Raw genomic sequence first — 45,836 nt, 5'->3', positions numbered from 1 at the left:
AAAGCTCGGGTATATTGCCCTCCCCGGGCATTTTCCAGATCACATCGGCCAGCAGCCAGCAGCATCACTGGCCCGTGCCGAACAAACGGTACGCGACTAGCCCGAGCAGGGCTGTTCCGAGCGAGCAGACGGTATCCTCGCCGAGTCGCTCCCGAACGCTGTCGTGCTTGTCACGACTGTTTGGAGACGTAGATGGTAATTTCGTGGGAAAAGAACCGCCAGCGGTCAGCCAGACGAGAGGCCGCCGCCGGGGAACTCCTGAAACACGGCCTCGAAGTCGTCGATCTCTGCGGCCGTGGAATCGGCTGTCTCGCGGAGTTCTTCGAGTCGCTCGCTGACAGTCCGGTACTCGTCGCTGGCTTCCAGTTGCGCGGTGTTCTTCTGCGTTTCAAGCGTCGCCTTCTTCGAGGCCACGGCGAAGTACTCCTGCACCTGATCGTCGTACGTGGTCCGGACGAGCATCTCCGAGACGGTGTCGAGGAGGTCCTCGCGGCTGACCGGCTTAGTCAGGTACTCGTCGAAGGGCATCTCGACGATGTCGAAGTCCGGGTCGACGGCCGTTACCATCACTACCGCCGGGTCGACACCCCGTTCTGCGATGGTATCGAGGACTTCGTCACCGCTCATATCGGGCATCTGCCGGTCCAGAAAGACGACGTCGACGGACGCGTCGACTAACTGGAGCGCTTCCGTACCGCTGTGTGCGGTCCGAACGTCGTGTGCGGTCAGCAGCCACGTCGAATACAGATCCGCGATATCTTGTTCATCGTCGACGACGAGAACCGTTGCCTCCTCCGTCTCAACACGCTTTTGCACTTGTTGTCCCTCCTGTCGACTCACGTACTGCTCTCACGGTGACTTTCCCGAACAGCAAGATAAAGGTACCCAGCATATTATCGATTCTGAGAACACTGCAGTTGGTCTGTTGACTTTTTCATGGAGGCGTGCTGTCACAGGGCAGTGACTCATGCCAGAGATGTTAACATAGCGGCGACCGTACCCTGTGTGTATGGTGACCGTCTCCGGACCGTGGACGAGCGGGGAGATGGAACAGTTTCTCAGCGCCGAAACGGTTCCACTCCGTCTCGGGTGCCGAACTCCAGCAGACAGGCCCTGGATGCTCTCGCTCTGGTACCGATTCGTTGACGGTGTCTTCGAGTGTGCGACCGGGGCAGACGCAGCGGTTGTCGACTACCTCGACTATGACGACGACGTGTCATTCGAAGTCTCGACGAACGAGCCGCCGTACCGCGGCGTCAGAGGTAATGGTACAGCGACGATGACAACAGACGAGGACAAGACGGTGCTCACCGACCTGCTGCACCGCTATCTCGGCGGGACCGACTCACCACTGGCCGAACGACTGCTCGCACCCGACCGCCGCGAGATCCAGATCACGATCACGCCCGACCGTCTCCACACCTGGGACTATAGCAACCGGATGTAACTGCCTGAACCAATGGGACACACAGACTCAGCCATGGAAACTGACCCGACAGACATCAAATCAATCGCGATAAGCGCCACCGACCTCGTCGCAGCTATTGAAGCGACTGCAGACGAATCAGAGACCGTGTTGCGCGTCACACCACCGTTCAGCGGCCGGATGCGGGCGCGTCTCCACGTCGTTCAGGCCGACGACGACGATGACACGGTTCACATCGAGCCCGACTCACTGCTGACTACGGATGCACCGTCGTATCCGACGCCCGATGACACCGCCGACGAACTCCGGGCCGCGGACGATGAGACGTACTCGGTGGAGCGCCATCGGACCTACCACGAGCAGCGACTCGCCGAGTGGCGGGAGTCGCTTCCGGACCACGTCGTCGATAGCACGACACTAAGCGACACAGCGCACGACGTAACTGTGTCACTACTCGGACCGTAATCGGTCGTACACGTCCACCGGAGGCGTCACCGGGACTGGGAGTGTTACAGTAGGTTATACCACAGTTACACCGCCGATAAAACGTCTAAGCGTCTTTCAGCCGGTAATAAAATGAACGGCTAGGGGCCGCTGTGCGTGAAACGAAGCGAAACGGGCGGAAACCTCTAGAGGTTATAAGCTATCTCCAGTAGAAGCCGTGGGTAGGTCCCCCATATGTCAAGTTCGTCCGCATACGAATTACTCGCCCAGTTTGATGAGTCCGTCCCGGAGTTCGACGAGTCGCTCGTCTCCGCCGTTCGAGGTATCGCGTTCTGGACGGCGATTGCACTCCCGTTTTTATATCTCCCGCTACTGATTACCGGCCTGAACTCCGGGGCGACGCGGATCGCGTTCGTCGCGCTCGTCGTCTTCAACGCCGTGGCGCTGCGTATCGGCCACGCACACGGAGGAGACGACTGACACGGAACCCTTCGGTGCCGGTCACCACCGTGGATATTGCGGCCCTCCACTCCGCATTGCCGCTGTGACCATACTTTCATCCACCTAGTAGTCGTTCGTATGCATATGTCACGGACAGCAGTTATCGCAGGTGTCGGTCCGGGCCTCGGGGAGTCACTGGCCAAAACGTTCGTCGATGAAGGCTGTCAGGTCGGCCTGTTCGCCCGGTCGGCGTCGTATCTGGAGTCACTGTCGGCAGACCTCGGTGACAACGCGCTCGCAGTACAGACTGATATTACCATCCCGGACCAGGTCGCAGCAGGCTTCGAGCAGGTCCGGGACGAGTTCGGCCCCGTCGACGTGCTCGTGAACCACGCCAGCGGCGGGGCGTGGAAGGGAACGCAGGAGATTTCACACGACGAGTTCCAGCGCGCGCTCGCCGTCGGTCCGGCGGGCGGGCTGGCCTGTTCCCAGGAGGCCGTCGACGACATGCTGACGGGTGACGGAGGGACGATAATCTTCACCGGTGCGACATCCGCCGTCCGGGGCCGCGACGGCGCAGTTGGGTTCAGCGCCGCCAAGTTCGCCGTCCGCGGGCTGGCCGAATCGATGGCCCGAGAACTCGGGCCCGAAGGCATCCACGTCGCCCACGTCGTCATCGATGGCCAGATTCTCCCGACGAACGCCGCCGACGCAGCTGACCGCGACACTCAGTCGTATCTTGACCCGGACGAAATCGCACAGTCGTACTGGCACCTCGTCGAACAGGACCGCTCGGCGTGGACGCTGGAACTCGACCTCCGCCCCCACGTCGAGGCGTTCTGAGCGTCTCACCTCCGTTCCGGCTATTCTTCGAGGAGGTCGACCCACTCTCTGAGCGGCCCCCGAATACCGTCGACTGAGATCGTCACGTCGCCGTCGAACCGCCACGTCGCTTGCGGGGAGTCCGAACCGAACCGCATCGGAATAGAGACCGAAATATCGTCGGCCGTGACGTGGAGCGCCTCGTCGCGGTCGACCGTCTCGTCGAGCAACCGTTCAACGGCCAGGCGGAGCTGTTCCGGGTCCGGGTCTGGAAGGTCTGTGGATTGACTCATACCTGTGGCTTGGAACCGAGGCTACCTCCGTGTTGCGTCGAACCGGTCGGTTTGCCCCTGCTATTTACGGGTGTGTGGGCCTCAGACGGTTTCGATGGAGCTGGAAACGCCGTACGCCCTCGGGGGGACCTACTACGTCGAGACGGTATCCGTCGGAAAACGGACGGACGACGAGACGGTGCGCGATTGCGTGGTCTGTGGCGGCCACGTCTACGCCGACGACTGGCACCTCGTCGTCGGAGTTCTGGATACGGCCGGCGGACGACAGCGCCACCACCACTGTAGCGACGACTGCCTGACCGAGTGGCTCAAGCTCGTGGCGGGTGCCTGAGCAGCGGTGAGTCCGCGGAGTCTTGACGGTGGAACCCGTCGGGAAGATATGGACGAGCGTACGGGCGTATTCAGGGTCTACCGCGTCGTCGAAGCGGTCCCGCACATCAATCTATTCGACACCGACGCGACGCGGCTCTACACCGTGTACCAGTCCGGCTACGGCGAACGCCAACCGGCAGTCGACGGCCTCCGAACGGGAGCCCTCGTCGAGGCGACGCTCGGCGGTGATCCCGACGATTCGGACGAGGCCTGGTCGCTACTTTCCTTCGAGCGGCTCGACCGCGTCGCGATGGACTTTGCTGTGGATGCTGAAGTCCCAGAAGTGGCGGCCGACCTCTGGGAACCGGGGCTCGAACGCCCGGCAAGCGCCGTGCTCGAAGAGGACGGCGAGCCGGTCGCGGAGTGTTTCGTGCAGCCGCGCGCGCCGCTGCCCGGCGGCACGTTCGTCCCGAGCGTGCTCACCGGCCTCGTGCCGATGGAATCACTGCTGACCGAACTCCCCGGTATCGGCGAACCGCCGACAGACGCTATCTTCATCGACCCCGACCCGCCCGACGCCGACTCGTACGCCCGCCCCTACGGCGTCGCCGTGTTGTTCACCGCCGCCGCTGACGACCTACTCGCTGAGTTCCGGGACCGATATAATCTCTCTGCCGACGCCGACAACAGGCCCGAGTACGACCCGTACGGGCTGTGAGGGGTCGGGAGTGCGGTCCACCGGAAGCCACTACATCGTGATGACGAGCGGTACTGGAACGAAACAGAGCATGCCCAGAACGAACGTGACCAGGCCGATAGCCCAGCGGCCCGGCCCCAACGGCGTCTCGTCCAGCGGCGTCGCCGACCCGAGCCGACCGAACACCAGCGCCAGGAGCCCCCAGAACGCCCACAGTCCGGCTGCGCGACCCCCCTCAAAGGCGACGAGGTAGCCCGCGAGCCCGAACAGGGCGACGGGGACGGCTAGCTGGACCAGCGACAGTCGGTCGCCGAACAGCGCCCGGGCGACGTGCGCGCCGTCGAGTTGGCCGACAGGCAGGAGGTTCAGGAAGGTCACGAACGCCCCCACCCAGCCGCCGATGACGACCGGGTTCGGGAGGAGTTGCGGGTTCGCGTACTCCAGTTGTTCACCCATCACCGCCGCGATGCCCTGCAACAGCAGCGGGTAGCCGAGTTCGATGTTCGTGACGATCCCACGGGTTACCTCCACCGGCGGGAGCGTCACGCCGATGGCGGTCACGACGACAGTCGCGGCGAGGCCCGCCAGCGGACCGGCGACGCCGATGTCGAACAGCGCCTTCCGGTCGGGGATGTGGTCGTTCATGCTGATGACCGCGCCCAGCGTCCCGAGCACGTTCGGAAACGGCAGGAAGTACGGCAGGCTCGCCTCAACCTCGTGGTAGCGGCTCATGACGTAGTGGCCGAACTCGTGAATCGCAAGGATTCCCAGTGCAGCGGCGGCGAAGGGCCACGCCTCGAGCATGGCTGTCGGGTCGTCGAGAACAGACAGCCCGTACCAGCGGGTCCCGGCGTACAGTGTCGACAACAACGTCAGGACGGCGAGTCCGACGTTCAGCCACGGGACGCCGTCGACGCCGAGGGACCGCTCCCGCGCGATCAGGACCCACTCGCCCATCTCCCGCTTGAGCGCGACGCGATACCCGCGCTGACGGAACGCCGGCGCGATGCGGTGAATGACCTGTTCGGACTCGGTCATTGGCTCGCCGTAATACCGGACGCCGTCGTCGGCGGTCCTATCGACCTCGTAGACGTAGAACGTGTCTGCGAGCGCTTCCGGGTCCGGTAACTCCGGCGGCGAGGACTGGGTCGCCATTACCTACGTTTAGGGTTCGACCCGTTTGAACCTGTTTGCCGCGGCACTAGAAGAGGGGCACACCGCCCATAGAGGACTCGGAGGGCGTTAGTCCGCGACGGCCTCGTCCGACCCGGTCGCAGCGTTGGGGTCCTGAATCCAGAGGTCGCAGAAAAGGTCGTCCTGCTGGAGGCGGACCTGGCCGCGGTGGGCGAGAAAGAGGAGCCCGAGGAACGTCTCGACGCGGGTCCCGCCGGCGGTGTCGACCTCGCGGTACAGCACCTCCTCGCGGCCCTGGTCGTACTGCTCGCGGACGGCGTCGTGGACATCGGCGATGATGTCGTCGATGTTCTCGGCGTGAGCCGTCCCGGTCACATCCGCCGCTGACGGCTCCTCGTCCAGTCGCATGTCGTCGGCCCCGCGGTAATCCAGTTCCTGCGTCCCGCGGTCGTACCCGCTCGGGGAGTCGCTGGTGTCGTATTCCCGGGACTCCTTCCACCACGACTCCCGCTCGGCGTCCCGGAGGTCCCGAACGAGTTCGTCGAGCGTCTGTGGCATCCCACGGGCACGCCGGCGTTCGAGCCGGCGGTCCATCTCCGATTCCAGCGCGGCGAAGGGATCCGGGTCCTCGATGGGTGCGTCCTCGTGCATCGCCTGCTCCCACGGCTCGACGGGGTCCTCCTCGTCGTCGCCCTCGCCCAGCATCGCGTCGCTTTTCATCCGGATCAGAACGCTCGCGTAGAACAGCGCCCGGCCCGACGTGCGCAAGTCCGCGTCGTCGATGCGCTGGAGGAACTTGTCGGTGACCCTCACCACGTCGATGTCCCAGGGGTCGATTTCGCCGTCGTCGGCAAGCTGGACCAGAACCTCGACCGGTTCGACGTCCTCGTCGTCGCTGTCGTCGTCCGAGTCGCTTTCGGGGCCGTCCTGCTCGGGAGAGGGATCATCTGAATCGGGGGATTCGCCCAGCAGCGCCGCCGCATCGCCCGACTCACCGGGCGGGTCGCGGTCCTCGTGGCCGGTAATGTTGAGTGGAATGTCATCCGCTTGACTTTCAACCCCTTCATCAGTCATCAGCCGGCACCTCCTCGTCACCGTCACCCTCACCGCTGAGATCAATCCCAGTAACCGCACTCACGTTGTCGCCCTGCATCATCACGCCGATGGCGCGCTCGGACCGCTCCAGCATGGCCGAGCGGTGCGAGACGACGACGAACTGGGCGTCGCCGGCGAGTTCGTCGACTAGTTCGCCGACGAGGTCGGCGTTGGCCGCGTCGAGGAAGGCGTCCACTTCGTCCAGCGCGTAGAACGGCGCGGGGTTGTGTCGCTGGATGGCAAAAATAAAGGCCAGCGCCGTCAGCGACTTCTCGCCGCCCGACATCGCGTTCAGCCGCTGGATCGGCTTGTCGCCGGGCTGGGCCTTCATCGTCAGCCCGCCCTCGAAGGGGTCGTCCTCGTCTTCGAGGTGAAGGTGGCCGGTACCGTTCGAGAGCCGCTCGAAGATGTTCTGGAACTGGTCGTTGATCTCCGTGAACGACTCCATGAACGTCTCCTTCTTGCGGGCCTCATAGGTATCGATGCGGTCGCGGATGCCGTCGGCCTCTTCGACCAGCGTCGCCTTTTTGTCTTCGAGTTCCTGCAGGTCGTCGTTGACGCGGTCGTACTCCTCGATGGCGCGCATGTTGACCGGTTCCAGTTTCTCCATCTCCGTCTCCAGCCGGTCGATCTCCCGCTCGACCGTGTCGTGGTCGGGCACGTCCTCGGGGTCGTAGTCGCCGACCTGCGCTTCGAGTTCATCGATTTCCCACTCCAGACGCTCCTGAGTTTCCTGCTCAGATTCGAGGTTGCGCTCGATTTCGGAGACCGCGGCCTGTTGCTCGTCGCGGGCTTCCTTGGCTTCCTGCAGGTCGGCTTTCAGGTCTTCGCGCTCGGACTTGAGTTCGGCCAGTTCCTCTTCGAGGTCGGCGACGGCCTGCTCTTTCTCGGCTTTCAGCTCCTGTTTCTCGGTGACTTTCGCTTCGAGGTCGTCGATACGCTCCTCGTGTTCGGCCTTGCGGTTCTGGGCCGCCTCGATGTCGTCGTGGAGGTCCTCGATGGCGTCCTCGGCGTACTGCTTTTCGAGTTCGTACTCGTTGAGTTCGGCGTCGAGTTCGCCCTGGCGGTCTTCGAGCCCGTCGATGTCGTCCTTGATGGACTCGCGCTGGTCCGTCAGGTCCGGCAGTTCCGAGTCCTCAACCTCGGCTTCTAGCTCGTCGATATCGCGCTGGAGCGCGTCGATCTCCTCGGTCTTTTCCTCGATGTCGGCCTCCAGTTCGTCCATCTGGTCGGCCACGTCTTCGCGTTCCGCGGCGATGTCTTCGAGGTCGGCTTCCAGCTGATCGATGCGGTCACGGGTGTCTTCCAGTTTGCTCTGCTTGCGTTCGATGCTCGTCTCGATGTCGCGGAGCTGCTCGGTCGCGTCGGACTCGCGGTCGCGGGCGTCGTCGAGGCGCTCCTCCACGTCCCGGAGGTCCTCACGCACGTCCGCACGCTCGTCTTCGAGTTCGTTGATGCGCGTGGCGACACGTTCGAGCTTGCCCGCGCCGCCCGAAAAGGAGTAGCGTGTGCCCGAGGAGGAGCCGCCGGTCATCGCCCCGGACTTCTCGACGAGGTCGCCGTCGAGCGTGACCATCCGGTAGTCGCCCATCAGGTCGCGAGCGGTGTCCATGCTGTCGACGACGACGGTGTCACCGAGCACGTACGAGAAGATGCCCGCGTACTCGCGGTCGAAGTCGACGAGGTTGTACGCGAAGTCGATGACGCCGTCAGCGCTGGGCAGCGATCCCAGCGAGCGGTTCTGCATCTGTGTGATCGGGAGGAACGTCGCCCGGCCGGCGCTGCGTGATTTGAGGTACTCGATACAGCGCTGACCAACGCTGTCGTCGTCGACGACGACGTGTGCGAGCCGCCCGCCAGCCGCCGTCTCACAGGCCGTGGCGTACTCGGGGTCAACGCCACCCAGTTGGCCGACGGTACCGTGAACGCCGTCCTGACCGGCGTTGAGAATCGCTGTCACGGCACGCCCGTACGAGGAGTCCCCGTCCTCGCCGGCTTTCGCCTCTAGCTGGGCGTACTCCTGCTGTTTCGCGCTGATTTCGTCTTCGAGTTCGTCCAGGTCCGACTGGAGTTCCCGCTTCTCGGCCCGGAGGTCGTCGACGACCTCGCCGATGGTGGCCTTGTTCTGCTTTGCTTTCTCCAGTTCCGTCTCTAAGTCCTCGATATCGGCTTCGAGGTCGGGAATCTCGGCTTCAGCCTCCTCGATAGCCTCGCGCTTCTCGTCCTCGGCGTTCGAGCGCCGTCGGGCCTCGTCGAGCAGGCGGTCCTGCTCGCGCTGGAGGTCGTTCTTCTCGCTTTTGAGCGTCTCCAGCCGCGAGCGCTTCGCCTCCAGTTCGTCCTTGACCTCCTGAAACTCCTCGCCGACCTCGTCGATGCGCTGCTGGACCTCCGCGAGTTCGGACTCCTTCTCGGCGATGTCGGCTTTGACGTTGGATTTGGCGACCTTCGTCTCGCGGATGTCGCTTTCGAGGTCGTCGATGGTCTCCTGCTTGCGGTCGATCTGGACGAACGCCTGCCGGCGCTCGTTCTCGGCGGCCTCGACGGTCTCCTCGGCGGACTCGACCTTGTCCTCCAGTCTGGAGATGTCGCCTTTGATCTCCTCGATCTCGCGCTTGATGGCGAGCTGTTCGTCCTCGCCCTTGCGCTCGATCTCCTGATTGAGTTCGTGGAGCTCGTCTTCCAGCCGGATGACCGCGCCCTGGCGCTCGTCGAGTTCAGTCTGCAGTTCTTGGAGTTCCGCTTCCAGCTCGTCGATAGTTTCCTCGACGGCCGCCAGTTCCTCGCGTTTGTCTTCGAGTTCGGCGGCTTTGCGATAGCCTTCGTACTCCTCTTTCTCGTCACGGAGGTCCTGGTATTTGAGCGCCGTCTCGCGCTCGTCTTCGAGCTGGTCGAGGCGGTCCTGTTTCTCTTCGATGCGGAGCTCGGCCTCGTCGATGCGCTCTTGCACGACCTCTAGCTCGTCGAAGGCGTCGGCCTTCTTCGCGTCGAACTGGGCGACGCCGGCGATCTCGTCGATGATCTCCCGACGGGAGCCGGCGGTCATATTGATGATCTCGGTCACGTCGCCCTGCATGACGACGTTATAGCCTTCGGGAGTGACGCCGGCCTGGGCGAGGAGGTCCTGAATGTCCGAGAGGTTGACCGAACGGCCGTTGATGTAGTAGTACGAGTAGTAGTTGTCTTCGGTCTCCTTGACCCGGCGCTTGATGGCGATCTCGTCCACGTCGCCCACGTCCTCGGTGCCGGCGGCGTTGACGACCTGTGAACGTGACAGCGTCCGGTCGTCGTTTGCCAGAATCACCTCGACACTGGCCTGCCGTTCGCCGTCGTACTCGGCGTCTTCGTCGGCGTGGCCGGGGTTGTAGATGAGGTCAGTGAGTTTCTCGGCGCGGATACCCGAGGTGCGAGCGAGTCCGAGCGCGAACAAAATTGCGTCGATGATGTTGGACTTGCCCGAGCCGTTCGGGCCGCTAATAGTAGTGAAATCTTCGTAGAACGGGATTCGGGTCTTGCGTCCGAAGCTCTTGAAATTGTCGAGGACGAGCTCTTTGATATGCATGCGGTGGTGTGGCCGACAGCCCTACGCGACGATGATGTCGGACTCCGAGTCCTCCTCGGTCTCCGACGCGGCCTCGGCTTCCTCCCTGTTATCAACCTCGTCGGTATCCTCGGTGTTAGGTGTGTCGGCCTCCGTCGGGGTGGCGGCCGATTCCTCCGAGTCGGACTCGTCAGCGCTGAATCCGTTGTCTTCGTCGACGCTGGCTTCGAGTTCCCGGATGCGGACCTTGCATTCGACGAGTTCGTCGGTCAGTCCTTCGACCGACGCTTCCAGTTCTCTGACGCGCGTTTCGAGTTCCTCGACTCGGTTGCCGCACATATCCGTAACCCAGCCATTGTGGACACTTATACCTACGTCAGACATTGGCAGTCCGAGTGATACGTCCGCTCCGAAGGGCCGAGTCCGTCCCGACACTGTACAGGGTCGTTAGCCTTTAGCCACGCGCCACCGAATCCCGGACAATGACTGCGCAAGCGTCCGAAGCCCGCGAACTCGCGGCCGTCATCGGGCTGGAGGTCCACGTCCAGCTCGAGACGGAGACGAAGATCTTCTGTGGCTGTTCGACCGATGTGGCCGATTCCGAACCCAACACCCACACCTGCCCGGTGTGTCTGGGACTTCCCGGCGCGCTCCCGGTCGTCAACGAGGGGGCGGTCGAGGCCGCCGTGAAGGTCGGCAAGGCCATCGACGCCGATATTCCGGAGGAACCACCTTCCACCGGAAGAACTACTACTACCCCGACCTCCCAAAGAACTTCCAGATCACGCAGTATGACTCGCCCATCTGCCAGGACGGGGAGCTGGAATTCTCCGTCGAGAGCGAGCGCCGCAGCGTCGACATCCGCCGGGCACACCTCGAAGAGGACCCCGGGTCAATCAAGCACGTCCGCGAGGGCTCGGGTCCGCTTGAGTCCCGGACCTGTTCCATCGAGCGCGCGGACTACACGCTCATCGACTACAACCGCGCCGGGACGCCGCTGATGGAGATCGTCACGGAGCCGGACTTCCGCGCGCCGGGCGAAGTCCGGTCGTTCCTCGAAAAGCTGGAGGAGGTACTGGAGTATCTGGGCGTGTTCGACGCGACGCGGGACGGCAGCCTCCGCATCGACGCGAACCTCTCCATGGTCGACGCCAGCGAGGTGGACGACGACGGTGACATCGACGAATCCGTCCTCGAAGACGCCAACCGCACCGAGGTCAAGAACATCTCCAGTCACAAGGGCGCGGAACAGGCGCTCTCCTTCGAGGCTTCCCGCCAGCGGAAGCTCATCCAGTCGGGCCGCGCCGTCGAGCAGGAGACCCGCCACTTCAACGAGACCCACGGCAACACGGTGTCGATGCGCTCCAAAGAAGAGGAGAAAGACTACCGCTACTTCCGGGAGGCCGACCTGCCGCCGCTTCGCGTGAGCCACTGGAAGGACGAGGTCCCGATTCCGGAACTCCCCGACGCCCGCCGCGAGCGGTTCGTCGCGGAGTACGGCCTCAGCGAGGAAGCCGCCTCGAAGCTCACGAGCACGAAGCAGGTGGCGGACTTCTTCGAGGACGTGGCCGAGCGCTTCGACGCCGACCTCGCTGCGACCTGGGTCGCCGACAATCTACTCGGCGAACTGAACTACCGCGACATGGCCATCACCGATATCGACGACCGCTTCGACGAAGTGACCCGGCTCGTCGAACTCGTCGCCGAGGACGATATCACGGCGAAAAACGCGCACGAGACCGTGCTCCGGGAGATGCTCGACACGGGTGACGGCCCCGACGCTGTCGTCGACCGCGAAGGGCTTGGCAAGACCTCCGGCGACGAGGTCCAGCAGGCTGTCGTGGAAGCCATCGACGAAAACCCCGACGCCGTCGAGGACTACCACAGCGGCGAGGACGGCGCAATCAACTTCCTCGTCGGGCAGGTCATGCAAAAGACCGGCGGGAGCGCCGACCCCGGCGACGTGAACGGGCTGCTTCGCGAGGAGTTGGAGAGCTAAGACAGCGTCCTACGCGGCCTGCGCGGCACAGTGGTGAGTTGTCACAGTCACCGCTGTGGCCAGTCGGCTGGCAGTTCATCAGCGTGGTTCTCGAGCAGGTCGAGCATCGGTTCGATTTCGTCGAATCGCTGGCCCCGAGATACTTCATCGGCCGCTCGGTCCCAGTCGATGTATGCCAGACTGGCCAGCCGCGGCAGGTCGTCGTGGCGGAGTTCGGTTTCAGTACTTCTGGCCCCGGCACTTCTGGGCAGAAAGTCGACAATCGGCCGTGGACTACTCTGTTTTACCATAAACAGAATCATTCGTCGACGGCGGGTAAACAACGCCTCGAACACCCGGTCCATCCCTGGGTCCCATATCACATCCGGGATAGAGGTTTCCATCCTGTAACAAGAGACATACTATTGATGATAAATGTCACGATACCGCCGTTTCCTTGCCGAATCGATCCTGAATCGTACAGGTGGATTTGATTTGAGAGGCCGGCCCGATAGCCGCTACGCTGAGCTGCGTGCTACGATTCGCTCGACGCGTTCGACTCGACGCTCTCGCGCCGCTCGCCCGGGATGATCGCGGGGTCCTTCCACAGCAGCGTGACGAATATCGCAGCGGCGAGGGCTTCGAGGGTCTTGATAGCTGATTCGGTCGGTTCAGTGTTGAAATGGTCTAGTATCAGCAACGCGGTACTCCCGCCGTGGTGTCCGCCGCCACCGGACGACGGTGCAGAGAACCCCTCGACGAGGAAGGCACCGTGTCCAGTAGCGTGCCAGAACACCCAGCCGGCGATGGACGCGATCATGAGGAGCGTCCCGGCGATGTAGGCGTTCCGCAGGCCGATGACGCCCCGGGTGATGAGATACGGGCCGGCGAACAACACCGCGGCGAAGGCCACAAACAAGAAGGGCCGAGGGTCCGGCGGGAGGCCTCGTCCGAAGAGTCCCTCGATCGCCTGCGCGTAGATGATGCTTCGCGGGAGTCCCCACCAGAGGTGAAACGTCGCCGTCGCGAAGACGAGTGCGGCGGCGGTTCCGCGGAGGAGTTTGGTCGTCCGGCGATCCATACCGGCAGTCGGGGTGGCAGTGGCAAGAGTGCATCGAAGTGATAAGTGCCGCCGGTCACGGCGGCAGTGCGGGACCGCTACCGAGTGGTAAGAGGCTACCTCCGCGCGAGCGCGAGCGGCCCCGCAAGCGCCCGCACACCCGCGCTGTCGCCTGATTTTCCCGAAAGCCTTTAGAACAACTGACTCCGTAGCGACGAGTAATGACAGAGACAGGTGGTGTCCCATGCGGCTGATTATCACCGAGAAAGACAACGCCGCCCGCCGCATCGCGGAGATCCTCTCCGAGGGGAGCGCATCCGCGAGCAGGCAAAACGGCGTCAACGTCTATCGGTGGGGGAACACCCGCGTCGTCGGCCTCTCCGGGCACGTCGTCGGCGTCGACTTCCCCGAGGAGTACAACGACTGGCGCGACGTGGAGCCGGTCGAACTCATCGACGCTGACGTGACGAAGGAGCCGACCCAGGAGAACATCGTCACGACGCTGAAGCAACTGGCCCGGGAGGCCGACGAGGCCACCATCGCGACTGACTACGACCGCGAAGGGGAACTCATCGGCAAGGAGGCCTACGAACTCATCCGCGAGGAGACCGACGCGCCCGTCGACCGCGTCCGTTTCTCCTCGATCACCGAGCGGGAGGTCCGGGACGCCTTCGCCAACCCCGACAACATCGACTTCGACCTGGCGGCCGCGGGCGAGGCCCGCCAGATTATCGACCTCGTGTGGGGCGCGGCGCTGACGCGGTTCCTCTCGCTGTCGGCCCGACAACTGGGCGACGACTTCATTTCCGTTGGTCGGGTCCAGTCGCCGACGCTGAAGCTCATCGTCGACCGCGAGCGCGAGATCCAGGCCTTCGACCCCGAGGACTACTGGGAGATCTTCGCCGACCTCCAGAAGAACGGCTCGGGCTTCGAGGCCCAGTACTTCTACGACGACGACGGGAAGGAGGCCGAGCGGGTCTGGGTCGAGGACGACGCCGACGACGCCTACGCCGACCTGACGGGCGTCAACGCGGCGACGGTCACGAGCGTCCGCCGCCGAACCCGCACCGACAGCCCGCCGACGCCGTTCAACACCACCGCCTTCATCTCCGCCGCCAGTTCGCTGGGCTACTCCGCCCAGCAGGCGATGTCTATCGCCGAGGAACTGTACACCACCGGCTACATCACCTACCCGCGAACGGACAACACGGTCTACCCGGACGACCTCGAAGAGGACGCCCTGCTCGATGAGTTCGTCGGAGCCGGACACTTCGGCGAGGACGCCGAGAAGCTGCTGGAGCAAGACGACATCACCGCGACCGAGGGCGACGAGGAGACCACCGACCACCCGCCCATTCACCCGACGGGAGAGATTCCGCCGAAGGTCGACCTCTCGGACGACGAGTGGGAGATCTACGAACTGGTCGTCCGGCGCTTCTTCGCGACGGTCGCCGAGGCCGCGACGTGGGAGCACCTCCGCGTCGTCGCCGACGCCGGCGGCCGCTCGCTGAAGGCCAACGGCAAGCGCCTGGTCGAACCGGGCTACCACGAGGTGTACCCCTACTCCAGCGCCAGCGAGAACCACGTCCCCGACGTGGAGGAGGGCGAGGAACTGGCCATCTCCGAGGTCCGGATGGAGGCCAAGCAGACCCAGCCGCCGCGCCGCTACGGCCAGTCACGGCTCATCCAGACCATGGAGGACAAGGGGTTGGGGACGAAGTCGACCCGTCACAATTCAATCGAGAAGCTGTACGACCGCGGCTACATCGAGGGCGATCCGCCCCGGCCGACGACGCTGGCGATGGCCGTCGTCGAGGCCGCCGAGGAGTTCGCCGACCACGTCGTCAGCGACGAGATGACCGCCCAGTTAGAGGCGGACATGACCGCCATCGCCAACGGCGAGGCGACGCTCGACGACGTGGCCGACGAGTCCCGCGAGATGCTCAAACGGGTGTTCGATGAACTGCGTGATTCCCGCGAGGAGATCGGCGAGCACCTCCAGGAGTCGCTGAAGGCCGACAAGACGCTCGGTCCCTGTCCGAAGTGCGGCGAGGACATGCTCGTCCGGCGCTCGCGTCAGGGGTCGTACTTCGTCGGCTGTGACGGCTTCCCCGAGTGTCGCAACACGCTCCCGCTGCCGTCGACGGGCGAGCCGCAGGTGCTCGAAGAGCACTGCGAGGAACACGACATGTACCACGTCAAGATGCTCGCCGGCCGGGACACGTTCGTCCACGGCTGTCCCCGCTGTGAGGCCGAGAAGGCCGACGAGAGCGAGGACGAGGTCATCGGGCCGTGTCCCGAGTGTGGCGTTGCTCCGGCGGAGCAACGAGGCGACGGCGGCGAAGCCGCCGAAGCGGAGGGTGGCGAACTCGCCATCAAACACCTCCGTTCGGGCTCCCGGCTCGTCGGCTGTACGCGCTACCCCGACTGTGACTACTCGCTGCCGCTGCCCCGCAACGGCGATATCTCGGTGACGGAGGCCTACTGCGAGGAGCACGACCTGCCGGAGCTGGTCATCGACGCCGACAGTGACGACCCCTGGGAGCTTGGCTGTCCCATCTGCAACTACGAGGAGTACCAGGCCCGCACCGCTGTCGAGGACCTCGAAGACCTGAGCGGCATCGGCTCGGCGACCGCGGAGAAGCTCGGCGACGCCGGTGTCGATTCGCTGGCGGCGCTCCGGGAGGCCGACCCCGACATCGTCGCTACCGAGGTGCAGGGCGTCAGCGCCACGCAGGTCCGGGAGTGGCAGGACGAACTGGAAGCCTGAGATTTGAAGTCGCCGGTTTTCCGGTCAGTCGGCGACGAACGTCACGCCGTCACAGACCGGACACTCGACGGCGTCCGCGTTGTCGGCTGTGACTGTGTCGACGGTACCGTAGGCGACCGCGTGTGTGACCGGCTCGGGAATCTGGCGCTCACAGAGCGGGCATTCGACGACGCCGGCCCGGAGTCGGTCCCGGTCGATGCTGTGGCCAGTGGTCACAGCTGGAGGTGAGACGTGGAACTCGGGCCGTCGTCGTCATCGATACCGCCCTCGTGGGCGAACGTGTAGTCGTCGTCCGTGAGGAACACGTCGCCGTGAGTCTCCGAGACCTCGACGCCGGGGAGCGTCGTCCCCGCGGCGTCGCCGTTGTCACAGCCGCCGTCGCAGGCATCGAACAGTGAGCCGTGTCGGGGGCAGATGAGCTGGTCGTCCCGCATCGGAACGCCTCGCCCGGTGTCGAACCGCTGTGCCTCGTGCGTACATCGGTTTACCCACGCCTCGACGCCGTCCTCGCAGGGGACGAGAACGACCTCCTCCAGGTCGCCGTATGGGTCTTCGGCGGTGAACAGCCACGACCCGTCCTCGTGGACCGTCTCGACTGTCGTAAGTCGCTGCACGGCTGGCGTGTTTGGCTGCCGCCGGTATCAGCGTTACCGTAGTACGGCGGGAACTGTGCGCATCATTCTCCGGTCTCCGCGGCGATGAGGCGCACCAGTGCAGTAACGAACACCTCGAACAGTCGCCAGACCAAGACGCAACTGATGACGAGCACAGCAAGGACGATGGCGACGAGCCAGAGAAGGAGGCCGAACTGCAACTCGGTGAGCAGCCCCGTCGACAGGCCGACGACGAACCCGCCGACGAAGAGACCGCCAGCGCCCTGGAGACAGCGGCGTTGCCAGCGGTCGAACGCCAGCGCGTCGTCGGCTCCCAGCAGCGATGGCAAGGCGATGCCGAGTCCGGCACCGCCCAGCGCAAGAATAAAGAAAACGCTACCGAACAGATACGAGAGCCCGCGGACGAAGCCCGCACTGGACGACGACGCTGTCGGCATCGTCGAGAAGGAGTACAGCACTCCCACCGTGACGACGACCCCCGTAAACACGAGGACGGCCCGGATGGTAGCGACGACGTACCGGTGCCTGTCCGCTGTCATTGTCTGACGATTGTAACATAGCCATCATAAATCTTCGGAGATATACGTATAGCGCCGACGCCACTCGGTCGCTATCTGTCTGTCCGGGCGGGCTGTCAGTGTGACCCACTGTGGTCGGTGTATCCGAAGCGGTTATACGGCCACGCGCAAGTCTGGCAGGTATGAGCGACTGGGCGGACTGGGACCACATCGTGAAGATAGACCCCGACAAGACGCTAGTCGACGGAGAGACGTTCGAAGACGTCGCGGCGACGGGGACCGACGCCATCGAAGTCGGCGGGACCACCGGAATGACAGAAGAGAAGATGAAGCGGGTCGTCGACGCCTGCGGGAAACACGACATTCCCGTGTATATCGAGCCGTCCAACCCTGCATCGGTCGTCCACAGCGACCGCCACGACGGCTATCTCATCCCGGTCGTGATGAACGCCGGCGACGTGGCATGGATCACCGGCGCGCACAAGGAGTGGATACGCATGGACGACGATATCGACTGGTCGCGGACCTTCACCGAGGCCTACATCGTGATGAATCCGGAAGCGTCGGTGGCGTCCTACACGCAGGCCAACTGCGACCTCGACGCGGACGACGTGGCCGCCTACGCCGAAGCCGCCGAACACCTCCTCGGGCAGGAAATCGTCTACGTCGAGTACTCGGGGATGCTCGGCGACACCGACATCGTCGCCGCCGCCGCGGACATCCTCGACGACGCCACGCTGTTCTACGGCGGTGGCATCCACGACTACGAATCCGCCCGCACGATGGCACAGCACGCCGACACCATCGTTGTCGGCGACCTCGTCCACGACGAAGGTGTCGACGCGGTGCGAGAGACGGTGAAAGGCGCGAAAGACGCGACGGCGACGGTCCGGTAGCTAGAACGCCAGCCGTTCGAGCAGTCGGCCGACGACGCCGTCGGGGTGACGTTTCGTGTCCACTTCAATCGACGCGTGGTCGCTGTCCTGAATTGCTGACTGCGTAGACCCGTCGTCGTTTGACGTACGAGCCGCGAGCCCACCGTTGTTCGCGTGTATCAGGAGCGTTCTGTCGCTGTCAGCCGCGTCTATCGCCGCTGAAAACTCCTGTCGGTCGACGAAGGTCCGCTCCGTCGGCACGTCACAGAGGTCCAGCAGATCGTCGTGGTACGCTTCGAGTTGCTGGCGTTCCTCCGTGGACTGGCGCTCGTCGAGCGGGTAGAGGAACTGGAGGTCGGCTCCGGTCTCCGTCGCGACGGCGTTGCCGACGCGGACTTTCAGCGGGTCGTACGGGCCGCGGGTGGTGACAAGCGTGATCGTCTCCAGCGCGTCAAGCGGCTGTGCGTCGACGGCGATAGTGTCACAGTCGGCCTGTTTCCGGATGCGGTCGATACTGTCACCCAGTAGCGAGTCTTCGAACGACGCACCGCGTTCCACCAGCAGCACATCGACGCCACGCTCGTCGACGGCGTTGGCGACGGCCCGCTCGGGATGGTGGCTCACGAGTTCGCCGTATTCGACAGGAACATCGAACTCAGCCGCCAGCGTGTCGGTCCGGCACTCGAACTCGAGGTCGTCGTGAGACTGGACGCCGGAGGCGTAATCGAGGGGCTGCTGGTCGGGTACTTCGTCGAACTGGACGATAGAGAGACTGCTACCGTTGGGTGTGAGCGCGGCCCCGACTTCCAGCAGTGTCGCTTCGCTCCGTCGCGAGGACCCTTCGGGAAGCGCGACGAGCACGGCAGTCTCCGCCGTCTCGTCGAGTGTCTCTTCGGTCCGGTCGAGCGCGCGGTCGCCGATGCTCCGGCGGACGGACTCCTTGATCGCGCCCTCTCTGGTGACCCGCGGCCGGACGTAGCCCAGATACCAGACGACGCTGCCGACGACGATACCGACGGCCCCGACGATCGCGATGAGGCCCATCTGCGTCAGCAGGGCGAAGCCGGTTATGGTGCCGAATATCGGCGTCCACGGGTACAGCGGCACCTCGAAGGAAGGGTCGTAGTCGGGGGCGTCGCTCTCGCGGAAGCCGATGAGCGCGACGTTAATGAGCGCGAACACGAGAATCTTGAACGCGCTCGCGAGCTTCGCGATTTCCAGAATCGGAACGAAGAGGATGAGCAGCAACATTACGCCGCCAGTCAGCGTAATCGCGGTCACCGGCGTCCCGAACCGGTCGCTGACCGTGCTGAACAGGTCGGGTGCGAGGCCGTCACGGCTCATGGCGAACGGGTACCGCGACGAGGAGAGGATGCCGGCGTTGGCCGTGCTGACCAGCGCCAGAATCGCCGCGAGAACGACGGCCGCGACGCCAGCAGTTCCCAGCGTCGCCTCGGCCGCGTCCGCGATGGGCGTCGTGCTTCCGGCGAGTTGGTCGAGCGGGATGACGCCGACGACGACGGCGACGACGAGGACGTACAGCAGTGTGGTGAAGCCAAGCGAGCCGAGCATCCCGAGCGGGATGACGCGGTCCGGGTCTTCGACTTCTTCGGCGACAGAGGCTATCTTCGTCACGCCCGCGAAAGAGACGAACACGAGGCCGGTCGCGGCGAAGATGCCGCTCGCGCCGTACTCCCACATCCCGCCGTAACTCGCGGTGTTGACCGCCGGACCGCCGCCGGCGACGAACCAGCCGATCGCCACGAGCATCACCGCGACGATGCCGATCTGGAGTCGCCCGGTCTGTTCCGCGCCGAGGATGTTGACGAGGACGAGAACGACGGCGAGCGTGATTGCAACCGGACGGATCGGCAGGTCGAACAGAAGGACGAGGTACGGCACGCCGCCGACGAGCGCGAGCGCGCCCTTGAACGAGAGTGAGAACCACGTTCCGAGTCCCGAAACTGTGCCCAGCAGCGGCCCCATCGACCGCTCGATATAGACGTACGTGCCGCCGGCCTCCGGCATGGCTGTCGCCATCTCGGCCTTGCTGAGTGCGGCAGGAAGGACAAGTACGCCCGCGAGAAGGTAGGCAGCGATGATGCCGGCCCCGGCGTCTTTCACCGCCAGCGCCGGCAGGATGAAGATGCCACTGCCGACCATCGCGCCGATGGATATCGCTACCACTGACAGCAGTCCGAGGTCGCGTTCCAGATCCTTGGCCATGGTTACGCGGTTTCCGGCGTCCGGAGCGATGTTTCGACGGAGCGTTCCAGTTCCGTCGCCAGAACGCGTGAGCCACAGATCACCGTCGAGCCAGCCGACTCGAACGCCGGCCGGTTCTGTGGGTCGTTGAGCACGACGACCACGGTTTCGACATCGAACTGTGTCCGAAGCAGTTGTGTCACGAGGAACGACCCGTGGTCCGTCTGCATCGATACCAGAGCGACATCGGTCGTTTGGGCCCCGGCGTCCTGAAGAACAGTACGCTCCCGCCCGTCACCGACTACCACGCGGGTGTCGTCGGGCGTTTGCCCGGCAACGCCGTCGTGGTCGGTGACGAGACAGGCATCGATGCCTCGGTCTAACGCCGTTACTACCTCAGACCCGACGTGACGGTCGCTGATGACCAGCACCGACGGGGGGTCGATGTCGTCGTCCACTCGTTCGCGGAGTCCGGTAAGAGATACCATGAGTTCTTAGGGGCCGGAGTTACCCGACCGGTATCCACCCATTGGTTCCGGAAGCCGATAAATATCTAGGAGATGATTCCGATTCCGGACTATTATAGATATATAATCACCTTTCGGAAGATTATACTATTTAGACTCACCCTCGGTATCGTCGTGACCGAACTGGTGGAACGGCCGGGTGTACTCGTTCCGAATAAGGTCCTCGTCGACGACCTCCAGTCCGATATCGTTGAGGTCCCTGCCGATTCGGCTCAGGTCGTTCCCGTCGGTTCCGACCACCTCGACGTGGACGTTGTCGGCCCCGGTCATGACCTCCCGGATGGCAACGACGCCGGACACGTCGAGCGCCCGCTGTGCGACCTCCTCGCGCTCGTGGATCGGTGCCGTACAGACGATAAGCGTATGGAGCTGGTACCCCGCGGCCTCGTAATCGACATCGACATCGTAGCCGGCGATAACGCCGGCCTCTTCGAGCTTTGTGATGCGATTCCGAACAGTTCGTGCGGAGACGTCAAGCGATTCAGCGATCTCACTCGCCGACGTGTGTCTCGCATCCTGCTGGAGCGCGTAGATGATGTTCCGGTCCAGATCGTCGATAGGGTACTCCGCGTCGGCCATGTCGATTGTTTCGGCGGCTACCAGTACAAAGGTTCAGGATATTGTCCCGACGCCTTGGTATCGCCCGACTGTCCTCGACACTCCGCTGTGGTTCGCCAGCAACACAGGGACTCGCTATGTGGATTCGAGGCACAGACGCCGCTGTGTCTCAGGGAAGCACCGACTGTTCGGTGAGTGTCACGGATACTGACGGGTGGTACGCGACCCAGTCCGCATCCTCGTCCGTGCGGTAGGAGAGGGGGACTTCGTCAAAGTAGCCCTGCAACGTGTACGTGCCGGCAGTTGAAACCCGCCGCCCGATGAGTTCGTACTGCCGCTCGATGGATTCACCAGCCTCCAGCGTTCCGGTGAGTGGGGCGTTGTCTTTGTTCGCTCCGTTTGGCCGTATCTCGACGGTATCTACCTCCGCATACTCGTCAGTCAGTAGTAAGATGTCGAGTGACCCCGAATCGCCTGCTGAAACCAGTCCTAACACCCCGAGTGGCCAGACGCCGGTGTTCTTGATGCTGAGGTCCTGTGTCCCAGTGTTTCGGAGGGTTATGTCCAGCCGACCGGGGCTTTCGATCTCGATATCCCGGTCAACGACTGTCACGTCGAGTGCGAGCGGGTGCGAATCATCTTCGGTTTCAACGCTGGAGATAGTGTACTCGGTATCGCCGAGACAGCCGGCGAGACCGGACAGCGCTGCCGTCGATACAGCCAGATACTGGCGGCGGTTCATGCGTCCACCGCCTCGGCGTGATCGGAGCCGTCAGTCAGTGTCATGAAGATGTCTTCGACTGTCGCGTCAGACGAAAGGTCACAGGTGTCCCGGAGCGCCGGCAGGGCCCCTTCGACAATGAGGTCCCCTTCATAGAGGATCCCGACACGGTCACAGACCAGATCGACCTGCCCGAGGACGTGACTGGAGAAGAACACCGTCGCACCGCGTTCGGACTCGGCTTCGACAACATCTCGCACCAGCGCGACGCCGTGGGGGTCGAGCCCGGTGAACGGTTCGTCGAGAACCAGGAGGTCCGGCTCCCCGACGAGACTCATCGCGAGTGCCAACCGCTGTTCCATCCCCTGTGAGAACTCGCCAGCGGGTCTTTCGATAGCGTCGGCCAGTCCAACGCGCTCGAGCAGTGCTCGCGGGTCGTCGTCCGTACGCTTCGTATCGATCACCAGTTCGAGGTGCCGCCGCGCAGACAGCGACGCATACGTCTCGAAGCGGTCGGGACAGATACCGACACGCTGGTGGCAGGCGACGACATCGTTCCACGGGTCGTGGCCGAGAACGCGGGCCGTTCCCGACGTTGGTTTGATGTAGTCCATCAGTAGATTGATCGTGGTCGACTTGCCGGCACCGTTCGGGCCGAGGAAGCCGTACACCTCGCCCTGTGCAACGGTCATGTTCAGCGCATCGAGCGCAACAGTCTCGCCGTACTGCTTCGAAAGCCCGTCGGTCTCGATTGCCGGCGGTGTCATGCGAGGTCACCTCGCTTGAACCGATAGCCGGCCAGTGCCAGCGGGACGACACCCCAGAAAAGCAGTACGACGAGGGCGAGCGATTCGTGAAGGTAGACCGGAACTGGCTGTCCACTAAAGGCTGCATCAACGACGTACTCGTTGGTTGAGATACCGGGATACAGCACGTCGATGACTGACGTGTACTGGCCACCGGAGTTCGCCAGTCCGAGTATCCAGTTCGTTACAGTTCGGTACGCTCGACCTGGCGAAAGCCGAAGTATAGCGAACAACAGACCGTCAGCCGGCGGTTCGAGCGGATTGACTGCGTTGCCGGTCACAGCCAGGTAGAGACGGACACCAACGATTTTCCACCCCAGTGTCAGCAGCAGAAAGAAACCGCCGAAGAGTACGCTGGTGACACGGACTGTGCTGGTCGTGGCTGCCGATGCCGCTGTTGCGACTGACACGAGCACAACGATGTACAGCACTGTCACCAGAAACACGCCGATGAAACGTAACGGGGAGAACAGCCCGAACTTGACACCGCCAATCACGCCGAGAATAACTGTTGCGAGGGTAAACGGGAGCACAGCCCCGACGCTCCGACCGAAGACCTTGCCGATGAGAATATCAGTTCGCGTGAGGGGCAGTCCAAGCAGGAATTTCAAACTGCCCGACGTGCGCTCCTGAATAATCGACCGATACGTGAGTAACAGGACACCCAGCGGGAGGAGAAACGACCCGGCCACCTGAACGAAGCCAACCGTGACGTTCGGGCCAAGCACGTCCCAACTCTGGTAGGTGGGACCATACCCCCAGACGACGAGCAGGGGCGCAAGTATCCAGGTTCCTTTCGATTTGAGTAACGCGACTGCCTCTTTCCGTGCGACGGGAAACCATCGGGGGAGGGCCATGTTGGCGGGTTTGAAAGTGTATCATATAAAACACACTGTCAACGGCTACTCTGTTTACACGGCACCGAGCTATCGCTTCGGCCGGACCTGATCATCAATGGCGTCTTGTCCCGAGACCAACCGCGTCCGAGAGGGACCTGCGCCCTCGCCTCGAAAGACTGTTCTTAAGTTAGGCCCACAAGAACCAACGTCCATGGAAAACCGAACCTACACGGCGGACGCAACGCCGGGTGACACGGTCACCGTCGCCGGCTGGGTCCACGAGATCCGAGACCTCGGTGGTATTGCCTTCCTTATCCTTCGAGACACCACCGGAAAGATACAGGTCAAATTCGAGAAAGACGAGATGGACGACGACCTCGTGGAGACGGGGCTGAACGTCCAGCGCGAGTCGGTCATCTCGGTCACCGGCGACGTCGAGGAGGAGCCGCGCGCACCGACCGGCGTCGAAGTCACGCCAGAGTCGGTCGACGTCATCTCCGAGGCCGACCCCGAACTGCCGCTCGACCCCTCGGGCAAGGTCGACGCCGAACTCCCGACCCGCCTTGACAACCGCACGCTCGACCTCCGCAAGGACGAAGTGAAGGCCATCTTCGAGATCCGCGCGGAAGTCCTCCGCTCGGTCCGCGAGGCGTTCCGCGAACTCAACTGCACGGAGATCAACACGCCGAAGATCGTCGCTACGGGGACCGAGGGCGGCACCGAGCTGTTCCCGATCACCTACTTCGGGCAGGAAGCGTTCATGAACCAGAGCCCGCAGCTGTTCAAGCAGCTGATGGTCGGCTCCGGCCTCGAACGCGTCTTCGAGATCGGCCCGATCTTCCGTGCCGAGGAGCACAACACGCCGCGACACCTCAACGAGGCGACCTCCATCGACTTCGAGTCAGCGTTCTACGACCACACCGAAGCGATGGACGCCTGCGAGCACGTCGTCCAGTCTGCCTACGAGGGCGTCGCCGAGAACTGTCAGGACGAGCTGGAAGCGCTCGGCCTCGAAGATGAGTTCGCGGCCCCCGAGGGCGACTTCCCGCGACTCACCTACGAGGACGCCCTGGACCGCATCAACGCCACCGGCGAACTCGACGAGCCGCTGGTGTGGGGCGACGACCTCTCGACGGAGGCCGAGCACGTCCTCGGGCAGGAAGTCGGCGAGCACTACTTCATCACCGACTGGCCCAGCGAGATCAAGCCGTTCTACATCAAGGACCACGACGACGACGAGGAGGTCTCGACGGGCTTCGACATGATGCACCCGTCGATGGAACTGGTTTCGGGCGGCCAGCGTGAGCACCGCTTTGACCACCTCGTCGAAGGGTTCGAACAGCAAGGGCTGGACCCGGAAGCCTTCGAGTACTACACCAAGATGTTCAAGTACGGCATGCCGCCACACGCCGGCTGGGGCCTCGGCGGCGAGCGCCTCATCATGACGATGCTCGGGCTGGAGAACATCCGGGAAGCGGTACTGTTCCCGCGAGACCGACAGCGTCTGTCGCCGTAGGCGACGACGCGACTGTTGAGCGGGAGCTTGTGAGGCGAGCGGAGCAAGTCTCACAGTGTTCCCGCGAGATCGCCAGCGTCTGTCTCCCTGAGACAGACAGCGACTCCCTCCGTAGGCGAGGGCCTGAAGGGAGTGAAGGGTCTCGAATCGCCGTAACGACACGCGAGCGCGCGTTTTACACCACTTTCATCCAACAACTGCTACAGTGGAGAGCTGTGGATCTACGCACCATTCCGGGCCGACACAAGAAAGAGAACGTATTGTTTCTCCCGCTATGCGTTCGCCGCCGCCTGTTTCAGAATCTGTGGCGCAACCACAACTTCGAGCGCGGCGATCCCGAGTGCGACATACCGTATCGTCCCTTCCAAGAAGAGGAACGCGACAGCCGCGACGACCGTGGCGCTGACCAGTGGGATACCATAGCGAACGACCGGGTTTTCGAAAGGGGAGGGCATACAGACTAGTCAATTGAATGCTGTCTCATATTCGTTTCTGACTTCGGTGGATTGTGAGCGACTCAGGTGCCGGCGAGTGTAACTACGACAGCCACTGGTTGCCGATTGGGTGGCGCTACGAGGGGACCGAGTGAGCACGGTTGGGAAGAACAGCGGCCGGGAGATGTATAGAACAGGCAAAATAAAGAGGAGCGTTCGCGACGCGTATCTCAGTCGTCAGCAGGAGCCGCGCCGCCGGAGCCGATGCTCGCCCCGGACCCCGAGACGGTGCCTTCGTTAGCGGCGACCCAGCGCAGGAGCAGGAACGCGAAGACGTACTTCGCGAGGATGTCCAGCCCGGAGTAGCCCCACGAGGTGACGCCGACGCTCAGGAGGGCTACACCTTCGGAGCCCAGCGCCCACAGAATCGGATACCCGAGCCACAGCACGACGGTCAAGAGCTTGAGCGTCCCGAATATCTCGCTCGTCCCGGCGGCCTCCGCATCGGCCGGCCACTGGACGAGCAGGACGTACAGCACCGCGACGAAGAACGCGCAGCTGATGCCGTAGAACACCCAGCGCAACAGGTGCGAGGAGGTGATCAGCGCGGCGGCGAGGCCGGTCACGCACATGCCGATGTCCATCGTAATTGCGGTGAACAGCGACGCGATATCGGTGTCGGCCAACAGGCCCAGCGCCAGGAGAATCATCGGCGTCGAGAGCGTCCACGTCAGGTAGCGGCCCCACGGTGACAGGACTTCCTGCCCGGCGAGAGCGTGGCCCGGCGGCATCTGCAGGAAGCCGACTGTCAGGCCCGAGGCCAAACCGGCGTAACTGGAGATCGAGACCAGCGGAACCAGCATCGTCGCAACCCAGATGAGTTTGGCGCGAGGCGACTCGATATCTCGACCCATCGCGACGAACAGGAGGATGACCACGCCCGCCAGCGCGATGTTCACCCAGAGCGATGAGTTCAGGAGGAAATTCGACTGTATCTCCTGGAGCACATCTGACTGTGTCGCCTGGAGTACTGTCGTTGCAGTGGTACTGGCAGCTGTCATACATTCAATATACGAAAGGACCACTTAAGACCGTATGGCCAAACGGTATCGGTATTCGGTTTATATTCAGACTTCGGAAAGGAACGCTCACTCCGTGAGAATGATATGAAAAACGGCCAACAGCTAACCGCTCCGGGGAATCATCACTCAGGAAACAATTCTTTTTCGCGTTCGATGGCTTCGATGCGCGCAATTTCGGCGTCGGTCAGTTCCAGGTCGGCAGCGGCGAGGTTGGCTTCGAGATGGGGTCGGGAGGACGCCTTCGGGATTGTGACGACGTTCTCGTAGCTGGTCACCCAGGCGATGCTGACGGCGGCCGGCGACGTGTCGTGCTGGTCCGCGATGTCGACGACAGTCGGCTCCTCGAACACGCGACCGCCCGCCAGCGGTGCGTACGCGACCAGCGGGTAGCCGTGTTTCTGGGCGTCAGCGAGCAGTGGTTCGCGCCAGAATAGCGGATGGAACTCGACTTGGTGTGCAGCAATTCCATCGAGGTGCTCGCGCGCGACAGTCAACTGGTCCGGCTCGAAGTTCGAGAGCCCGACGTGCTCGGTCAGTCCCGCCTCGCGCACGGACTCGACAGCGGGCAGCGTCGTTTCTGGGTCGTAGTCGCCACGCGGGCGGTGGACGTACAGGAGGTCGACGGTGTCGAGACCGAGTCGGTCGAGGCTGGCTTCCGTGCTCGGACGGACAGCGGTCGGCTCAAGGGCGTCGATCCAGAGTTTCGTCGCGACAGTCAGGTCAGCCCGATCGGTGTCGGCGGTGGCGATGCCTGCACCCACAGTACTCTCGTTATCGTAGATCTGAGCGGTGTCGAGGTGGCGGTAGCCACAGTCGATGGCTGTCCGAACGACAGCCTCGTCCTCGATACCCATCGTGCCGAGTCCGACTGGCGGGAGGTCCATGCTCCGGCGTTCGGACCCCCGTTAAAAAGGAGTAGCGGCTCCGACGGGCCACAGCCCCCCAGATGCGGCCCGCCGGTCGGTTAGAAGTCGGTCCGCTGCGTGACAGCTTCCGCGTGGTTAGCCCACTTTTCTACGGTCGGGGACCCCCAGTACTTCACTGCGCCGCTTCGCTCGTCGTAGTCGATGAGCCCGATCCGATGGAGGACTGGCAGGTGCTCCTCTTCGAGCTGCGTTCGGATCGTCGAGGGTGACGTATCTGTTGCGTCGACCGTGCTCGTCTCCCCATGCTCCGATATTGCCGAGGCTAGCGCCGTGACGTCAGCGGCCGTCTGGTCACCGCTCGCGAAGTAGTGACAGACGGCACGGCGTCGCCAATCAGCCAAAACCTCGAACACGTCGTCTACATCCGCCGTAGACAGCGTTCTGTCCGACGGCGTCATCCCACACCACTGGTCACTCTGAGACCCTCCATTCCTTTGGTTACTCATTTACGCGCATTAAATTAATGGCCCCCAATATTATTAACTCTGTACCTAGACGGCTAGGTACCCGTCGAACACGCTGGCTGTAATTGCCAACAGCGTCACCGGCGCGTATCACTGCATATCGAACACAGCGTCGATGAGATTCCGCTGCGCTCGCCGGAGATGCTGATGGAGCGTCGGTGATGCGATACTGAGCCTCTCTGCCAGTTGCTCGGCGTTCGTATCTCGGGGCCAGGCGTAGTAGCCCGTCAGGAAGGCCGTGCGGAGGACTTCCTTCTGGCGGTCAGTCAGGTGGTTGCGTGGGTCCGTTTCGGTGTCAAGTATGTCGTCTGTCCGGTCGCACTCCTGCTTTGCCGTCAGCGTGCTGTCAGGCACCCGGTCGGAGACTGCGTCCCGTATCGCCCGGGAGTCGGCATCCGGCGGGGCCTCGACAGTAATAGAGAGCGCCCCGTCGTCGGCAACCACAGTCCGGCAGCGGGCACCGACATCGAGAAGCAGCGATTGGACGGTTTCTGTAACCTGCAACTCGATAATGCCGCTTGAATCGTCTGCACGGACGACCCGCGAACCGAGAATCTCCGTCTGAGAACAGAGATGCGCAGAGACTGCATCGGGCGGCCCTTCGTCGACGGAGACATAGAGGAGATGCGTCGGCTCGGTATCGACAGATTCGACGACCTCGATTCGGCATCCGTACGCATTCGCTGCCGAGACAAGGGGTATGTCGGAACATTCCGATTCGAATGTCAGTTCGAGCGTGGTATCGTCAGACAGGAGTTGCCTGTTCTGGACCGCGGCGAGCGTGTACCCGACCATCTTGCCGAGGACAGCGAAACTGTCAGCTATTCGGCCGCCGAACGCCGCTGGCTGGTCGGCGTACACGCAGAGAACGCCGTGGACGGTGTTTCCCTGAACCAGTGGAATCGCTGCGGCGGACTTGAACCCCTGCTCGCGAGCAGCGGCCCCACACTGCTTGAATTCGGACGGGTCGCCGCAGTCCTGTATCGTCTGGACCGCACCTGTCACGAGGGCTGTTTCACACAGCACTTGGTCGTTCCCGTCACTAACGATGAGGTCGTCGAGAACGTCACTATTGTCGCCGGCTACCGTTTTCGGCACGAGTCTATCGTCTGCGCCGGCTCGCTCACCGATCCACGCTAGCTCACAGAGGTCCGATTCGACAATGCGCTCACACACTGTCTCTGCAGTCTCGTGGCGAGTCGCGGCACCACCCAAAGCGTGAATGAGGTCCTGTATGAGCATGTTGACCCCGTTGAGTGTCGCCAGTTCGTCGCGCTGTCGTTCGATCGCATCCTGACGTTTCCGCTCTTCGGTGATGTCCTGATGGATCCCGACGGCCCTGATCGCCTCGCCGTCGTCGTTCCACTCGAACACCTTCCCGATGTCCCGGATCCATCGCCAGTCCCCGTCTTTTGTCCGCATCCGGAACTCGCTCTGATACAGATCGGTCTCCCCGGACTTCAGTTCCGCGAGCGCCTGTTCCACTCGGTTGAGGTCGTCTGGATGGACGAGGTCGGCCCACGTCTCGTAGTGTGGCTCCAGTTCGTTCGTGGTGTAGCCGAGCATCCCGGTCCAGCGCTCGTCGAAGGTGACATCGTTGGTTTTGGGGTTCCAGTCCCAGACGCCGAGTTCCGCGCCTTCGAGCGCGAGATTCAATCGCTCAGTCATCTCCTGATACTCCCGCTCGCGGTTACAGCGCTCCGTGATGTCCCGAGCGACGCCGATCAACCCGCTGTAGTTGCCGGCTTCGTCGTGAATCAGCGTATAGTTGATCGACACCTCCCGTTCGGTACCGTCTTTCCGATAGAACGTCAGATCGGCAGTCGTGCTCTCCTTCTCAGGCGTTTCGAGCAGCGTTTCCACAGTCGCCTGCCCCTTCGACAGTTCACCGGGGGCCAGCACTGTCGAGGCGTGTTCGCCACACAGTTCGTCCGGCTCGTACCCGAGGTTCGCCGCGAACGACTCGTTACAGAAGTCGATGACACCCCGTTCGTCGAGCGTGTAGAGGCCGTCCTGTGCCTGCTCGACGAGGAGATCCAGCAGCGCCGTGCGGGCATCACGCCGGGCGGTTTCGGTGATGTCTCGCAGTAGGACGAGCGTGAGTCCCCCTGCGGCGTCCGGTAGCTCGTGCCCGTGTCGAAGGAGGTACTGGTCGCGGTCGCTACCCGGAACCCGGACCGCAACCGGTTCAGTCGGGGCGTCCCGGAGTCGCTGTAGCTGTCGACGGCCGCCGGGCGTGTCGGGGAGTGCCGTCCGCATGGCGTCGTAAAAGCCCTCGACCCGGCGGGTATCGTCGAGGCGGTCAACGAACGTCGACACCGAGTCGCTCGACCAGTGTACCGTTCCGTCATCCGCCAGTAGGACAGCGATTTCGTTCGCTTCAGCGCGCGATTCGATTCCGGACAGCGCATCTCGGAGCGCGGACTCGGTCCGATCGGCCGACGCCGACACGACGCTGACAATCTTCTCCGCCAGAAACGTCGGCTGTCCGTCCCCCTGTTTCCTGACGACCGTCTCTGCATCGTCGAAGACAGTCGCAGCGCTGTCCGGGGCAGTGGCGTCGGTGTAGAGGACGACCGGGTAGCGGTCGTTCGACACCAGTGGGGCCGGGATATCGCCCAGTCCAGTCGGGTCGAGGACGAGACAGGAGACCGCTGTCGACGCGGCAGCTTCCAACGCGGCATCCGTCGTTGCCACGCTCGTCACCGTCATCTCGGCGCTGTGATCCGCCAGAACCTCGTGTATCTGCTCTCGTGCCGTCGCGTCGGAGTCGAGATACACGACTTCGATGTCTCGACTGGCAGCGCCGGTCTGTCTCGCTCCCGCAAACGCGACATCGTCGAGGCCATTCCCAATCATCGCCCTGGTATGCTGTTCAACCACTTTACTGAGGCATAATAACTGTTCGGCGGCCACAGCGGCTCCAGACAACGATCCGACACGTTCGCCGACACAGTGGCTACCCCATCGGGGATAACACACGGTTCCTGTCGTAGCCCATCGGACAGAGAACGCTCGGACCGATGACGCACCGTATTTAGCCACCACGTCCCCGTTAGCTGTCACTCGGGTAACGGGGCCGGTGACGCTTCGGCGTCAGTCGAGCACGAACAGCCGCTCCCGGAGGGTCTCGGCGACGTCAGTGAGATGAGCCTGTCCGAACGCCGCGACCAGCAACGCCCCGAGCGAATTGAACATCGTGTCCCGGACCGTGTCATCGAGGCCGTGTTGCGCCAGCGGCATCGTGACACCCGTTTCGGTGGCGACGATGTCGAGCGCGAACTCGAACAGTTCCCAGATCACGCCGAAGGACAGCACGACGACGAAGATGTACACGAAGAAGACGCGCTTGGGGATGTGAATCGAATCGTTGTGGAGGTCGATGGTCCGGGCCGTCGTGTACCCGAACGCGGCGATGAGCGAGGCTGACATCGCGTGGGTGAGGTGGTCCCACCAGCCGATCTGTCCGTAGAGCCCGGCCGACCCGAGGGTGTGCAGGAACACCGCGGTCGTGATCCAGAGGGCGAGCCACGGGTCCAGGGCCAGATTGTAGTTTCGCCGCATCACTGCGGGGAGAAACGTGACGAGCAGGCCGATACCGCCGTTCGTGATCGGCTTCGGTTGGCCGGCGACGATGCCGTAGCCGACCAGCCCGAGCAAGACGAGTTGCATCGCGCGGGTGATCCGCCGCTGGTTCCGCATCGACGGTCGGGGCAGCCTCATCGCCGCACCATCCGTCGGAGACCACGCCAGAGGCGGCGGTCCCGCCGTCTGAAGTAGCCATCGAACAACACACCCGCGGCGAGTCCGGCGAGGGTGACGTACAGCCACTCGGTCATCAGCGCCTCGTTGGTCGTGAGATACGACGTCCCGAGAAACCGGTCGGCGTTCCACCGGAACACCGTCCAGGCCGCCACGGCGGCGAGTGTCGTCAAGACGACGAGACAGACGGCGAACCAGTGTGTGACTTCCAGCTCGGTGAACATATGCAGTTCCACGATGACGAGTAGCGACAGCGCTGCCAGCGAGAGATACGTGGCAAAGGTTCCGACCGTCCCCCCGACGAGGCCGCGGACCAGGATCGGCAGGCAGGCGAGAAAGAGCAGTTCCCAGGGCAGCATGACGCGCCACTCGCGGAACGCCACCGGCGGCACGAGGACGACGAAGCCGACGACACCGACGAGCAGTATCCACTGGTAGTCGATGTCGAGGACGCTTTCGACGAACACAGCCGTGAGAATCGCGACGAGCACCCACGCGATGATCGCGTTGGTTCGCCCGTCACGAAAGAGCTTCTCGAACGTGTCATCGAGGTCGATAGCCCCGAGACTGCTGTCGGGACGGCCGGCACCATCGCTCATTGCAGTGGACTGGGGTACGACGGAGAATAAACCCAGCGACGTGTTTATACCGGCTACGGCCCCTTGTACAGGTATATGATGCTGCCGACGCACGCGATAGCGGGGCTCGCAATCGCGACACCGCTGCTCGTCCTTGCGCCAGACCACGCCGCAGTAGCGCTCGCTGGCGGCCTCGTCGGTGGCGTTTTGCCCGACCTCGACCTGTACTCGGGCCATCGGCGTACGCTGCATTACCCAAGCGGGTACACGCTCGCGGCGCTCCCGACCGCCGGGTTCGCCGCTATCCTCCAGACACCGCTGCTCGTCGCGCTCACGTTCGTACTGCTGGGCGCTGCCCTCCACTGCCGGATGGACCGGTACGGCGGCGGCCTTGAACTCCGCCCGTGGGAAGGCACGTCCGAACGCGCCGTGTACGACCACGTCCGCGGGCAATGGCGGTCGCCCAAGCGATGGATACAGTACGACGGTGCACCGTCGGATGTGGGGCTGATGGTACTCGTGGGTTCGCCGCTGTTCGTCGTTCTAGACGGGCCGTTCCGGTGGGTCGTCGCCGCGGCCCTCGTCACCGGTGCGACGTACAGCCTCCTCCGGCGTCGACTGGCAACCCTGGCCCCGGTCGTGTTCGGCAACGTTCCCGAGTCGATCTCGGCCCACGTCCCGGACCGTTACCGGCAGTAGCGCTCGGCTACTGACCCGTTTCCGATATTTCTGTGACGCCGCCGTTATTTCCGCGCCGCTTTCCTCACTGCGGTCCCGCGACAGCGTCTTCAGCGACGCCGCGTAGCGTCAGCCATGTGTTGATTCCGGCCCGCAGTGCGACGAGATCACTCGCCTCGACCGTGAGTTCGACCCGCTGTCCGTCCCGGCTGAGGCGCGCCGTCGTCCGGTCCCCCTCGATGTCGTCGATTTCGGGACGGATGCTCCGCTCGATGGCGCGAGCCCGGTCGGCGTTGTCGTACTCCGCAGTCAGGTGGGTCCGATGTGGTGCAGTCATACTGTTCGAAATGGGAGCGTCGTCGTATCAGTCGCGGGACTGCCCCAGAAAAGCCGTTTGCAACGTGGCGCAGTCGGCCGTCGACCGTCAACGGCGTACCGACAGTCTCAGTTGACGTTGATCTCTTTGACGTCGGGTGACCGCTCCTTCAGCAGGACGCGGTGTCCGCAGTACGGGCAGCGAACGCCGCCGTACTCGTCCAGCGTCACGTCGCGCTTACAGCGTGAACACTTGTAGCTCATAGTTGAGAGATAGGAACGGGGGTCCTTTACTCCTCGTCTTCGGACAGTGCGGCCCGAATAGAGCGTCGAACGGTCTTGCCGCCAGGCGTCTCCGGCTTGTAGCTGCCGCCGGTGAACTTGTAGTCACAGTAGCTGCACTGCCAGATGCCCGTCCCCTGGCGGTCGACTCGGTCTTCGCCGCAGTTCGGACAGGCGTGGTCCTCGTTCATCTCCGATTCGATCTCCGCGACGCGGCGTCGGGACACGCGACCGTAGCGAGCGCCGAAACGGCCCGAGCTGCCGGTCTTTCCGCTCTTGCTAGCCATAGTGGTCTGTTGTCCGCCGAGCGGCCACATAAGGCCTTCGAGATGCGGCCCGGTCGACCGACGGCCACAGGGATTAACAGGCCCGGCCGGCAACGACCGACTGACATGGACGAGCTACTCGACGTCGTCGACCTCGTCGCGGACTCCGGGTTCGAGGGTATCGTCACATGGCTCGTGCGAATCGTCGGTCTCGTCGCGCTGCTGGGCGGGCTCGGGCTGTGGCTGTTCACCGAGATGGGACTGCTCGTCGTGCCGGCAGTGCTGATACTCGCCGGTATGGTCCTGCTCGTCGCGCCCAGCATTCTCCTGCTGACCGCGGAGCTAGCCTAGAGAACTCAACAAGAGGGAGGCGGGCAAACCGTCGGTCGATGGCAGCGTTCGACGAGCTTCGAAGTCGCCTCCAGCGGGTCGCACCGGCCACGAGCGGGCGGCTTACGGCCTCGGAGTTCTTGCTCTCGGGCGCAGCAGCCGGACTGCTCGGCTGGGGCGGCACCCAGGCGCTCACCTGGCTCGACCACGCCAACGGCCAGCTGCTCGCAACGGTGCTGTGGGTCGTCTTGATCGGCGGCTTCGTCGGCCTGACGGTCCTGCACGCACCGGACTCGGTCCGCTTCTCCGACGCGATGCTCGCCTGGGGAACGGTCAACACCACTGCGACGGCGCTGACGGTCGGCGGCCTCCTCAGTGTCGTCCCCGAACAACTGGCGTACTGGCACGCGTGGGTCGGCGCGACGGCCATCGGCTACTGCTGGACCGGCGGCGTTCTGAAAGGGGCGGGTCAGCCCGCGCGCGGACGCGGCTACCTCGGAGCGGGCGTCGTCGGCCTCTGTCTGCTGACTATCGGGGCCGTCGCGTTTCCGCTGGTCGCCCCGACCGGCTATCTGGCGCTCGCCGCGCTCCATGCAGGTCCGATGGTACTCGACGTGCGGACGGCGTTACCGGCTGTTCACCGGACTGGTGTCGTTGGAGCCGCGGTAGCCGCTGTGCTCGTTGTCGGCGTTGTCGCGGCGTGACAACCGGTCCCGGCGCGGGTGCTACTCCTGCAGTTCGGCTTCCTTGAGTGCCTCGTTCAGATCGGCCCGGACGTGTTCGCCCAGTTCGCGGTCGCCGGCCGTCGTGACAACGCGGTTCTCCTGGACGCTTGAGCCGTCGCGGATGAGCACCCGGACGTTGCCGTTGGCGTCGGCGCGGGTCGCCTTCGCCCGGACGCCCGTCGGCGAACTCGCGCCGCCAGCGTCGATGGGACCGGGGATGACCTTCTTGACGTGGGGGTGGCCGGCGACGGTCTGGATGACTCGCTGGCCCGACCGGCCGCCGATGAGCGTCGAGTGGCTCCCGCCGAGTTTCTCCGAGGGCGCGGCGTCGACCACTTCCAGCGCGGGCTCGCCCTGGCGGTCGATGACCCGCTGAACCGGATCGTCGCCCTCGACGCGGAAGAACTCGTAGTGCAGTTGCGGGCGGACGGCGGCGATGACGTCGCGGTCGCCCGTGACGTACACCTCCTCCGGTCGTTTCCGTCGCACCTCGTCCGCGACGAGGCCGGCGAAGTTGCGGAGCTCGACGACGACCGTTTCGTCGCTCCCCTCGCCCTCCGGCGTCGTCGTCACCGTCCGCTGGCCGACGACCGACCCGTCCAGCAGCGAGGTCACTGTCGCCCGCTCGCGGTCGAGTTCGAGGACGACGGCGTCCGTATTGGCAGTGTGACAGACCAGGCAGTAGTCGCCCGGTCGGTCGAGCGGCGTGGCACACTGCCGACAGTCCATAGCTGTGGCTACGGCTGCGCGCTGATAAGGAAGCCGGTTCGGTGGTTTTGCGACGTGTGGTCAGCCCTCGTCTTCGATGGTCGCACCGGGCGGATAGATAGCGGCGACGGTCGCATCGTAGCCCGCGTCGGTGAGGCCGGTCCCCAGCGCAAACACCGTCTCGCCGAGCATCGCCATCGCGGCGTCCCCGCCCGCTTCGGCCACGTCGTCGATGACGCTTTTCACCTCCGGCGTCAGCAGCTCCGCTTCACGGGAGAACTGCCGGGAGGCCTGGATAAACGTCGACAGTTTCGGCTCCTTGACGACGGTAGAGAGCGCGCGCTCGCCGGCAGCTGTCAGGATGTCCGTGTCGCCGCCGACGACATCCGCCGTCGATAGCTCCCCGAGTGTGACGTACTCGATGCGGCTGCGGGCCGGAATGGCGTCGAGATAGTTGAACTGCGGCCCGCCGGGTTCGAGCCGGAGCGGCACGCCGCCGCGGGCCTGCGCGACAACGTCGCCGAGCCCGGAACCGGCCTGGACCTCCGCGCCGTGGGCGATGGTCACCAGTTCGTTGTACGAGAGCCCGTGGCCGAAGACGGCATTGGCCGCCAGTGCGGTGCCAAGCGCCAGCGCGCCGGAGACGCCGAAGCCCGAGCCGAGCGGGAGCGGTGTTTCGGCGGTGACAGTCGCCGTGGTTCGCAGCGCGTCCAGCACTCGCTCGACGGCTTCCACCTCGATTTCCTCGCCGTTCAGCGTTATCTTGGTTTCAGCCCCGCGGCTGACGGTAACAGAAACGCCGTCAGACAGGGCCAGCCCGCCGCCGCGGGAGCCGGTCTCGATCGGGTCATCGCCACGGTCAACGGTAAAAAAGCCCGTGATGTGGCCGGGGACGAACGCGTGTGCTTCGTCGGTCATTGCCTCCTCGTGGGACCCAGTGGCGTTAAGGATTGGTGGTCGCCCGCTCCGTCCGCACACGCTCCGCCCAGAGTTTCAGGAGACCGACAGGCGATTCTCCGACCCGTAGTTTGATGTATGTTTACACGAGATGACTGTGAAAACATGCCGACAATCAGCGCGCGGCTCCCGAGTGAAGAGAAAGACGAACTGGACGACGTCGCCGAGTTGCTCTCCGAGGACCGGTCGACCACGATTCGGAAAGCCCTGCGGGAGGGACTGGAAACGCTCCGGCTCCGCGTCGCCGTCGAGCAGTACCAGTCCGGCGACGTGTCGGCGGCCGAAGCCGCACAGCTTGCGGACCTCTCCATCGCCGAGTGGCTCGACGTGGCCCGCGAGCGAAACCTGACGACGCAGCTTGAGCTGTCCGACTTGGAGCTCGACGCCGACACGGCCGCGGAGCTATGACCCGCATCTACGTCGGGCCGACGTCGCTGTACTCGCTGGGACAGGTGGGGGAACTGTCGCTGCTGGACGCGTTCGACGGCGACATCGTCATTCCCGAGCCCGTCATCGACGAGGTCCAGGTCGAACCGACCGCAACGAACCTGACCGAGTACCGCGAGAACGGCATCGACACCGGCGTCGACGAGGACTACGTCGACCAGGCCGAGTCCCTGCTCGGCGATTCCGACCTCGGAGCCGCTGTGACGGTGCTCGCCGGCGTGTTAGCCCACCGCGACAGCGACGACCGCTCCGCCGTGGCCGTCGTCTCCGAGGACCGCACTGTCCGCCGGATGGCGCAGGGCCTGGGGGCGGAAGTGACGAGCAGTTTCGGCGTCGTGGTCCGGGCCGCTATCGAGGACAAGTACCTCAAACCGACCCAGGCGAAGCGGATCGTCAGGCGGATTGATCAACACGGGATGCACCTGACCGGGGAGCTACGGGAGCGGGCGGTTGGAGAGGTCGCCTGAGTTCACTGCCGCGAATAGTGGGTTCATGTCTTTTAGCGCCGGGTTTTCGACAGAACGACTGTGCTCTCAGCCTCTTGCCACCCCGCTGCTGGACTTGAAAGCGTGGGTTTAACAGTGCGGCCCCCAACTCTGGAGGTATGCAGGGTAATCTTCCGCCTGAAGCACAGGAGAAGCTCGAGGAACTGCAGGACCTTCAGCAGACAGCACAGCAGGTCGCCGCACAGAAACAGCAGGCCGAGACGGAGCTCCAGGAGTCCCAGACGGCTCTGGACGAGCTCGACGACATCGACGAGGACGCGACCATGTACCGCGAGGTCGGCGAACTCCTCGTGAAGACCGAGTTCGACGAGGCGCAGGACGACCTCGAAGAGAAGGTCAACAGCCTCGAAGTCCGCGTCGAGACGCTCGAAAAGCAGGAAGAGCGCGTCCAGGAGCAGTTCGAAGAGCTCCAGGGCGAGCTCCAGCAGATGCTCGGTGGCGCAGGCGGCGCGGGTCCGGCCGGCGGCCCCGGCGCTGGCGGCGCATAAGGCGATGCCGACAGACGATGAGGTCGTCGAGACAGCCTCGACCGCAGCCGAAGACGTTGTCTTCTCGCGATACGATGTCAGCGCGGTCGAGGACCTCGACGTGACTGTCACCTTCGAAGACGGCGTACTAGATGTCGACGTGTACGTCAACGCGCCCGACAGTCGTCAGGACGAGGCACAGGTCGCGGACGACGCTGCCCTTGCCGCACGGGCCGCCGTCGACGACCTGTTCGAAGAATAGGCACCCGCAACGGAGCGGGCAGTCACTCGGTGTTCTACCGACGCCGCGAACCGTCAGTCGTGGCTCTCGACGGCTGGGTCCCCGGTCCGGTCGCTCGCGAACCCGGTTCGGAACGCAATCCAGCCCAGCACTGAGACGAACAGTATCGGCGGGAGAATCATGAATCCCCATAGCGGGTCCAGTCCCCAGCCAAGTAGCAGGGCCAGGTCGAACAGCCCGATAGCGAGAAACGGCGAGACGAACAGGAGGGCGCGCTTCCGGTTCACCCCGTCCGACGATTCCGACGCCGACGAGTCCTCGTCACCCGCAAGGAGGTCTGCAGTCGTACGGTCACGGGGTCCGTCGTCGGCGTGGACGCTGGACTCGGCGGTGTCATCCATACCCGTCACTCGGAGTTCAGCAAGCAAAAAAACCGCGCTTGGTCGATCGTCGAAGGAAGAGCCGTCAGGTCAGGGGGGGATTACGCGTCGCTGTCGTCGCTTTCGTCGTCAGTGGACTGTTCGTCGTCCGCGTCCGTCTCGTCGGTGTCCTCGTCCGCATCCGCGTCGTCAGTGGACTCCTCGTCGGTGTCGTCCGTGTCAGCGTCCTCGGACGCGGATTCGGTTTCGTTCTCGGCCCCGTCGCTCTCGTCACCGGGGGTCAGGTCGCTGATCTGTGCGCCCAGGTCGCCCGCGAGTTCGCCGGCCTGCTTCTGCCCGATGAGCGTGTGAATCTCGCTGACGAAGTCAGGGACCTGTCCGGGGAGGTCCGACGGCGGGCCGCGCTGGTCGCCTGCCTGGCCGGCGTCAGCGGGCGGGCCGCGGCGGTCAGCTGCCTCGGCAGCGCCGCCCGATTCGTTCTCGTCTACCGTCGTTGTTTCGTTCGCTGCCTGCTCGGCGGCGTTGTCCGCCTGTGCGTTGTCCGCGTGGTCATCGGCCTGTGCGCCTGCTGCGCCGGGGAGTGCCGCCGCCGAGCCCGTGATGACGAGCACGGCAAGCAAGCCGCCGGCAATCGTAGTGAGTTTCATTGTGATCGTTGCCTCCGCTCGTCTCTCTGGCCCAGTGGCATATGAAGAGGGCAAGCCGAAAAGGCGAATTAAGTCGAATTTATCCGAATTGGACGCTCTATCTCCCGTTTTAATTCGGTTTAATCGCGATTCAGTGTGCGCTCACCAGGCCGTCGCGTCCAGACTGGACTGCTGGGCGGGATGGCTGGCGTGCGCGTCACGCGGTCGGTCCGGTCGACGGAGGCGTAGCCGGAGTCGGCCAGGCGAATAACGGACAGGATAGACCCCTGAAACCGCCGCCGGGGTAGCTTTTCATACCCGCAAACCCAACACTGGTCCATGGAACACGATGCCACGGTCGAAGGGGTCGGCGTCGGCGTCAACGAGGAGGGGGGCGGCACGCCGGTCGTCCTGCTCCGTGCACGCGAGGAGATCGTCCCCATCTTCGTCAGCAAGGACCAGGCCCAGTCGATGCAACTGGCGATGGCCGGCGAGCCCTTCGAGCGCCCTCTCACTCACGACCTATTGGTCGAGATGGTGACGGAGTTCGGGGGAGCTATCGACCGGGTCCGTATCGACGATCTGGCCGACGGGACCTTCTACGGGAAGATCGACGCGGAGCAGTACACCGACGACCGGCGGAAGGACATGGTGTTCGACGCCCGCCCTTCGGATGCCATCGCGATTGCCCTCCGGGTGGATTGTCCGGTCGTCGTGACAGACGATGTTATCGACGAGGCCGGGCGACCGCCGGAACAGTTCGACCAGAGTGGGAGCGGCAGCGAAGACCTCGGACTGTGAGAACACGAAACATTTCTGCGTCTGTCCGCCCTTGATACCCTTGATGGGGTACGAATCGGTCATTTTCGACAACGACGGCGTGTTGCTGACGCTGACTGACATGGACGCACACTACGTCGCGCGCGCCGGGCCTTCGAGGAACTCGGCGTGCCGTCGCCGTCGACAGCCCACGTCGAGGCCATGAGTATCGGCGTGACTGTGCCCGAACTCACCGACATCTGTACCCAGTACGATATCGACCCCGAGCGGTTCTTCCGGGCCCGTGACGAGGCACTGACTACAGTGCAGCGGGCGCTTATCCGGGCCGGCGAGAAACAGCCCTACAGCGACGTGTCCATGCTCGACCGACTGGACTGTCCGCTGGGCGTGGTCTCATCGAATCAACGGGACACCGTGGCGTTCGCGTTCGAGCATTTCGATATCGGTCACTACTTCGACACCGTCTGGGCGCGCGAGCCGACAGTCGAGAGCCTCCGCCGGAAGAAACCCCGGCCGTACTACATCGAGCGGGCGATGGCGGACCTCGATGTCAGTGACGCCCTGTTCGTCGGCGACAACGAATCCGACATCGAGGCGGCACACCGGGCCGGAATCGACTCGGCGATCATCCGTCGTCCGCATCGGACCGACACCCGACTCGACGTGACGCCGGACCACGACGTGTCCGGCCTCGAAGACGTGGTTCGGATCGCTGGCCGACGCAGCGGGAGCGACTGAGCCGTATCCGGACCTAACAGATATATAGTCAGCACATTCTGGTACGTATACTGAAAGCAACCTTTCCCATGGCAAGTGCCGTGAAACGGTATGGAGAAGCCGGTCGGTGGAACGGACGAGAACGAACAAGCGGCACGCGACACACCGGCACAGCAGTCTCCCCCTGTGCTGTTGGAGACTCTCGCCGCGCGAATGCCCGAGCCAGTGGTCGTCACCGCCGCGGACGGGGAGATACGGACCGGGAACGATCACCTCTGTGACCTCCTCGACTCCGACCCGTCGGACGTGTTCGGGCGTCCGATAGCCGAGTTCTTCCCGGATCTGCGTGACGTTGACCTCGGAACCCACTGCAGTCAGTCGCCAGGAACACCGCTGACGTCGTCGTGTTCCGCCGGCGACACGGAACGGTGGGTCGAAATCGCCTTCGAACCCCAGCAGTGGGACGGTGAGGAACTGTACCTGGGTATCGTCCACGACATCACCGAGCGCCACGAGCGGACGGAGATGCTCGAACAGTACGAGCGCATCGTCGAGACCATCGAGGACGGCATCTACACGCTCGACGAGGGGTTCACGATGCAGACGGTCAACAGCGCCGTCGAGTCGATGACCGGCTACGACAAGGACACGTTGGTCGGGTCGAACGCGACGCTACTGGCGGACGAATCCGTTATCGAGGAGGCCGCGGAGATGTCCCGGCAGTTCATCGAGGGCGAGCGCGACGTCGGGACGCTGACGACGGACCTCAGAACCGCTGACGGGGACACGCTCCCGATAGAGACCAAGTTCACGACGTACGACCGCGAAGACGGAAGCTATCGGCAGGTCGGCGTCGTTCGGGACATCTCGGACCGGAAGCGGTTCGAGGAGACGCTCGCGGCGCTGCACGAGTCGACCAGAAAGCTGCTGCACACGGAAACCAAGACAGCCGTGGCCGAACAGATACTCGAGACGGCCGTCGACGTGCTGGAACTCCCCGACGTGGAGATCTACCTGTTCGACCGAAGCGACAACACCCTTCGCAGCGTCGGCGACGCCGAAGCGGACCGAAGTGCGTCGGTCGGGCCGGGTCAGAGCACAGTGTGGGACGTGTTCGTGCAGGACAGCGCCGTCGAGGTCGCCCCCGGCGAAAGCATCGACCTCGGAGCGGGACCGGTCACGGCGAACGCGAAGCGGCTCTGCCTCCCGCTCGAAGACCACGGCGTGTTCTACGTCGAACTGGGCGAGCAACACAGCGACGCCAGGACCCGAGAGATGGTGGATCTGCTCGCCGCCAGCGCGGAAGCCGCGCTTGCGCGCGTCGACCGCGAAACGACGCTCCGCGAACGCGAGGCCGAGCGCCGCGAACAGAACCGCGAACTGCGGCGGCTCAAGCAGGTCAACGCGATCATTCGACGGATCGATCAGGTGCTGGTCGAAGCGGAGACCACCGAGGAGATCGAACAAGCCGTGTGTGACCAGTTGGCCGAATCCCAGTGGTTCTCCTTCGCCTGGATCGGCCGACAGGACGCGACGGAACTCGTCCCCAGAGCGTGGGCGGGCGACACCGCCAGCTATCTGGACGCCATCTCGCTGTCGCTGGAGCGCGAGGGCGGGCCGCCGGCCGTCCAGACTGCACAGTCCGAAGCGATGACTATCGTCCCGTCGGTGGCTGACAACCTCCGAGGCGACCATTGGCGGACGGAGGCGCTCTCCCGCGAGTTCCAGTCGGCGCTCAGCATCCCGCTCGAATACGACGACTTCGTCTACGGTGTCCTGACGGTGTACGCCGAGCAAGAAGACGGGTTCGACGAGATGCTTCAGGAGGTGTTTGCCGAACTCGGTGAGACCATCGCGAACGCGATACGGGAGGTCGAGTCCCGGCAACGCCGGGCGGGTGACGGCACTGTCGAACTCGAACTATCACTGTCAGCCCCGCAGTCGTTCTTGACGCACTTCTCGGATCGCGTCGGCGTCCCGGTCGTCTGTGAAGGGGCCGTCCAGCGGAGCGACGGTGCGATCCGTCTCTTCCTCGCTATCTCGGACTGCGACCCGTCTGTCGTCAAGGAGCAGATGCTGTCGATGGCTCGCGTCGACACCGCGCGAGCGATTTCGACCGACCAACTGGACGGGCTCTATGAGGTTGTCGTGACCGGCCAGACTGTCGCGGAGACGCTACTGGAGCAGGGCGGGCGGTTGAAATCGATCCGAACGTCGACGGGCGGACTCACGGTGACAGTTGTTGTCTCGGGCGAAACTGATGTCCGCCAGTTCGTCGAACAACTCGGCGAGCGCTACGCGGACGTCAAACTGATCGCGCGCCGTGACGGCGCACAGTCCAATGGCCAGCGGGACAGTACAGTCCGGTCGGCGCTGGAGGAGCAACTCACCGACAGACAGCTCGAAGTACTCCAGACGGCGTATCTGAGTGGCTTCTTCGACTGGCCTCGGGAGACGACCGGCCAGGAAATCGCGGCCAGCCTGGACGTGTCACAGCCGACGGTCAACCGGCATCTCCGCGTCAGCGAGCGAAAACTGCTCGAACTCGTGTTCGGCGATAGCTGAGACCGTCGCTATAGTATTAGTGACCAGTCCGGCGGGCTGTATCTGTATAGCCACAATCACCTTTTCAATCACTCATCAAGGGACAAACAGCGACAAACTATGTCCCAGGCAAAACTGGTCTACAGACCGACACCCAACGAACCGTTGAGCGAAACCATCGTCCACGCTGTGGCCGACACGCTGGGTATCGACCCCGTCGACCTCGATGACCGAATCAGTGACTGTATCGACCCTGATGCGCTGGACCGGCTGTTCCGTCCGGATACGGACGGCACCCCGAGCCCTGACGGGCTGGTCGTGTTCAGTATGGCTGGCTGTCGTATCGAAGTCGAAGGGAACCGTTCGGTGCTGGTGACACCGTCCCGCGACGTCTCGGCGGCAACTGGACTCGAAGCGTAACTCGACTCCGTGTGCGGGTGTTCTGCTGGCGCTGTGTACCCTTACCCGTGGCCCTCGTCAAGAGGTGCATTATTATCGCCTTATTTTCCTCACTCATTTGAATATCATTGAGAAAGTTCAGTAAGCAGATATTTCCTTTGCAGTAGCAATTGAAAAACTGGTACGTAACTTGGAGTAAAATTGTGTAAGTATACCGTTAATAGAACATTACCAGCACCCTACAGGTCAGTACCACTATAAGCGCAACTTCGCCTCTCGAATGTATGGACCTCGGACACCAACTGATCGAAACCGGCTCGCAGTCGGGCAAGAGCGTCGAGGCAGTGACCGGCCAATCTGAAGAAGTAGAATCACCCAAAAGTCGGTTAATCAAACATTATTCCACTGCCGAGATGCAGGGTGCAAGCGTTGGGGGACAGTCACAATGAGTGTTGAGTCACCCTCGGTCGATACACAGGACCTTCTCGAAGAGGTTCGGACGACCAGTCTCCCCGACCGGGTTGCAGAACTGGCAGACGAGTACGAGCGGGTCTGTGGCGAGCGTGACCGATTCCTCTGGCAGTGGATCTACTCGCTGTTCCCCGAGTTCACGCTCTCCTCCGTCCACCCGGACCACGCAGACCACGTCCGGACGCAGAAGACGGTACTCACGATGTACGTCACGATTCTGGACGACATCGTCGAGAACGACGGGGACCGAGACACCTTCGAAGAGGCCCGACGACTCGTGCAGGATCCGTCGTCCGTTGACCCGAGCCGTGCGGCGGTAAGCGAGGAATATTTCTCCTTTATCGAGCGTGTGTGGCGAGAGTTCGAGGGGGGACTAGCTGACGCGCCCCGGGTCGACGAGTTCTACGACGTGTTCACCTACGATATGCGACAGACGCTGAACGCGATGGATTACAGCGCCGTCGTCAACGAGAACCCACGGATTGCGAACCTCAGCGGGGCCGAAACATACGGGGCACATAACATGGTAATGTTCCCCTACGCGGCCGTTGACCTCATGTATTCGCCGGAATTCGAACTCGCCGATTACGGCACGGTCCGGGACCTGATCTGGGACCTGCAAGAAATGGCCCGCATCGGCAACTGGCTCACGACCTGGGAACGAGAAGTCAGGGAGGGAGACTACACCGCGGGAATCGTCGTGCTGGCCCTTCAAGAAGGGTTCGTCACTCCCGAAGAACTGGAAAACCCTGACGGAAAGGCCGAACTCATCGACAAAATCAAAGCCGAACAGTTCGAGGCCCGGTTCCGGGACCGGTGGGCCGACATCTACCAGTCCGTGCGCGACCGCGAGTTCGATACGGACAGCGTCGACCTCAACGCGCTGGTGGAGGGCATGGAAACCGTGTTCCAGTACCACGAAGCCAGCCGCGGACACAAGTAACGTACCGGGATCGGCCCCGTGGTCCACGGGCACACTGGCGTCTAATTCTACGGAATATCAGTCGAAACGGGAGGTGCTGTGCCGTCAGTCGTCGGCGACGAGCGGGTCCTCGTCGTCGGTGACGAGGCGGTCCATCGCGTCGACCATCGCGCGCACGGACGCCCGTGTGATGTCAGAGTCGCTGGCGGAGACGACGACGTGGTCGTCGCCGCGCGACATCTCGATTTCGACCGTGACGAGCGCGTCCGTTCCGCCGGTGATGGCGTCGACGTGGTAGTCTTCGAGCGTCGCGTCGGCGGTGTGGGACAGTGCCACCTCGGCGGCGTTCATCGCGGCGTCGACCGGCCCGGAGCCGACCGCTGCCTCCTTGCGTTCCTCGCCGTCGACCGCGAGTCGGACGCTCGCCGTCGGCGTGTCGGAACCGGAAACGGCGGTCAGGCCGAGCAGTTCGACCCGGCGGTCGCGCGCGTCGCCGGTCACCTCGTCGGCGATGGTCAGCAGGTCGCGTCGGTGACGCGCTTGCCGCGGTCGCCGATCTCCTTGACGCGGCTGACGATTTCCGAGAGCTGGTCATCGGTGACCTCGACATCGTGCTCGTCGAGGGCGGCCTCGACACCGG

At 63.6% G+C, this 45,836-nt stretch carries 51 protein-coding genes and 3 pseudogenes; 22 read left to right on the top strand and 32 right to left on the bottom strand.

Going from position 1 to position 45,836, the window contains the following annotated elements; all coding sequences use genetic code 11:
* Positions 1 to 225: 225 nt before the first annotated feature.
* Complete coding sequence (locus GJ630_RS12500) at positions 226 to 816, bottom strand: HalX domain-containing protein (RefSeq protein ID WP_014040891.1); 591 nt, start codon at positions 814 to 816, stop codon at positions 226 to 228.
* Positions 817 to 1,009: 193 nt separating this feature from the next.
* Between GJ630_RS12500 and GJ630_RS12495 the strand changes: the two genes are divergently transcribed.
* The 4 genes from GJ630_RS12495 to GJ630_RS12480 all read left to right on the top strand — a co-directional run bounded on the left by GJ630_RS12495 (position 1,010) and on the right by GJ630_RS12480 (position 3,154).
* Complete coding sequence (locus GJ630_RS12495) at positions 1,010 to 1,447, top strand: hypothetical protein (protein ID WP_008312770.1); 438 nt, start codon at positions 1,010 to 1,012, stop codon at positions 1,445 to 1,447.
* Between the two features lie 12 nt (positions 1,448 to 1,459).
* Positions 1,460 to 1,891, top strand: a complete 432-nt coding sequence (locus tag GJ630_RS12490; protein WP_023843359.1) for a hypothetical protein — start codon at positions 1,460 to 1,462, stop codon at positions 1,889 to 1,891.
* 213 nt (positions 1,892 to 2,104) lie between these two features.
* Positions 2,105 to 2,350 (top strand): hypothetical protein, encoded by a 246-nt coding sequence (locus GJ630_RS12485; protein ID WP_014040894.1) that lies wholly within the window; start codon positions 2,105 to 2,107, stop codon positions 2,348 to 2,350.
* Between the two features lie 105 nt (positions 2,351 to 2,455).
* A complete protein-coding gene (locus GJ630_RS12480) occupies positions 2,456 to 3,154 on the top strand; it encodes an SDR family NAD(P)-dependent oxidoreductase (RefSeq protein WP_064287718.1) in 699 nt (232 codons plus the stop codon).
* Between the two features lie 20 nt (positions 3,155 to 3,174).
* On the opposite strand, the gene GJ630_RS12475 is transcribed toward GJ630_RS12480, so the two are convergent.
* Positions 3,175 to 3,426, bottom strand: a complete 252-nt coding sequence (locus GJ630_RS12475) for a hypothetical protein (RefSeq protein WP_014040896.1) — start codon at positions 3,424 to 3,426, stop codon at positions 3,175 to 3,177.
* Between the two features lie 94 nt (positions 3,427 to 3,520).
* Here GJ630_RS12475 and GJ630_RS12470 point away from each other — a divergent pair, with 94 nt between their 5' ends.
* On the top strand, positions 3,521 to 3,757 hold the full coding sequence (locus GJ630_RS12470; RefSeq protein WP_014040897.1) for a hypothetical protein: 237 nt from the start codon (positions 3,521 to 3,523) through the stop codon (positions 3,755 to 3,757).
* A 48-nt stretch (positions 3,758 to 3,805) separates the two neighbouring features.
* The gene (locus tag GJ630_RS12465) at positions 3,806 to 4,456 is read left to right on the top strand and encodes a hypothetical protein (protein WP_064287719.1); all 651 of its coding nucleotides are present in this window, start codon (positions 3,806 to 3,808) and stop codon (positions 4,454 to 4,456) included.
* 30 nt (positions 4,457 to 4,486) lie between these two features.
* On the opposite strand, the gene GJ630_RS12460 is transcribed toward GJ630_RS12465, so the two are convergent.
* The 4 genes from GJ630_RS12460 to GJ630_RS12445 form a co-directional block, all read right to left on the bottom strand.
* Positions 4,487 to 5,590 (bottom strand): site-2 protease family protein, encoded by a 1,104-nt coding sequence (locus GJ630_RS12460; protein WP_191449982.1) that lies wholly within the window; start codon positions 5,588 to 5,590, stop codon positions 4,487 to 4,489.
* Between the two features lie 87 nt (positions 5,591 to 5,677).
* A complete protein-coding gene (locus tag GJ630_RS12455) occupies positions 5,678 to 6,643 on the bottom strand; it encodes a ScpA family protein (RefSeq protein ID WP_191449981.1) in 966 nt (321 codons plus the stop codon).
* Positions 6,636 to 10,223, bottom strand: coding sequence for a chromosome segregation protein SMC (smc, locus tag GJ630_RS12450; RefSeq protein WP_191449980.1), 3,588 nt, complete (start codon positions 10,221 to 10,223; stop codon positions 6,636 to 6,638). Before smc ends, GJ630_RS12455 begins: the two co-directional genes overlap by 8 nt.
* Positions 10,224 to 10,244: 21 nt before the next feature.
* Positions 10,245 to 10,541 (bottom strand): hypothetical protein, encoded by a 297-nt coding sequence (locus GJ630_RS12445; RefSeq protein WP_064287723.1) that lies wholly within the window; start codon positions 10,539 to 10,541, stop codon positions 10,245 to 10,247.
* Between the two features lie 143 nt (positions 10,542 to 10,684).
* On the opposite strand from GJ630_RS12445, the pseudogene gatB reads away from it, so the two are divergent.
* Positions 10,685 to 12,201: pseudogene (gene gatB / locus GJ630_RS12440) on the top strand (Asp-tRNA(Asn)/Glu-tRNA(Gln) amidotransferase subunit GatB).
* Positions 12,202 to 12,248: 47 nt separating this feature from the next.
* Here gatB and GJ630_RS12435 read toward each other — a convergent pair.
* A complete protein-coding gene (locus GJ630_RS12435) occupies positions 12,249 to 12,545 on the bottom strand; it encodes a hypothetical protein (protein WP_151103950.1) in 297 nt (98 codons plus the stop codon).
* Between the two features lie 170 nt (positions 12,546 to 12,715).
* The gene (locus GJ630_RS12430; protein ID WP_050036856.1) at positions 12,716 to 13,261 is read right to left on the bottom strand and encodes a hypothetical protein; all 546 of its coding nucleotides are present in this window, start codon (positions 13,259 to 13,261) and stop codon (positions 12,716 to 12,718) included.
* A 223-nt stretch (positions 13,262 to 13,484) separates the two neighbouring features.
* Here GJ630_RS12430 and GJ630_RS12425 point away from each other — a divergent pair, with 223 nt between their 5' ends.
* A complete protein-coding gene (locus GJ630_RS12425; RefSeq protein ID WP_191449979.1) occupies positions 13,485 to 16,010 on the top strand; it encodes a DNA topoisomerase I in 2,526 nt (841 codons plus the stop codon).
* A 24-nt stretch (positions 16,011 to 16,034) separates the two neighbouring features.
* Here GJ630_RS12425 and GJ630_RS12420 read toward each other — a convergent pair whose 3' ends face one another.
* The 3 genes from GJ630_RS12420 to GJ630_RS12410 form a co-directional block, all read right to left on the bottom strand.
* Positions 16,035 to 16,226: a hypothetical protein gene (locus GJ630_RS12420; protein ID WP_050036858.1), complete on the bottom strand. Its 192-nt coding sequence runs from the start codon at positions 16,224 to 16,226 to the stop codon at positions 16,035 to 16,037.
* Complete coding sequence (locus GJ630_RS12415) at positions 16,223 to 16,624, bottom strand: Rieske 2Fe-2S domain-containing protein (protein ID WP_129755427.1); 402 nt, start codon at positions 16,622 to 16,624, stop codon at positions 16,223 to 16,225. Before GJ630_RS12415 ends, GJ630_RS12420 begins: the two co-directional genes overlap by 4 nt.
* Before the next feature lie 62 nt (positions 16,625 to 16,686).
* Positions 16,687 to 17,163, bottom strand: a complete 477-nt coding sequence (locus GJ630_RS12410) for a hypothetical protein (RefSeq protein WP_050007016.1) — start codon at positions 17,161 to 17,163, stop codon at positions 16,687 to 16,689.
* 161 nt (positions 17,164 to 17,324) lie between these two features.
* Here GJ630_RS12410 and GJ630_RS12405 point away from each other — a divergent pair, with 161 nt between their 5' ends.
* Positions 17,325 to 18,038 (top strand): phosphoglycerol geranylgeranyltransferase, encoded by a 714-nt coding sequence (locus GJ630_RS12405; RefSeq protein ID WP_014040908.1) that lies wholly within the window; start codon positions 17,325 to 17,327, stop codon positions 18,036 to 18,038.
* Here the strand turns inward: GJ630_RS12405 and GJ630_RS12400 are convergent, their stop codons facing one another.
* The 6 genes from GJ630_RS12400 to GJ630_RS12375 all read right to left on the bottom strand — a co-directional run bounded on the left by GJ630_RS12400 (position 18,039) and on the right by GJ630_RS12375 (position 23,691).
* Positions 18,039 to 20,243 (bottom strand): APC family permease, encoded by a 2,205-nt coding sequence (locus GJ630_RS12400; protein WP_191449978.1) that lies wholly within the window; start codon positions 20,241 to 20,243, stop codon positions 18,039 to 18,041.
* 2 nt (positions 20,244 to 20,245) lie between these two features.
* Positions 20,246 to 20,680: an NAD-binding protein gene (locus tag GJ630_RS12395; protein WP_371727506.1), complete on the bottom strand. Its 435-nt coding sequence runs from the start codon at positions 20,678 to 20,680 to the stop codon at positions 20,246 to 20,248.
* A gap of 156 nt (positions 20,681 to 20,836) precedes the next feature.
* Positions 20,837 to 21,328 (bottom strand): Lrp/AsnC family transcriptional regulator, encoded by a 492-nt coding sequence (locus GJ630_RS12390; protein WP_014040911.1) that lies wholly within the window; start codon positions 21,326 to 21,328, stop codon positions 20,837 to 20,839.
* 148 nt (positions 21,329 to 21,476) lie between these two features.
* Positions 21,477 to 22,049, bottom strand: coding sequence for a hypothetical protein (locus GJ630_RS12385; RefSeq protein ID WP_014040912.1), 573 nt, complete (start codon positions 22,047 to 22,049; stop codon positions 21,477 to 21,479).
* Positions 22,046 to 22,795 (bottom strand): ABC transporter ATP-binding protein, encoded by a 750-nt coding sequence (locus GJ630_RS12380; protein WP_191449976.1) that lies wholly within the window; start codon positions 22,793 to 22,795, stop codon positions 22,046 to 22,048. The genes GJ630_RS12385 and GJ630_RS12380 overlap by 4 nt, the downstream gene beginning before the upstream one ends.
* Positions 22,792 to 23,691, bottom strand: a complete 900-nt coding sequence (locus tag GJ630_RS12375; RefSeq protein ID WP_064287733.1) for an ABC transporter permease subunit — start codon at positions 23,689 to 23,691, stop codon at positions 22,792 to 22,794. The genes GJ630_RS12380 and GJ630_RS12375 overlap by 4 nt, the downstream gene beginning before the upstream one ends.
* 193 nt (positions 23,692 to 23,884) lie before the next feature.
* On the opposite strand from GJ630_RS12375, the gene aspS reads away from it, so the two are divergent.
* Positions 23,885 to 25,189, top strand: a complete 1,305-nt coding sequence (gene aspS, locus GJ630_RS12370) for an aspartate--tRNA(Asn) ligase (RefSeq protein ID WP_191449975.1) — start codon at positions 23,885 to 23,887, stop codon at positions 25,187 to 25,189.
* A 272-nt stretch (positions 25,190 to 25,461) separates the two neighbouring features.
* Here aspS and GJ630_RS12365 read toward each other — a convergent pair whose 3' ends face one another.
* The 7 genes from GJ630_RS12365 to GJ630_RS12335 all read right to left on the bottom strand — a co-directional run bounded on the left by GJ630_RS12365 (position 25,462) and on the right by GJ630_RS12335 (position 32,456).
* Positions 25,462 to 25,644: a hypothetical protein gene (locus tag GJ630_RS12365; RefSeq protein ID WP_146417066.1), complete on the bottom strand. Its 183-nt coding sequence runs from the start codon at positions 25,642 to 25,644 to the stop codon at positions 25,462 to 25,464.
* Between the two features lie 209 nt (positions 25,645 to 25,853).
* Entirely contained in the window at positions 25,854 to 26,684 is an 831-nt protein-coding gene (gene hop / locus GJ630_RS12360) for a halorhodopsin (protein WP_044951950.1), read from the bottom strand.
* A gap of 143 nt (positions 26,685 to 26,827) precedes the next feature.
* Entirely contained in the window at positions 26,828 to 27,589 is a 762-nt protein-coding gene (locus GJ630_RS12355) for an aldo/keto reductase (protein WP_050036865.1), read from the bottom strand.
* A gap of 80 nt (positions 27,590 to 27,669) precedes the next feature.
* Positions 27,670 to 28,029 carry a hypothetical protein gene (locus tag GJ630_RS12350; RefSeq protein ID WP_014040919.1) on the bottom strand — a complete coding sequence of 120 codons (360 nt, stop codon included), beginning with the start codon at positions 28,027 to 28,029 and terminating at the stop codon, positions 27,670 to 27,672.
* Between the two features lie 156 nt (positions 28,030 to 28,185).
* Entirely contained in the window at positions 28,186 to 30,954 is a 2,769-nt protein-coding gene (locus GJ630_RS12345) for a PAS domain S-box protein (protein ID WP_191449974.1), read from the bottom strand.
* Positions 30,955 to 31,191: 237 nt separating this feature from the next.
* Positions 31,192 to 31,797, bottom strand: a complete 606-nt coding sequence (locus tag GJ630_RS12340; protein ID WP_014040921.1) for a hypothetical protein — start codon at positions 31,795 to 31,797, stop codon at positions 31,192 to 31,194.
* A 17-nt stretch (positions 31,798 to 31,814) separates the two neighbouring features.
* Complete coding sequence (locus GJ630_RS12335; RefSeq protein WP_014040922.1) at positions 31,815 to 32,456, bottom strand: hypothetical protein; 642 nt, start codon at positions 32,454 to 32,456, stop codon at positions 31,815 to 31,817.
* 75 nt (positions 32,457 to 32,531) lie between these two features.
* Between GJ630_RS12335 and GJ630_RS12330 the strand changes: the two genes are divergently transcribed.
* A complete protein-coding gene (locus GJ630_RS12330; protein WP_023843365.1) occupies positions 32,532 to 33,134 on the top strand; it encodes a metal-dependent hydrolase in 603 nt (200 codons plus the stop codon).
* A gap of 64 nt (positions 33,135 to 33,198) precedes the next feature.
* Here GJ630_RS12330 and GJ630_RS12325 read toward each other — a convergent pair whose 3' ends face one another.
* The 3 genes from GJ630_RS12325 to GJ630_RS12315 form a co-directional block, all read right to left on the bottom strand.
* Positions 33,199 to 33,450, bottom strand: a complete 252-nt coding sequence (locus GJ630_RS12325) for a KEOPS complex subunit Pcc1 (RefSeq protein ID WP_014040924.1) — start codon at positions 33,448 to 33,450, stop codon at positions 33,199 to 33,201.
* A gap of 107 nt (positions 33,451 to 33,557) precedes the next feature.
* On the bottom strand, positions 33,558 to 33,692 hold the full coding sequence (locus tag GJ630_RS12320; RefSeq protein ID WP_004517024.1) for a DNA-directed RNA polymerase subunit P: 135 nt from the start codon (positions 33,690 to 33,692) through the stop codon (positions 33,558 to 33,560).
* Positions 33,693 to 33,718: 26 nt separating this feature from the next.
* Positions 33,719 to 34,027 carry a 50S ribosomal protein L37ae gene (locus GJ630_RS12315; protein ID WP_004591489.1) on the bottom strand — a complete coding sequence of 103 codons (309 nt, stop codon included), beginning with the start codon at positions 34,025 to 34,027 and terminating at the stop codon, positions 33,719 to 33,721.
* A gap of 75 nt (positions 34,028 to 34,102) precedes the next feature.
* Between GJ630_RS12315 and GJ630_RS12310 the strand changes: the two genes are divergently transcribed.
* Positions 34,103 to 34,327, top strand: coding sequence for a hypothetical protein (locus tag GJ630_RS12310; RefSeq protein ID WP_008312705.1), 225 nt, complete (start codon positions 34,103 to 34,105; stop codon positions 34,325 to 34,327).
* Positions 34,328 to 34,365: 38 nt separating this feature from the next.
* Entirely contained in the window at positions 34,366 to 35,010 is a 645-nt protein-coding gene (locus GJ630_RS12305) for a hypothetical protein (RefSeq protein ID WP_191449973.1), read from the top strand.
* A gap of 21 nt (positions 35,011 to 35,031) precedes the next feature.
* Here GJ630_RS12305 and GJ630_RS12300 read toward each other — a convergent pair whose 3' ends face one another.
* On the bottom strand, positions 35,032 to 35,760 hold the full coding sequence (locus GJ630_RS12300; RefSeq protein ID WP_014040927.1) for a DUF2103 domain-containing protein: 729 nt from the start codon (positions 35,758 to 35,760) through the stop codon (positions 35,032 to 35,034).
* Between the two features lie 60 nt (positions 35,761 to 35,820).
* The gene (locus GJ630_RS12295) at positions 35,821 to 36,657 is read right to left on the bottom strand and encodes a pantoate kinase (RefSeq protein ID WP_014040928.1); all 837 of its coding nucleotides are present in this window, start codon (positions 36,655 to 36,657) and stop codon (positions 35,821 to 35,823) included.
* A gap of 144 nt (positions 36,658 to 36,801) precedes the next feature.
* On the opposite strand from GJ630_RS12295, the gene GJ630_RS12290 reads away from it, so the two are divergent.
* The 4 genes from GJ630_RS12290 to GJ630_RS12275 all read left to right on the top strand — a co-directional run bounded on the left by GJ630_RS12290 (position 36,802) and on the right by GJ630_RS12275 (position 38,378).
* Complete coding sequence (locus GJ630_RS12290; RefSeq protein ID WP_004517029.1) at positions 36,802 to 37,104, top strand: UPF0175 family protein; 303 nt, start codon at positions 36,802 to 36,804, stop codon at positions 37,102 to 37,104.
* On the top strand, positions 37,101 to 37,610 hold the full coding sequence (locus GJ630_RS12285; RefSeq protein WP_014040930.1) for a hypothetical protein: 510 nt from the start codon (positions 37,101 to 37,103) through the stop codon (positions 37,608 to 37,610). Before GJ630_RS12290 ends, GJ630_RS12285 begins: the two co-directional genes overlap by 4 nt.
* Positions 37,611 to 37,747: 137 nt before the next feature.
* Positions 37,748 to 38,137 (top strand): prefoldin subunit beta, encoded by a 390-nt coding sequence (locus GJ630_RS12280; RefSeq protein ID WP_191449972.1) that lies wholly within the window; start codon positions 37,748 to 37,750, stop codon positions 38,135 to 38,137.
* Between the two features lie 4 nt (positions 38,138 to 38,141).
* On the top strand, positions 38,142 to 38,378 hold the full coding sequence (locus GJ630_RS12275) for a hypothetical protein (RefSeq protein ID WP_005537965.1): 237 nt from the start codon (positions 38,142 to 38,144) through the stop codon (positions 38,376 to 38,378).
* Positions 38,379 to 38,431: 53 nt separating this feature from the next.
* Here the strand turns inward: GJ630_RS12275 and GJ630_RS12270 are convergent, their stop codons facing one another.
* Both GJ630_RS12270 and GJ630_RS12265 read right to left on the bottom strand, forming a co-directional pair.
* Positions 38,432 to 38,758, bottom strand: coding sequence for a hypothetical protein (locus tag GJ630_RS12270; protein WP_064288919.1), 327 nt, complete (start codon positions 38,756 to 38,758; stop codon positions 38,432 to 38,434).
* Between the two features lie 80 nt (positions 38,759 to 38,838).
* Positions 38,839 to 39,384: a hypothetical protein gene (locus tag GJ630_RS12265; RefSeq protein ID WP_191449971.1), complete on the bottom strand. Its 546-nt coding sequence runs from the start codon at positions 39,382 to 39,384 to the stop codon at positions 38,839 to 38,841.
* A gap of 318 nt (positions 39,385 to 39,702) precedes the next feature.
* On the opposite strand from GJ630_RS12265, the gene GJ630_RS12260 reads away from it, so the two are divergent.
* From GJ630_RS12260 to GJ630_RS12240, 5 genes and pseudogenes are all read left to right on the top strand, one after another.
* Positions 39,703 to 40,164, top strand: coding sequence for a bifunctional nuclease family protein (locus tag GJ630_RS12260; RefSeq protein ID WP_151103636.1), 462 nt, complete (start codon positions 39,703 to 39,705; stop codon positions 40,162 to 40,164).
* Between the two features lie 43 nt (positions 40,165 to 40,207).
* Positions 40,208 to 40,881: pseudogene (locus tag GJ630_RS12255) on the top strand (HAD family hydrolase).
* A 90-nt stretch (positions 40,882 to 40,971) separates the two neighbouring features.
* Positions 40,972 to 43,425, top strand: coding sequence for a bacterio-opsin activator domain-containing protein (locus GJ630_RS12250; RefSeq protein WP_191449970.1), 2,454 nt, complete (start codon positions 40,972 to 40,974; stop codon positions 43,423 to 43,425).
* A 99-nt stretch (positions 43,426 to 43,524) separates the two neighbouring features.
* On the top strand, positions 43,525 to 43,824 hold the full coding sequence (locus GJ630_RS12245) for a HalOD1 output domain-containing protein (protein ID WP_014040936.1): 300 nt from the start codon (positions 43,525 to 43,527) through the stop codon (positions 43,822 to 43,824).
* Between the two features lie 424 nt (positions 43,825 to 44,248).
* The gene (locus GJ630_RS12240) at positions 44,249 to 45,217 is read left to right on the top strand and encodes a hypothetical protein (RefSeq protein WP_050036872.1); all 969 of its coding nucleotides are present in this window, start codon (positions 44,249 to 44,251) and stop codon (positions 45,215 to 45,217) included.
* An 84-nt stretch (positions 45,218 to 45,301) separates the two neighbouring features.
* Here GJ630_RS12240 and GJ630_RS12235 read toward each other — a convergent pair.
* Positions 45,302 to 45,836 (bottom strand): annotated as a pseudogene (locus GJ630_RS12235) (alpha-isopropylmalate synthase regulatory domain-containing protein); the annotation flags it as partial.

Origin of the sequence: Haloarcula sp. CBA1122 (assembly GCF_009741785.1) — an archaeon.
Taxonomy (GTDB): Archaea; Halobacteriota; Halobacteria; order Halobacteriales; family Haloarculaceae; genus Haloarcula; species Haloarcula hispanica.
The sequence above is the reverse complement of the archived record's forward strand: the minus strand, read 5'-3'. Positions and strand labels throughout refer to the sequence as shown.

Excerpts from the sequence above, each read along its gene's own strand:
- GJ630_RS12290 (WP_004517029.1), top strand. The coding sequence starts at position 36,802 with ATGCCGACAATCAGCGCGCGGCTCCCGAGTGAAGAGAAAGACGAACTG.
- GJ630_RS12305 (WP_191449973.1), top strand. The coding sequence starts at position 34,366 with ATGGCAGCGTTCGACGAGCTTCGAAGTCGCCTCCAGCGGGTCGCACCG.
- GJ630_RS12495 (WP_008312770.1), top strand. The coding sequence starts at position 1,010 with ATGGTGACCGTCTCCGGACCGTGGACGAGCGGGGAGATGGAACAGTTT.
- GJ630_RS12380 (WP_191449976.1), bottom strand. The coding sequence starts at position 22,795 with ATGACACCGCCGGCAATCGAGACCGACGGGCTTTCGAAGCAGTACGGC.
- GJ630_RS12445 (WP_064287723.1), bottom strand. The coding sequence starts at position 10,541 with ATGTGCGGCAACCGAGTCGAGGAACTCGAAACGCGCGTCAGAGAACTG.
- hop (WP_044951950.1), bottom strand. The coding sequence starts at position 26,684 with ATGACAGCTGCCAGTACCACTGCAACGACAGTACTCCAGGCGACACAG.
- GJ630_RS12330 (WP_023843365.1), top strand. The coding sequence starts at position 32,532 with ATGATGCTGCCGACGCACGCGATAGCGGGGCTCGCAATCGCGACACCG.
- GJ630_RS12280 (WP_191449972.1), top strand. The coding sequence starts at position 37,748 with ATGCAGGGTAATCTTCCGCCTGAAGCACAGGAGAAGCTCGAGGAACTG.
- GJ630_RS12410 (WP_050007016.1), bottom strand. The coding sequence starts at position 17,163 with ATGACAGCGGACAGGCACCGGTACGTCGTCGCTACCATCCGGGCCGTC.
- GJ630_RS12480 (WP_064287718.1), top strand. The coding sequence starts at position 2,456 with ATGTCACGGACAGCAGTTATCGCAGGTGTCGGTCCGGGCCTCGGGGAG.
- GJ630_RS12490 (WP_023843359.1), top strand. The coding sequence starts at position 1,460 with ATGGGACACACAGACTCAGCCATGGAAACTGACCCGACAGACATCAAA.
- GJ630_RS12325 (WP_014040924.1), bottom strand. The coding sequence starts at position 33,450 with ATGACTGCACCACATCGGACCCACCTGACTGCGGAGTACGACAACGCC.
- GJ630_RS12385 (WP_014040912.1), bottom strand. The coding sequence starts at position 22,049 with ATGAACCGCCGCCAGTATCTGGCTGTATCGACGGCAGCGCTGTCCGGT.
- GJ630_RS12365 (WP_146417066.1), bottom strand. The coding sequence starts at position 25,644 with ATGCCCTCCCCTTTCGAAAACCCGGTCGTTCGCTATGGTATCCCACTG.
- GJ630_RS12310 (WP_008312705.1), top strand. The coding sequence starts at position 34,103 with ATGGACGAGCTACTCGACGTCGTCGACCTCGTCGCGGACTCCGGGTTC.
- GJ630_RS12345 (WP_191449974.1), bottom strand. The coding sequence starts at position 30,954 with ATGATTGGGAATGGCCTCGACGATGTCGCGTTTGCGGGAGCGAGACAG.
- GJ630_RS12245 (WP_014040936.1), top strand. The coding sequence starts at position 43,525 with ATGTCCCAGGCAAAACTGGTCTACAGACCGACACCCAACGAACCGTTG.
- GJ630_RS12320 (WP_004517024.1), bottom strand. The coding sequence starts at position 33,692 with ATGAGCTACAAGTGTTCACGCTGTAAGCGCGACGTGACGCTGGACGAG.
- GJ630_RS12375 (WP_064287733.1), bottom strand. The coding sequence starts at position 23,691 with ATGGCCCTCCCCCGATGGTTTCCCGTCGCACGGAAAGAGGCAGTCGCG.
- GJ630_RS12475 (WP_014040896.1), bottom strand. The coding sequence starts at position 3,426 with ATGAGTCAATCCACAGACCTTCCAGACCCGGACCCGGAACAGCTCCGC.
- GJ630_RS12350 (WP_014040919.1), bottom strand. The coding sequence starts at position 28,029 with ATGACGCCGTCGGACAGAACGCTGTCTACGGCGGATGTAGACGACGTG.
- GJ630_RS12400 (WP_191449978.1), bottom strand. The coding sequence starts at position 20,243 with ATGGCCAAGGATCTGGAACGCGACCTCGGACTGCTGTCAGTGGTAGCG.
- GJ630_RS12260 (WP_151103636.1), top strand. The coding sequence starts at position 39,703 with ATGGAACACGATGCCACGGTCGAAGGGGTCGGCGTCGGCGTCAACGAG.
- GJ630_RS12430 (WP_050036856.1), bottom strand. The coding sequence starts at position 13,261 with ATGGATCGCCGGACGACCAAACTCCTCCGCGGAACCGCCGCCGCACTC.
- GJ630_RS12355 (WP_050036865.1), bottom strand. The coding sequence starts at position 27,589 with ATGGACCTCCCGCCAGTCGGACTCGGCACGATGGGTATCGAGGACGAG.
- GJ630_RS12460 (WP_191449982.1), bottom strand. The coding sequence starts at position 5,590 with ATGGCGACCCAGTCCTCGCCGCCGGAGTTACCGGACCCGGAAGCGCTC.
- GJ630_RS12465 (WP_064287719.1), top strand. The coding sequence starts at position 3,806 with ATGGACGAGCGTACGGGCGTATTCAGGGTCTACCGCGTCGTCGAAGCG.
- GJ630_RS12435 (WP_151103950.1), bottom strand. The coding sequence starts at position 12,545 with ATGGACCGGGTGTTCGAGGCGTTGTTTACCCGCCGTCGACGAATGATT.
- GJ630_RS12390 (WP_014040911.1), bottom strand. The coding sequence starts at position 21,328 with ATGGCCGACGCGGAGTACCCTATCGACGATCTGGACCGGAACATCATC.
- GJ630_RS12470 (WP_014040897.1), top strand. The coding sequence starts at position 3,521 with ATGGAGCTGGAAACGCCGTACGCCCTCGGGGGGACCTACTACGTCGAG.
- GJ630_RS12315 (WP_004591489.1), bottom strand. The coding sequence starts at position 34,027 with ATGTGGCCGCTCGGCGGACAACAGACCACTATGGCTAGCAAGAGCGGA.
- GJ630_RS12275 (WP_005537965.1), top strand. The coding sequence starts at position 38,142 with ATGCCGACAGACGATGAGGTCGTCGAGACAGCCTCGACCGCAGCCGAA.
- GJ630_RS12240 (WP_050036872.1), top strand. The coding sequence starts at position 44,249 with ATGAGTGTTGAGTCACCCTCGGTCGATACACAGGACCTTCTCGAAGAG.
- GJ630_RS12340 (WP_014040921.1), bottom strand. The coding sequence starts at position 31,797 with ATGCGGAACCAGCGGCGGATCACCCGCGCGATGCAACTCGTCTTGCTC.
- GJ630_RS12300 (WP_014040927.1), bottom strand. The coding sequence starts at position 35,760 with ATGGACTGTCGGCAGTGTGCCACGCCGCTCGACCGACCGGGCGACTAC.
- GJ630_RS12405 (WP_014040908.1), top strand. The coding sequence starts at position 17,325 with ATGAGCGACTGGGCGGACTGGGACCACATCGTGAAGATAGACCCCGAC.
- GJ630_RS12485 (WP_014040894.1), top strand. The coding sequence starts at position 2,105 with ATGTCAAGTTCGTCCGCATACGAATTACTCGCCCAGTTTGATGAGTCC.
- GJ630_RS12295 (WP_014040928.1), bottom strand. The coding sequence starts at position 36,657 with ATGACCGACGAAGCACACGCGTTCGTCCCCGGCCACATCACGGGCTTT.
- GJ630_RS12270 (WP_064288919.1), bottom strand. The coding sequence starts at position 38,758 with ATGGATGACACCGCCGAGTCCAGCGTCCACGCCGACGACGGACCCCGT.
- GJ630_RS12250 (WP_191449970.1), top strand. The coding sequence starts at position 40,972 with ATGGAGAAGCCGGTCGGTGGAACGGACGAGAACGAACAAGCGGCACGC.
- smc (WP_191449980.1), bottom strand. The coding sequence starts at position 10,223 with ATGCATATCAAAGAGCTCGTCCTCGACAATTTCAAGAGCTTCGGACGC.
- GJ630_RS12285 (WP_014040930.1), top strand. The coding sequence starts at position 37,101 with ATGACCCGCATCTACGTCGGGCCGACGTCGCTGTACTCGCTGGGACAG.
- GJ630_RS12455 (WP_191449981.1), bottom strand. The coding sequence starts at position 6,643 with ATGACTGATGAAGGGGTTGAAAGTCAAGCGGATGACATTCCACTCAAC.
- aspS (WP_191449975.1), top strand. The coding sequence starts at position 23,885 with ATGGAAAACCGAACCTACACGGCGGACGCAACGCCGGGTGACACGGTC.
- GJ630_RS12265 (WP_191449971.1), bottom strand. The coding sequence starts at position 39,384 with ATGAAACTCACTACGATTGCCGGCGGCTTGCTTGCCGTGCTCGTCATC.
- GJ630_RS12425 (WP_191449979.1), top strand. The coding sequence starts at position 13,485 with ATGCGGCTGATTATCACCGAGAAAGACAACGCCGCCCGCCGCATCGCG.
- GJ630_RS12335 (WP_014040922.1), bottom strand. The coding sequence starts at position 32,456 with ATGAGCGATGGTGCCGGCCGTCCCGACAGCAGTCTCGGGGCTATCGAC.